At 55.9% G+C, this 56,658-nt stretch carries 53 protein-coding genes and 2 pseudogenes (2 of these 55 running past the window's edge); 27 read left to right on the top strand and 28 right to left on the bottom strand.

The window, feature by feature from the left end; genetic code table 11:
- Together ACF8PE_RS14885 and ACF8PE_RS14880 are read left to right on the top strand one after the other, a co-directional pair.
- A protein-coding gene (locus ACF8PE_RS14885; RefSeq protein ID WP_392495024.1) for a GNAT family N-acetyltransferase crosses the window boundary here: on the top strand, positions 1-152 show its 3' end. 367 nt of this gene lie to the left of the window's left edge; only the last 152 of its 519 coding nucleotides appear in the window; the start codon falls outside the window, past its left edge; it ends in the stop codon at positions 150-152.
- The gene (locus ACF8PE_RS14880) at positions 149-598 is read left to right on the top strand and encodes a DMT family transporter (protein ID WP_059307865.1); all 450 of its coding nucleotides are present in this window, start codon (positions 149-151) and stop codon (positions 596-598) included. Before ACF8PE_RS14885 ends, ACF8PE_RS14880 begins: the two co-directional genes overlap by 4 nt.
- Before the next feature lie 2 nt (positions 599-600).
- Here ACF8PE_RS14880 and ACF8PE_RS14875 read toward each other — a convergent pair whose 3' ends face one another.
- Entirely contained in the window at positions 601-834 is a 234-nt protein-coding gene (locus ACF8PE_RS14875) for a YdcY family protein (protein WP_032618141.1), read from the bottom strand.
- Positions 835-943: 109 nt separating this feature from the next.
- Positions 944-2,542 (bottom strand): ABC transporter substrate-binding protein, encoded by a 1,599-nt coding sequence (locus tag ACF8PE_RS14870; protein WP_392495023.1) that lies wholly within the window; start codon positions 2,540-2,542, stop codon positions 944-946.
- A gap of 281 nt (positions 2,543-2,823) precedes the next feature.
- Between ACF8PE_RS14870 and ACF8PE_RS14865 the strand changes: the two genes are divergently transcribed.
- From ACF8PE_RS14865 to ACF8PE_RS14855, 3 genes are read left to right on the top strand one after another with little or no spacing between them, the layout of a single operon-like run.
- Complete coding sequence (locus ACF8PE_RS14865) at positions 2,824-4,170, top strand: SrfA family protein (protein ID WP_392495022.1); 1,347 nt, start codon at positions 2,824-2,826, stop codon at positions 4,168-4,170.
- A gap of 4 nt (positions 4,171-4,174) precedes the next feature.
- Positions 4,175-7,156 (top strand): virulence factor SrfB, encoded by a 2,982-nt coding sequence (locus tag ACF8PE_RS14860; protein WP_392495031.1) that lies wholly within the window; start codon positions 4,175-4,177, stop codon positions 7,154-7,156.
- Entirely contained in the window at positions 7,153-9,315 is a 2,163-nt protein-coding gene (locus tag ACF8PE_RS14855) for a virulence factor SrfC family protein (protein WP_392495021.1), read from the top strand. Before ACF8PE_RS14860 ends, ACF8PE_RS14855 begins: the two co-directional genes overlap by 4 nt.
- Before the next feature lie 54 nt (positions 9,316-9,369).
- Here the strand turns inward: ACF8PE_RS14855 and ACF8PE_RS14850 are convergent, their stop codons facing one another.
- Entirely contained in the window at positions 9,370-10,140 is a 771-nt protein-coding gene (locus ACF8PE_RS14850) for an alpha/beta fold hydrolase (protein ID WP_392495020.1), read from the bottom strand.
- Between the two features lie 125 nt (positions 10,141-10,265).
- Positions 10,266-10,439: a GhoT/OrtT family toxin gene (locus ACF8PE_RS14845; protein ID WP_032610845.1), complete on the bottom strand. Its 174-nt coding sequence runs from the start codon at positions 10,437-10,439 to the stop codon at positions 10,266-10,268.
- A gap of 420 nt (positions 10,440-10,859) precedes the next feature.
- On the opposite strand from ACF8PE_RS14845, the gene ACF8PE_RS14840 reads away from it, so the two are divergent.
- Entirely contained in the window at positions 10,860-11,186 is a 327-nt protein-coding gene (locus tag ACF8PE_RS14840; RefSeq protein WP_032610847.1) for a DUF1971 domain-containing protein, read from the top strand.
- Positions 11,187-11,205: 19 nt separating this feature from the next.
- Positions 11,206-11,388: a DUF1869 domain-containing protein gene (locus ACF8PE_RS14835; RefSeq protein WP_059307860.1), complete on the top strand. Its 183-nt coding sequence runs from the start codon at positions 11,206-11,208 to the stop codon at positions 11,386-11,388.
- 9 nt (positions 11,389-11,397) lie between these two features.
- Here ACF8PE_RS14835 and ACF8PE_RS14830 read toward each other — a convergent pair whose 3' ends face one another.
- The 8 genes from ACF8PE_RS14830 to ACF8PE_RS14795 form a co-directional block, all read right to left on the bottom strand.
- Positions 11,398-12,846, bottom strand: a complete 1,449-nt coding sequence (locus ACF8PE_RS14830) for a flagellin (RefSeq protein ID WP_071886449.1) — start codon at positions 12,844-12,846, stop codon at positions 11,398-11,400.
- Positions 12,847-13,034: 188 nt separating this feature from the next.
- Positions 13,035-14,459, bottom strand: coding sequence for an aminobutyraldehyde dehydrogenase (gene patD / locus ACF8PE_RS14825; protein WP_077227838.1), 1,425 nt, complete (start codon positions 14,457-14,459; stop codon positions 13,035-13,037).
- Positions 14,460-14,483: 24 nt separating this feature from the next.
- Complete coding sequence (locus ACF8PE_RS14820) at positions 14,484-15,290, bottom strand: ABC transporter permease (RefSeq protein WP_032610856.1); 807 nt, start codon at positions 15,288-15,290, stop codon at positions 14,484-14,486.
- Complete coding sequence (locus ACF8PE_RS14815; protein WP_032610858.1) at positions 15,280-16,224, bottom strand: ABC transporter permease; 945 nt, start codon at positions 16,222-16,224, stop codon at positions 15,280-15,282. Before ACF8PE_RS14815 ends, ACF8PE_RS14820 begins: the two co-directional genes overlap by 11 nt.
- Position 16,225: 1 nt before the next feature.
- Entirely contained in the window at positions 16,226-17,239 is a 1,014-nt protein-coding gene (locus tag ACF8PE_RS14810; protein ID WP_103792301.1) for an ABC transporter ATP-binding protein, read from the bottom strand.
- Between the two features lie 17 nt (positions 17,240-17,256).
- Positions 17,257-18,402, bottom strand: coding sequence for a putative ABC transporter substrate-binding protein YdcS (gene ydcS, locus ACF8PE_RS14805; protein ID WP_077227839.1), 1,146 nt, complete (start codon positions 18,400-18,402; stop codon positions 17,257-17,259).
- Positions 18,403-18,696: 294 nt separating this feature from the next.
- Entirely contained in the window at positions 18,697-20,115 is a 1,419-nt protein-coding gene (locus ACF8PE_RS14800; RefSeq protein ID WP_059307856.1) for a PLP-dependent aminotransferase family protein, read from the bottom strand.
- A gap of 113 nt (positions 20,116-20,228) precedes the next feature.
- Positions 20,229-20,417: a hypothetical protein gene (locus ACF8PE_RS14795; protein WP_032610866.1), complete on the bottom strand. Its 189-nt coding sequence runs from the start codon at positions 20,415-20,417 to the stop codon at positions 20,229-20,231.
- Positions 20,418-20,787: 370 nt separating this feature from the next.
- On the opposite strand from ACF8PE_RS14795, the gene ACF8PE_RS14790 reads away from it, so the two are divergent.
- The 7 genes from ACF8PE_RS14790 (at position 20,788) to ACF8PE_RS14760 (ending at position 26,785) form a co-directional block, all read left to right on the top strand.
- On the top strand, positions 20,788-21,816 hold the full coding sequence (locus ACF8PE_RS14790) for an LLM class flavin-dependent oxidoreductase (protein WP_032610867.1): 1,029 nt from the start codon (positions 20,788-20,790) through the stop codon (positions 21,814-21,816).
- Between the two features lie 173 nt (positions 21,817-21,989).
- On the top strand, positions 21,990-22,472 hold the full coding sequence (locus ACF8PE_RS14785) for an Hcp family type VI secretion system effector (RefSeq protein ID WP_032610869.1): 483 nt from the start codon (positions 21,990-21,992) through the stop codon (positions 22,470-22,472).
- Complete coding sequence (locus ACF8PE_RS14780; protein WP_392495019.1) at positions 22,469-22,948, top strand: DUF2778 domain-containing protein; 480 nt, start codon at positions 22,469-22,471, stop codon at positions 22,946-22,948. Before ACF8PE_RS14785 ends, ACF8PE_RS14780 begins: the two co-directional genes overlap by 4 nt.
- A 465-nt stretch (positions 22,949-23,413) precedes the next feature.
- Entirely contained in the window at positions 23,414-24,820 is a 1,407-nt protein-coding gene (locus tag ACF8PE_RS14775; protein WP_032610874.1) for a cytochrome ubiquinol oxidase subunit I, read from the top strand.
- Positions 24,820-25,830 carry a cytochrome d ubiquinol oxidase subunit II gene (cydB, locus tag ACF8PE_RS14770; RefSeq protein ID WP_059307852.1) on the top strand — a complete coding sequence of 337 codons (1,011 nt, stop codon included), beginning with the start codon at positions 24,820-24,822 and terminating at the stop codon, positions 25,828-25,830. Before ACF8PE_RS14775 ends, cydB begins: the two co-directional genes overlap by 1 nt.
- Positions 25,830-25,958: a DUF2474 domain-containing protein gene (locus ACF8PE_RS14765; protein ID WP_032610877.1), complete on the top strand. Its 129-nt coding sequence runs from the start codon at positions 25,830-25,832 to the stop codon at positions 25,956-25,958. Before cydB ends, ACF8PE_RS14765 begins: the two co-directional genes overlap by 1 nt.
- A gap of 596 nt (positions 25,959-26,554) precedes the next feature.
- Positions 26,555-26,785 carry a DUF2554 family protein gene (locus ACF8PE_RS14760; RefSeq protein WP_032610879.1) on the top strand — a complete coding sequence of 77 codons (231 nt, stop codon included), beginning with the start codon at positions 26,555-26,557 and terminating at the stop codon, positions 26,783-26,785.
- Here ACF8PE_RS14760 and ACF8PE_RS14755 read toward each other — a convergent pair whose 3' ends face one another.
- Both ACF8PE_RS14755 and ACF8PE_RS14750 read right to left on the bottom strand, forming a co-directional pair.
- Positions 26,786-28,750, bottom strand: coding sequence for a U32 family peptidase (locus ACF8PE_RS14755; protein WP_059307851.1), 1,965 nt, complete (start codon positions 28,748-28,750; stop codon positions 26,786-26,788). It abuts the gene before it with no gap.
- An 80-nt stretch (positions 28,751-28,830) separates the two neighbouring features.
- Entirely contained in the window at positions 28,831-29,358 is a 528-nt protein-coding gene (locus tag ACF8PE_RS14750) for a helix-turn-helix domain-containing protein (RefSeq protein ID WP_270735459.1), read from the bottom strand.
- A gap of 68 nt (positions 29,359-29,426) precedes the next feature.
- On the opposite strand from ACF8PE_RS14750, the gene ACF8PE_RS14745 reads away from it, so the two are divergent.
- Complete coding sequence (locus ACF8PE_RS14745) at positions 29,427-30,614, top strand: benzoate/H(+) symporter BenE family transporter (protein WP_268915830.1); 1,188 nt, start codon at positions 29,427-29,429, stop codon at positions 30,612-30,614.
- Here ACF8PE_RS14745 and ACF8PE_RS14740 read toward each other — a convergent pair.
- Complete coding sequence (locus tag ACF8PE_RS14740; protein ID WP_032610884.1) at positions 30,594-31,466, bottom strand: helix-turn-helix domain-containing protein; 873 nt, start codon at positions 31,464-31,466, stop codon at positions 30,594-30,596. The two genes, ACF8PE_RS14745 and ACF8PE_RS14740, sit on opposite strands and share 21 nt — an antisense overlap.
- Before the next feature lie 186 nt (positions 31,467-31,652).
- Between ACF8PE_RS14740 and ACF8PE_RS14735 the strand changes: the two genes are divergently transcribed.
- Complete coding sequence (locus tag ACF8PE_RS14735) at positions 31,653-32,549, top strand: DMT family transporter (protein ID WP_059307849.1); 897 nt, start codon at positions 31,653-31,655, stop codon at positions 32,547-32,549.
- A gap of 37 nt (positions 32,550-32,586) precedes the next feature.
- Here the strand turns inward: ACF8PE_RS14735 and ACF8PE_RS14730 are convergent, their stop codons facing one another.
- Both ACF8PE_RS14730 and ACF8PE_RS14725 read right to left on the bottom strand, forming a co-directional pair.
- Positions 32,587-33,264, bottom strand: a complete 678-nt coding sequence (locus ACF8PE_RS14730; protein WP_032610887.1) for a DUF3313 domain-containing protein — start codon at positions 33,262-33,264, stop codon at positions 32,587-32,589.
- Positions 33,265-33,404: 140 nt separating this feature from the next.
- Positions 33,405-34,997 carry an ABC transporter substrate-binding protein gene (locus ACF8PE_RS14725; RefSeq protein ID WP_392495018.1) on the bottom strand — a complete coding sequence of 531 codons (1,593 nt, stop codon included), beginning with the start codon at positions 34,995-34,997 and terminating at the stop codon, positions 33,405-33,407.
- Positions 34,998-35,111: 114 nt separating this feature from the next.
- On the opposite strand from ACF8PE_RS14725, the gene pepT reads away from it, so the two are divergent.
- The 7 genes and pseudogenes from pepT to ACF8PE_RS14690 all read left to right on the top strand — a co-directional run bounded on the left by pepT (position 35,112) and on the right by ACF8PE_RS14690 (position 39,438).
- The gene (pepT, locus tag ACF8PE_RS14720; protein WP_200142565.1) at positions 35,112-36,341 is read left to right on the top strand and encodes a peptidase T; all 1,230 of its coding nucleotides are present in this window, start codon (positions 35,112-35,114) and stop codon (positions 36,339-36,341) included.
- A gap of 255 nt (positions 36,342-36,596) precedes the next feature.
- Positions 36,597-36,785, top strand: coding sequence for an Arm DNA-binding domain-containing protein (locus tag ACF8PE_RS14715; protein ID WP_130588793.1), 189 nt, complete (start codon positions 36,597-36,599; stop codon positions 36,783-36,785).
- 10 nt (positions 36,786-36,795) lie between these two features.
- Positions 36,796-36,993, top strand: coding sequence for a hypothetical protein (locus ACF8PE_RS14710; RefSeq protein WP_077228091.1), 198 nt, complete (start codon positions 36,796-36,798; stop codon positions 36,991-36,993).
- Between the two features lie 153 nt (positions 36,994-37,146).
- Positions 37,147-37,482 (top strand): hypothetical protein, encoded by a 336-nt coding sequence (locus ACF8PE_RS14705; RefSeq protein ID WP_130588792.1) that lies wholly within the window; start codon positions 37,147-37,149, stop codon positions 37,480-37,482.
- 111 nt (positions 37,483-37,593) lie between these two features.
- Positions 37,594-37,887, top strand: coding sequence for a hypothetical protein (locus tag ACF8PE_RS14700; RefSeq protein ID WP_077228093.1), 294 nt, complete (start codon positions 37,594-37,596; stop codon positions 37,885-37,887).
- Between the two features lie 162 nt (positions 37,888-38,049).
- Positions 38,050-38,760, top strand: coding sequence for a hypothetical protein (locus tag ACF8PE_RS14695; protein WP_234548817.1), 711 nt, complete (start codon positions 38,050-38,052; stop codon positions 38,758-38,760).
- A 199-nt stretch (positions 38,761-38,959) separates the two neighbouring features.
- Positions 38,960-39,438: pseudogene (locus ACF8PE_RS14690) on the top strand (Hcp family type VI secretion system effector).
- A 32-nt stretch (positions 39,439-39,470) separates the two neighbouring features.
- Here the strand turns inward: ACF8PE_RS14690 and pbp4b are convergent.
- From pbp4b to tehA, 3 genes and pseudogenes are all read right to left on the bottom strand, one after another.
- Positions 39,471-40,397 (bottom strand): annotated as a pseudogene (gene pbp4b / locus ACF8PE_RS14685) (penicillin binding protein PBP4B); the annotation flags it as partial.
- 143 nt (positions 40,398-40,540) lie between these two features.
- Entirely contained in the window at positions 40,541-41,137 is a 597-nt protein-coding gene (gene tehB / locus ACF8PE_RS14680; protein WP_059307843.1) for a tellurite resistance methyltransferase TehB, read from the bottom strand.
- The gene (tehA, locus tag ACF8PE_RS14675) at positions 41,134-42,138 is read right to left on the bottom strand and encodes a dicarboxylate transporter/tellurite-resistance protein TehA (protein WP_032610903.1); all 1,005 of its coding nucleotides are present in this window, start codon (positions 42,136-42,138) and stop codon (positions 41,134-41,136) included. Before tehA ends, tehB begins: the two co-directional genes overlap by 4 nt.
- 122 nt (positions 42,139-42,260) lie before the next feature.
- Here tehA and ydcK point away from each other — a divergent pair, with 122 nt between their 5' ends.
- Positions 42,261-43,241 (top strand): YdcK family protein, encoded by a 981-nt coding sequence (ydcK, locus tag ACF8PE_RS14670; protein WP_148569456.1) that lies wholly within the window; start codon positions 42,261-42,263, stop codon positions 43,239-43,241.
- Here the strand turns inward: ydcK and rimL are convergent.
- From rimL to ACF8PE_RS14650, 4 genes are all read right to left on the bottom strand, one after another.
- Complete coding sequence (rimL, locus tag ACF8PE_RS14665; RefSeq protein ID WP_144838041.1) at positions 43,236-43,784, bottom strand: 50S ribosomal protein L7/L12-serine acetyltransferase; 549 nt, start codon at positions 43,782-43,784, stop codon at positions 43,236-43,238. The two genes, ydcK and rimL, sit on opposite strands and share 6 nt — an antisense overlap.
- A 97-nt stretch (positions 43,785-43,881) precedes the next feature.
- Positions 43,882-45,537, bottom strand: a complete 1,656-nt coding sequence (locus tag ACF8PE_RS14660; RefSeq protein WP_032610910.1) for a glucan biosynthesis protein D — start codon at positions 45,535-45,537, stop codon at positions 43,882-43,884.
- A 299-nt stretch (positions 45,538-45,836) separates the two neighbouring features.
- On the bottom strand, positions 45,837-46,610 hold the full coding sequence (locus tag ACF8PE_RS14655; RefSeq protein WP_059307840.1) for an ABC transporter substrate-binding protein: 774 nt from the start codon (positions 46,608-46,610) through the stop codon (positions 45,837-45,839).
- Between the two features lie 11 nt (positions 46,611-46,621).
- Positions 46,622-47,791, bottom strand: coding sequence for a pyridoxal phosphate-dependent aminotransferase (locus ACF8PE_RS14650; RefSeq protein ID WP_032610915.1), 1,170 nt, complete (start codon positions 47,789-47,791; stop codon positions 46,622-46,624).
- A gap of 110 nt (positions 47,792-47,901) precedes the next feature.
- Between ACF8PE_RS14650 and ACF8PE_RS14645 the strand changes: the two genes are divergently transcribed.
- Complete coding sequence (locus ACF8PE_RS14645; RefSeq protein WP_077228009.1) at positions 47,902-48,744, top strand: LysR substrate-binding domain-containing protein; 843 nt, start codon at positions 47,902-47,904, stop codon at positions 48,742-48,744.
- On the opposite strand, the gene ACF8PE_RS14640 is transcribed toward ACF8PE_RS14645, so the two are convergent.
- Positions 48,731-50,239: a carboxylesterase/lipase family protein gene (locus ACF8PE_RS14640; RefSeq protein WP_392495017.1), complete on the bottom strand. Its 1,509-nt coding sequence runs from the start codon at positions 50,237-50,239 to the stop codon at positions 48,731-48,733. The genes ACF8PE_RS14645 and ACF8PE_RS14640 overlap by 14 nt on opposite strands.
- A 42-nt stretch (positions 50,240-50,281) precedes the next feature.
- On the bottom strand, positions 50,282-51,625 hold the full coding sequence (locus tag ACF8PE_RS14635) for a VOC family protein (protein ID WP_103792286.1): 1,344 nt from the start codon (positions 51,623-51,625) through the stop codon (positions 50,282-50,284).
- 273 nt (positions 51,626-51,898) lie between these two features.
- Here ACF8PE_RS14635 and ACF8PE_RS14630 point away from each other — a divergent pair, with 273 nt between their 5' ends.
- Both ACF8PE_RS14630 and ACF8PE_RS14625 read left to right on the top strand, forming a co-directional pair.
- Complete coding sequence (locus ACF8PE_RS14630; RefSeq protein ID WP_148569451.1) at positions 51,899-52,822, top strand: LysR substrate-binding domain-containing protein; 924 nt, start codon at positions 51,899-51,901, stop codon at positions 52,820-52,822.
- A 280-nt stretch (positions 52,823-53,102) separates the two neighbouring features.
- Positions 53,103-55,481: a glucose/quinate/shikimate family membrane-bound PQQ-dependent dehydrogenase gene (locus ACF8PE_RS14625; protein ID WP_392495016.1), complete on the top strand. Its 2,379-nt coding sequence runs from the start codon at positions 53,103-53,105 to the stop codon at positions 55,479-55,481.
- A gap of 40 nt (positions 55,482-55,521) precedes the next feature.
- Here the strand turns inward: ACF8PE_RS14625 and ACF8PE_RS14620 are convergent, their stop codons facing one another.
- Both ACF8PE_RS14620 and ACF8PE_RS14615 read right to left on the bottom strand, forming a co-directional pair.
- Positions 55,522-55,974, bottom strand: coding sequence for an energy transducer TonB (locus ACF8PE_RS14620; protein WP_032610923.1), 453 nt, complete (start codon positions 55,972-55,974; stop codon positions 55,522-55,524).
- Between the two features lie 113 nt (positions 55,975-56,087).
- A protein-coding gene (locus ACF8PE_RS14615) for a methyl-accepting chemotaxis protein (RefSeq protein WP_032610926.1) crosses the window boundary here: on the bottom strand, positions 56,088-56,658 show its end. Its footprint extends 1,121 nt past the window's final position; only the last 571 of its 1,692 coding nucleotides appear in the window; the start codon falls outside the window, past its right edge; it ends in the stop codon at positions 56,088-56,090.

The raw sequence follows: 56,658 nt of genomic DNA, 5'->3' as shown, positions 1-56,658 counted from the left end.
AGAACAGCGCCTCCATTCATCTGCATGAGACCCTGGGGTTTGTGACCACCGGCCAGATGCCGCAGGTGGGCACCAAGTTTGGCCGCTGGCTCGACCTGACCTTTATGCAGCTGCAGCTGGACGATCGCACCGACCCGGACGCCATCGGATGAATCAGTCCCTGACGCTGGTGTTTCTGGTGGCGGCAGGCATAGGCCTGGTAGTGCAGAACACGCTGATGGTGCGCATCACCCAGACCTCAAGCACCATTCTTATTGCCATGCTGCTCAACTCGCTGGTGGGGATTGTGCTCTTTGTGTCGATCCTGCTGATTAAAAACGGTGTTGCCGGGTTCAGCGAGCTGGTGCATACGGTGCGCTGGTGGACCTTAATTCCCGGCCTGCTGGGCTCGTTTTTCGTTTTTGCCAGCATCAGCGGGTATCAGTATGTCGGGGCGGCCACGACCATTGCGGTGCTGGTTGCCAGCCAGTTGATTGGTGGCCTGGTGATGGACGTGGTGCGCAGCCAGGGCGTGCCGCTGAGGGCGCTGATTGGCCCGGTGTGTGGCGCAGTATTGCTGGTGATTGGCGCCTGGCTAGTTGCACGGCGCCAGTTCTGACGTCAGAGGATCACCCCGCCTTTGGTCAGGCTCTCCTGGCGGGCTTCCTGCTCCTCTTTATAGTGTTTGCCGTGATGGGCGATGGTCGTGCGCAGACGTTGCTGCTGAACATAGCGATCTTCACGGCTGAGTTCGTTGTCTTCGCTTAATTCAATCAGCAGTTCGTTCATATGCACGATCACGCTTTCGGCTACCGCCGCATCCACGCGGGCAATGACGTCCTCTAAATGTGACATTGTCACTCCTTAGTTGTTGGCCCGGCGGGTTACGCTGGCCGGGCCTGGGATTCATGCCCTCTCCCCGAGGGGAAGAGGGTCAGAGTGAAGGGTTAAATCCGCACTCCACTCAGTTTAATTTCGCCTTCGAGAAATCGCTTCCCATCAGGCTCACGCTATATCCGCTGACGTTGCTGCGGGTCGCATAGAAGGTTTTGCCGTTAGCCAGCGCAATCCACGGAGCCTGCTGGTAGAAGATCTCCTGCGCCTGGCTGTAAAGTTTCGCACGCTCTGCCGGATCGCTGGTGAGCTTCGCTTTTTTCACCAGGTCATCATAGCCCTTGTCGCACCAGCGTGCGGCATTGGAGCCGGTTTTAATACTGTCGCAGCCCAGCAGCACATCGGCAAAGTTATCCGGGTCGCCGTTATCCGACATCCAGCCAAACAGCGCGCTGTCGTGCTCGCCTTTACGCATCCCGGAGAGATATTCGCCCCATTCATACGAAACGATTTTCGCCTTAATGCCTACCTTCGCCCAGTCGTTCTGGATCATCTCGGCAATGCGGCGTGAGTTCGGGTTGTACGGACGTTGCACCGGCATTGACCAGAGCGTCACTTCCGCCCCCTGCTCCAGCCCGGCCTGTTTCAGTAGCGCTTTCGCTTTTTCAGGATCGTAACCGTAGTCTTTTAACTCTTTATTAAAGCCCATCATATTCGGCGGGATCGGCGATTTCGCGACCGTACCGGAACCGAGAAATACCGCATTGATAATGGCGTTTTTGTCGGTGGCGTAGTTCAGCGCCTGGCGCACCAGTACGTTATCAAACGGCTTTTTCTCGGTGTTAAACGCCAGATAGCCAACGTTCAGCGCATCCACCGAGTGCAGGGTCAGATCTTTATTCTTCTTGATCACATCAAACTGCACCGGCGATGGCGCAGGAATGATCTGGCACTCGTTGGTCTGCAGCTTCGCCAGACGGGTTTCGACGTTAGGCGTGATGGAGAAGATCAGATGTTTGGTTGGCACCGCGCCATCCCAGTAGTTCGGGTTAGCCAGATAACGGATCAGCGAGTCGGTTTTATACTGCTGAAGCACGTAAGGCCCGGTACCGATCGGCCAGTTATCGACATTCTCCGGGGTGCCTTTCTTCATCATCGCGTCGGCATATTCTGCGGACAGGATCGAGGCGAAGTCCATCCCCCAGTCGGCAAGGAACGCGGCATTCGGTTCACTCAGCACAAACTGGACGTGGGTGTCATCCACCTTCTTCACCTCCTGGATCAGTTTATCCAGGCCGACATCATTGAAGTATTCGTAGTTGCCCTGTGACACCTTGTGATACGGATGATTAGGGTCTTTCTGACGCAGCACCGAGAAAATAACATCATCGGCATTGAAGTCGCGGGTCGGTTTAAAGAATTTATTGCTGTTGAACTTCACCCCTTTGCGCAGGGTAAAGGTATAGGTTTTGCCATCCGGTGAGATGGTCCAGGATTCCGCCAGCGACGGCACCGGCGTATTTTTCACCGGATCAAAATTAATCAGGCGGTTATAGAGCACCTGCGAGCTGGCGACAAAGGTCGGGCCGGAGCTGGCAATCTGCGGGTTAAACGACTCAGGCGAGGCCTCTGAGCAGTAGATAATGGTGTCGTTATTGGCCGCCCATGCGGCACCTGCCGGCAACAGCGCGCTTAATGCCAGCGCGAGGAGAGTTTTCCCTGTGGACATAGTTATTACCTGTTTGGTTTTATTATATGGAATGGTAATAACAGCACAGCCACTGTTCCCTGGCAAATAACGAAACACTATCAGGTTATTCTAAAGCAGTTATTTCCGCTGATTTTCTCACCAGCAGCGAAACAGTGATTTGCCTTAAGGTACATTCAACGTCAAGCACTTTCCGCGGCCTCAATGCTGTAAGAAATCGCCCCTTTTGCCGTCTCTTCTGCCGTTTGCTTGCCCTCAGATTTCGTAAAGTAGACACGTGAAAAAGTCTATGGGACCAAATCGTGGCAAAAACCCTTTTACGCAGCGGCAATCTTGATGATTTTCAGGCCGTTGGCGGCGGCGGACAGGCCGTATTTGAATCAGCATTGCAAATCCGTGAGGCCCTGCGCCTGCGCAAACAGCAGTCGATCGTCGAAACCCTGGCGATCCCGCAGGTCAATGATGAAGGCGACCGGGTTGACTGGTACTCCCCTACGGAAGGCACCGTTATCAGCTGGAAAGCTGCCGATGAAGATGCGCGCTTCCGGGCGCTGCGCCTGTTGGAAAGTACCCTGTCCAGCGTCGAGTCCCTGAGCAAAAAATCGCTCCAGTCCCCAAAAACCGCCCAGCAGCTGTTTGGTTCCCTGCTGTCAAAAGCGTTTCAGTTCCCGGGGGAGAACTTCCTGTTCCTGGTGGATGGCAAACCGGTGATCACCTTCTGGGGTTTTGTAAACCTCAATGAAAATGCGCGCGAGGATGTTCTCGACTGCCTGCGCGCCTCCCTGTTGCCGGTCCCAATGCCTGCCCCGGTTGAGGAGCCAGAACCCGAGCCGGAACCGACCCTCGTCTTTGAAAAAGCCGATGAACCGCTGGTTGCCGCCCCGGCGAAAGTCCATATCACCGCCGACGATCTCTACGAGGCGCATCCCGCCCCGGTGATGACCCCTCGCGAGCCAGTACCAGCGCCAGAGCCGGAACCGACCCCGGTGGCCGTAGCGGCCAAAAAACGCCGCGTTCCGCTGTGGTCCCTGCTGGTCGCCGCCGTGGTGATGGCCGCCGTTGCCGCCCCATTGATGTGGCCGAAGCACGCACCCGCCCCAGAGCCGGTTAAAACTGTGGCGGCCGCCCCAGTGGTCATCGAGCCTGAACCGGTCGCCGTCGTTGAACCCCTGCCGCTGAATTTACCCCTGCATCAGGCGGAAGTGGTCGCAGAAAAAGCCCCGACCCCGGTCGCGGCTGAGCCAGTGGTGATTACCGCGATCCCGAGAGAGGCGATGGTGATGGAGGCCGGTCAGGTGAAATCCGGCTCGACCCGTTTTCTTAACGGCAGCTGGCGAGTAATGCTGGATGTGACCGATCCGATCACCGGCAAGCCACCGTCACTGCGTTATCAGATTCAAAACAATAAAGGGACGGCCCGCGTCGTTCACGGTGACAACATCGTCTGCCGCGTGGAGGTCTTCTCCGGGCTGCACAGCAACGGTGAGCTGCTGATTAAAACCCGTGGCAATGCCCGCTGCACCGATGGCTCCCGCTATCCGATGCCGGAAATTACCTGTAAAGCCGGTACAAATGACGTGGCGGAATGCAGCGCGCGCTACGACGCAAAAACCGTGGTTCCATTGACATTCAGGAAGGCAGGTGCGTGATCCTATGCTGGTAAATCTTTGCGACTACAAACAGAGCGTCACGCTGATTGCGAACAGTGGCGTGCAGTTTCTTGATTTTGGCCTGACGCCGCAAGACTCCGCCCAGAGTGGACGCTTCGTGCGTAAAACGGCCAACGGCCCCCTGCTGCGCCTGGATTTCGATCTGGTGAATGGCCGCTACACCCTGCCTGCCACAGGCGGAGGACAACCGGAAGTGGTTAAACCCGAAAGCACTATCCTGCTCCAGCAGTCGCTGGCGGTGCTGGACGGCGTCTGGCTGCCGCTGCCGTTTTTCCGCTTTAACCCGCCACGCACCTTTGTTGATGGCCCGGATAACTGGGCGCGGGTGCAGGTGCGCAAGCTCGATACCCCGGACAACGCCGGGAACAGCCACCGTGTGACTCTGGCGCTGGACAGCCAGATTGCCGCGCACGCCACCAGCGCCCTGTCGCCGGTGGAGAACGACATTCTCAATGGCACCCGCTTCGCGCTGGCCTGGCGCGATGATGAGGTGGCGAACTTCCTCGATCAAACCTGGATTGACGGCTGGCTGCGTGAAGCCTTTACCCAGTACGCGACCGGTGTGGAGAACCGTGCCGAACGCGAGCTACAGCTGGCGATGCGTAACTTTGAGTATCAGGCGCACTGGCTGAACATCCTGGCCATGCTGGGCGAACAGCTCACGGTGCCGGAAGTGAAATTCGTTACCCATACCCTCAGCACCCCGGCTATTCCGGTAGATCTGATTCTGGATGTGGGTAATACCCATACTTGCGGCGTGATCATCGAAGATCACGGCGACGCCAACGACGGCCTGCGTCAGAGCGCCGAGCTGCAGGTGCGCTCCCTGAGCGAGCCGCAGTTCCTTAATGAACCGCTTTTTACCAGCCGTCTGGAGTTTTCCGAAGCCCGCTTCGGCAAGCAGCACTTCTCGGTGGAGAGCGGTCGCGAAGATGCCTTTGTCTGGCCGTCCATCGTGCGGGTCGGCGACGAAGCGCGGAAGCTGGCGACCCAGCGTCTGGGCACGGAAGGCAACAGCGGCATTTCAAGTCCTCGCCGTTACCTGTGGGATGAAACCCCGGTGGTCCAGGACTGGCGCTTCAGCCAGATGAACAGCAAAACCCAGCGCGAGCCGCTGGCGACCGCCTTCCCGCTGATGAACCTGATGAACGATGATGGCCAGCCGCTGTTCACCCTGCCACAGGATGAGCGTCTGCCGGTCTTCTCGCCGCAGTACAGCCGCAGCACTCTGATGACCCATATGCTGTGCGAACTGCTGGCGCAGGCGCTGGGGCAGATCAACAGCGTGGCTACCCGTCTGCGTCTGGGCTTCCCGGCCTCGCCGCGTCAGCTGCGCACCCTGATCCTCACCCTGCCCTCGGCCATGCCGAAGCAGGAGCGTGAAATTTTCCGCCGCCGCATGTTCGAGGCGATTGCCATCGTCTGGAAAGCGATGGGCTGGCACCCGCAGGATGACGACTTCTCCAGCCGTAAGCAGCAGGAGAAGAGCGTGGTTCCGGTGCCGGAGATCCAGATGGAGTGGGACGAAGCCAGCTGCGGCCAACTGGTCTGGCTCTATAACGAAGCCATTTCCCATTACAACGGCCAGACCGAAGACTTCTTCGCGGCCGTGGCCCGCCCGGATCGCGAACCAGAGCCAGGCTGTGCGCCGGGTCGCGCCCTGCGCGTGGCCTCGATTGATATCGGCGGCGGGACGACCGATATGGCGATCACCCACTACCAGCTCGATGATGGTTCTGGCAGTAACGTCAAAATCACGCCACAGCTGCTGTTCCGCGAAGGCTTTAAGGTGGCGGGCGATGACACCCTGCTGGATGTGATCCAGCGTTACGTATTGCCTGCCCTGCAAACGCAGCTGCAAAAATCCGGCATTGCTGATGCCTCGTTGCTAATGGCCTCGCTGTTTGGCGATTCGGGGCGCATCGACACCCAGGCAGTGCTGCGCCAGCAGACGGCGTTGCAGCTGTTTATGCCGATTGGACATGCGATCCTCGCTGCCTGGGAAGCCAGCGATATCGACGATCCGCTCGACGGGCTGCACGCCACCTTTGGCGATCTGCTGACCCGCAAGCCCACGCGCAATGTGATGAACTATCTGCAGCAGGCCATCGAACACGCCCTGCCTGCTGGCGCTGAGCCGTTCGACCTGTTCGCCGTGCCGCTGCACGTCAACTTCCGCGAGATGCAGGATGCGATGCTGGCCGGGCACTTTACCCTGGCCGCGCCGCTGCACGCCGTGGCGGAAGCCATCTCCCATTACGCCTGCGATATTCTGCTGATCACCGGGCGTCCTGGCTGTCTGCCAGGGGTACAGGCGCTGATCCGCCATCTGCAGCCGGTGCCTGTCAGCCGGATAGTGTGGCTGGATAAGTACCGGGTGCATGAGTGGTATCCGTTCAGCCAGCAGGGGCGCATCGGCAACCCGAAATCCACTGCGGCTGTCGGGGCGATGCTCTGTAGCCTGGCGCTGGATCTGCGCCTGCCGCGCTTTAACTTTAAGGCGGCGGATATCGGCGCGTACTCGACCGTGCGCTACTTAGGGGTGCTGGATAACACTATTAACACCCTGCGCGACGAGAACGTCTGGTATCAGGATATTGATCTCGACAAGCCGGGAGCCAAGCTGGATACCCGCCTGCACTTCCCGCTGCGTGGCAACGTGACCCTCGGGTTCCGCCAGCTGGCAAACGCCCGCTGGCCGGCCACCCCGCTCTATACGCTGAGCATTAACTCGGCGGAGCTGGCAAAATCCATCGCCGGAGACGGCGTGCTGAACGTGCGCCTGCAGCTGCGCGGCGGCACCCGACACGAAGGCCCGGAAGCCTTTGAGCTGAGCGATGCCTGGCTGCAGGACGGTACGCCGGTGCCGCCTGATGCCCTCACTTTTAAACTGAATACCCTGGCTGACCGCAGACACAGCGGGAGCCATTACTGGATCGACAGCGGGAGCGTATACCTGAAATGACAGCCAAGACGACCACAACTCAGGCGTTAATCGGGTGGATCAACACAACGCGCCAGCACGCCCCAATCCTCGATAACGACGCCGATGCCCTGCTGGCGAGCCTGGCAGTGGCCAACGCGCGGGAGCACGCGATTGCGCGGGCGCTGACCACCGGGAGCACCATCGGATTGTATGGTCACTCCCAGGCGGCGAAAGCCCACCTGCTCACGACGCTGTGCGGTAGCGATAATCAGCGCATGAACGTGATTATCGGCCAGCGCACCTTTGACTACTTTTCGCATATCAACCCGGGCCATGCCCTGACCAACATGGCGCTGCGCTTCAGCCCGACGGCGGCAGAGGTGGTTGACGACGCCTTTCCGCTGCGCCTGAGCCTGCTTACCGAGGCGGAACTGGTGCAGGTGTTCCTTGCCCGCGCCACGCTGCCCGCGGTGGACAAGACCGTGATCGAAGCGCGACTGGAGAAGTGGCGCGCCCTGCGTCAACCCCAGAGCGTACCGGGGATCACCGCCGCCGACGTTGGGACTATCGCCGACTACTGGCGTGATACGGTGCCCGCCGCGTCCCGGCAGATGGACGATGCTCTGTGGCACCAGTTTGCCCTGCTGCTGCCGTCGCTGGATCTGAGCACTCGCGCCAGCGTCTGGTCGCTGCTGTGGGGCGAACAGCAGGAGCTGACGCAGCAGTGGCTGAAGCTGGCGCATATCCTGCACCAGACCAGTCATGCACAGGTGCTGGCTGCGCCGCTGAGCCTGCTGGTGGACAATTTTGGCCTGCCGACCGAAGGTTTCCTCACCCGGGGGGATATCGCCCTGCCGGACGTGCAACAGGCGGTGCTGCATCCCCTGCACAACGGCGAGTTACTTAACGCCATCAGCATTCCGCTGGACGTGCTGGCCCTGCTAACCCGGGAGCTGATCCTGCCCGTCGAAAACAGCGCGTTGTCAGGCGTGGATATCATTGATATTCCCGCCCCCTCGGCCCAGCCCGATCAGCCGCTGGCTCAGGCGAAGCAGGCGTGGTTGCTGGAACACTATCGCCAGCATCTGCAGCCGGATGTGCTGGTGATCTGCAACGCCACCGCCCATCACAGCCAGACGGCAAAAACCGCCAAAACGCTGCTGAACTGGGTGAAAGCGACCCAACCGGGAGACGATGCAGCCCTGCCAGGGCTGGTGTGGGCGATTACGCCGCAGGATACGCGCTTTACCCGCCGCACTAATCTCGACGAAGCGACGCAACAGCTGCTCGGCAAACCCGGCCAGCACTGGGGCACCCTGCAGGCGCTGGACAGCAGCAGCATGCAGCGAGTGATCGAGTGGCTGTCCCAGGCGACCTTGCCCTCCCAGCGCCAGAAGCGCCTGTTGGCCCTGCGCCAGCGCCAGCAGCGGGAACTGCATCAGCTTATGCAGGGATATCTGATGCCCCTGACGCAGGAGCCTGCTGCGCAGCGCAGCGCCGCCGAAGCCATGGTGCGTACCCTGCAAGGAAGCGCTGCCCGCCACGGGGAGCTGCTGGAAGGGTTACTCCCACCGCTGCGCGCCTTCGAAACCCTGCTCGCCGTACAGCAGCCGCGAGAAGAGCAGGTCAACGGCCTGTTTACCGATGCCATCGACCTGTTTGCTGACAGCGCTCAGGAAACGGATGAGATATGGCAGCCGACCGACAAAGCGCGGCTCGCCCATCACGTCTGGGTGAATCACCTGCGCCAGTGGAGCCGGGATGAGGCTGTCGCCAGCCGTCTCGGGCTGGACAATGCGGTGCTGCAACAGATTAGCGATGTCCTGGTGATCGCCAGCTATCGTCTGAACCTGCTCGCCCAGCTGAAGAAAATTGTCGATACCGATAAAAGCAGCGCCGCGCAGCTGCATGCCGCGCTGGGGAATTTCATCGGTTGGGTTGGCTATGCCCAGACGCCTGCTTCTGATCGTCCGGCCAGCCGCATCCGCAAGGGGCAGCCGGTATTTGTGACGCCAACGGTCAACAGCAGCGCACCCCGCTTAACCCGTCTGGGAGAGCAGCCGGTGCATGCCGCGACCGCTTATGTCTATGACTGGCTGGTGGCGTTGTATACCCAGGCGATTGAGAACATCGGGTATCAGCATCCCCACGATATAACGATGGCGGATCGCCAGACGTTACAGGGTTTGCTCGCCTGATGATACTAAGGCCTGATGGCGCTACGCTTATCAGGCCTGGAATACCGGCCCGTATCAATGCGGGTCGTTTCTCTCTGACAGGCAATCAGATAACACCTTCGCCAGCGCCGACGGATTCTCCCAGGACATTGAATGGCCTGCATCGCGGATGATTTTTACCTCAACACCCTGCTGACGCATCTCGTCTACGTCGGGATCGGGCAGCGAAAGTTCGCCAAAAATCAGCCATACCGGGCAAGGTAACGTTAGATAACGTGCGCTCCAGCTGGGGTGTACCCCTTGGACCAGACTGGCTGCACCGCGCCACACTGCCCAGGGGGCAGTGCTTTGCAAGCATCCTTTCCAGGGTGAGGTTTCAGCCTCCAGCATGGCCTGATAACCGTTACGCACAAAATCCTCTTCCGTTCGGGCGGCAATGCCCCGACTAAAGGTGCCACCGCCACTGTGGAAATTGGGTTCGGAAACAATCAGACCCAGCAGGCGGCCATCGGCCAGCTCTGCCGCTTCGATTGCGATGCTGCCGCCCATGCTGTGCCCGTACAGCCAGAATGACGTTATCGCTAAATGATCGAGCAGCTCGATGACCACCTTCGCCTGCGCCGAGGTCTGATAGCTGAATGTTTCAGGTTTATCGCTGTAACCACTGCCAGGAAGATCGATAAGAATGGCCCGGCGGGAACCGAACTGAGGATCGCAGACGATACGAGGATATTCGTAAGAAGAAGCACAGCCGAGACCATGAATAAAAACCAGCGGTTCGCCGTGTCCGGGCAGTTGCTGCCAGCGCACCGTGCAACGGGCCTGGTGGGAATAGAAGCTGTTCATAAGCACTCCTTTTCTGATAACTGATTATTTATACAGTTCATCACCGAAGGATGCTATCGCCAGATGTTGTAGGCCGGATAAGGCGCCTGCCCCGCACCCGGCAAAAAGCCGCGCCGGAGCAGCATTCAGAAGAGGGAAATCAGCAGTGCAACCGGAAAACTCATCGGCCAGGTAGACCCCACCAGGAAGGCGCTCAGAAAGCGGATGCGTTTGCGATCTTTGGAGAGAAACCAGGTGATAAGAGCACTAATGGCCGCCATGACGGCATAAAACATTAACATTTTTTGATACAACGTCATCTCATTCACCTTGTCTGCTGTGCAATAACCGCGCGCAATATGCGGCAAATGTTGAGACAGATCAAGTTTTTCGTTACAAATTAGCCACATTGATTTTAGGGTTACTAACAAAAGAGTAGCTTTTGCTACATCTTTTAACCCGACCTGCTTCCCCTACAAACAAAAAGGGCCGCATTATGCGGCCCTGGATCCCGGGACTACTTCTTCACCGGCTGAGGCTTTTTATTACCCGAGTCGGGCACTTTACGGGATTTGTCTTTATCAACGTGTAACATCAGACTCTCCTTTGTGACCTTCGGAATAAGTAAGTATAGCCTGCTTCGGGAGTACCTCTTTAAAGTGCATTTTAAATGCACATTCTGCCAAATCTGCGTTGTCCTTTAGTGCTGTAATAGTCCCAGGTTTTACAGGGAGAACATTATGCTGCCTATTCCGAAAAGTTGTATTCACACCCGCTCAACGCCCTTCTGGAACAAAGACACCGCGCCTGCGGGAATTTTCAAACGCCATCTGGATACCGGCACCCAACCCGGCGTCTATCCCCGTCTCAGCGTGATGCAGGGCGCGGTGCGTTACCTAGGCTATGCCGACGAAACCTCGCCTGAGCCGGACAGCGTCCTGGTCATTGAGGCCGGGCATTTTGGCGTATTTCCACCTGAACGCTGGCACCACATCGAAGTGATGACCGACGATACCTATTTCAATATCGACTTTTTCGTTGAACCCGACGTTTTAAGAAAGTCGTAAACAGAGAAGGAGTAACTTCATGGGCAAGGCAACTTATACCGTCACCGTCACTAACAATAGCAACGGTGTGTCGGTGGATTACGAGACGGACGCCCCGATGGAGCTGATGATCCCGGACGTCGCCGCGCAGGTGGTCAAAGACCTGGTGAATACCGTGCGCGCTTACGACACTGAAAATGAGCACGAGGTCTGCGGCTGGTAGCTGCCCCCGTTACCCTTTCAGCAGTTCCAACACCGTCTGCGGCACCTGATTGGCCATTTTCAGGGCCGCATTCTGGCTTTGATCCAGAATCTGCGCCCGGGCCAGTTGGCTGGCCTCGGCGGCGTAGTCGGCATCCTGTATCCGGCTGCGGGCCGCTTGCAGGGAGATGTTCTGCTGGGACAGCACGGCCTTGCTGGATTCGAACCGGTTGATCACCGCGCCATACTGCGCGCGATAGCCGCTCACCTTTTCCAGCGCGGCATCCAGTAACCCCATACACTTTTTGGCCCCCGCCTCGGTGATCATATCAGTGCTTTCCAGTTGCAGCGTCTTCAGATCCGTTGGCGTCGGCTCAATGGTGGTGGACTGCATGGCTTCACCGAAATTGGCGCTGGTCGCCACTTCTATAGGGCGGCTCTGTTTTGGCGGCACGGTAGGCGTAATCGACGGTGTCGGCAAATTACCCCAGGTGATGTTGCTGGTAAAAGAACCGCTGCCCACCACCATCACCAGCAAATCTTCCGTCACGGTATCCAGCGTGATGCGTTCAAGGCGGTTCGAACCGTTGGCACCGTCGTTCCAGGCCCCGGACGCCTTATCTTCATAGCGATCGCCATCCCCGCTATAGGAGATGTTCATCCCGTTATAGTTAAGGGTTTCACCGCTGTAACTCCAGCTGGGACCGCCGTCAATCAGCTGCGAGTCATCATAGACCGCCCCGCTGCTGAAACCGTTTTTGGCCGTCAGCACCGATGCGGTCGCTTTCGCGCCATCGGTGATGCCGCGGCTCACCCAGGTATAATCCGCATCCGGTCCGTTTAATGGCGTGCCCGCGAGATGTTTACCATCCCGGGTAAATATCTGCAGATCGTCATCCAGACCCAGAGAATCAATGTTAATAGTGATATTGGTCGACCCGGCCGGAATATAGGCCAGCGGAATAACACCGGAACTGAAAGAATAATCGGTGCCCGCTACCGGGAATTTACGATCCAGCGGCATAACATCGCCAATTAATTGCGGCGGTAATACCGGCTTATCGGTCGCCAGCGGATATTGCCCGAAGATCTCGGTTTGCTCGGAGATTTGGGTAATTGTCCCCAGTATCTGCTGATACTCCTGGTTAATACTGTCCCGGTCGGACTGCGATAAGGTGCCGTTTGCCGCCTGAATGGCCAGGCTTTTGGCTTTGATCAGCATCGCGCTGACGTCGCTCAGGCTCCCTTCTGCCGTCTGCGCCAGGCTTATCGCGTCATCCAGCCCACGCGAGATCGCCTTGTCCGCGTTGATGTTGGCGAACATCCGGTTGCCAATGGCCTGCCCGGCGGCATCATCCTTCGCGCTGTTAATACGCAAGCCGGATGAGAGCCGTTCAATCGTCTGGGCCAGTAAAGTACTGTTAGCATTCCGGGACTTAAGTGAGAGCCCGGCAATCTCGTTATGATTAATTGCAAGCATGGTCAGGGCGATTTTATTATGGATTTACTTCGGTATCGGCGGCCAGGCGATTTAATTTAGGGCGACAGATGAAAAAAGCTGACGATATATTCTTGCGGGGAAGTGAAAATTAAATATTTAATATATTCTTTAAATGAATGTATTTATCACCGCCGGTGAGATTACTCTCTGCCGGCGGTGATAAGTCATTAATGTTTAAACATTACATGTCTGACCACAGTGTAATCCTCCAGGCCGTACACCGACATATCCTTGCCATAGCCCGACATTTTCATCCCGCCGTGGGGCATTTCGCTGACCAGCATAAAGTGGGTATTCACCCAGGTGCAGCCATACTGCAGGTGCGCGCTGATGCGGTGTGCGCGGCCCACGTCCTGGGTCCACACCGAGGAGGCCAACCCGTATTGCGACGCGTTGGCCCAGGCCAGAACCTGCTCCTCATCGTCGAATTCCGTCACACTCACTACCGGGCCAAACACCTCCCGCTGGACAATGGCATCCTCTTGTTTCGCGCCTGCCAACAGGGTCGGCTGGAACCAGTAGCCTTTGCCGTCGTGCTTGCTGCCGCCAGTGATGACCTGCACATGCCCGAGGGCTTTGGCCTCATCCACGGCTTTGCATACCCGGTCGAGATGCGCCTGCGAACTTAGCGGGCCAAGCTCGGTGCTTTCGTCATCCGGGGCGCCGATTTTCAGGCTGGCGACCGCGGCACCCAATTTCTCCACCAGCGCCGGATAAATGCCCTTTTGCGCGTAGATACGACAGGCGGCGGTACAGTCCTGACCGGCGTTGTAGAAGCCAAAGGTGCGTACCCCCTCCACCACCGCGTCGAGATCCGCGTCATCAAAGACGATCACCGGCGCTTTACCGCCCAGCTCCATATGGGTGCGCTTGATGGACGAGGCGGTATGTCCAATGATGTGCTCCCCCGTGGCGATAGAGCCGGTTAGCGACACCATCCGCACTTTTTCATGCCCGGTCAGCGGGTCACCCACGGTTTTGCCCCGCCCGAACAGCACATTAAGCACCCCGGCCGGGAAGATGGTTTTTGCCAGTTCAGCCAGTTTCAGGGCGGTGAGCGGAGTGATCTCAGAGGGTTTAAGCACCACGCAGTTCCCGGCGGCCAGCGCCGGGGCGAGCTTCCACGCCGCCATCATCAGCGGATAGTTCCAGGGGGCAATCGACGCGACAACGCCCACCGGGTCGCGACGGATCAACGAGGTGTGTCCCTCCAGATATTCCCCCGCCGCCGAACCGTTCAGGGTACGCGCCGCGCCCGCAAAGAAGCGAAACACGTCGGCTATGGCCGGAATTTCATCCCCCAGTACGCAGTGCAGGGGTTTGCCGCAGTTTTGCGACTCCAGCCGCGCCAGGGTGTCGGCATTGGCTTCGATGGTATCCGCCAGCCTGAGCAGGCACTCGGCGCGGCTTTTCGGCGTGGTGCGCCCCCAGTTGGCGAAGGCCCGGTCGGCGGCCTGTACGGCAGCATCCACCTGGGCGGCTGAGGCTTCTGCGATCTCCAGCAGCACCTCGCCAGTCGCAGGGTTATAGACCGGCTGCTTTTCCCCTTCGCCGTTGACCAGTTCACCATTAATCAGCAGTTGCGTTTGCATAGTATTGTCCTGTTTGAATCAACGTTATTTCCCGCTTCCGGCAACATCTTCGCCGTCGCGGGTTAGCCACCAGGCCCCCAGAATGGGAATGGCGGTCACCAGCATGACTAGCAGGGCCACCACGTTAGTCACCGGCACATCGCGCGGGCGGCCGAGTTGGTTTAACAGCCACAGCGGCAAGGTGCGCTCATGTCCGGCGGTAAAGGTCGTGACGATGATCTCGTCAAACGACAGGGCGAACGCCAGCATGCCCCCCGCCAGCAGCGCCGACCCCAGATTGGGCAGCACCACATAGCGGAAGGTTTGCCAGCCGTTAGCGCCCAAATCCATTGACGCCTCGATCAGGCTCCACGAGGTACGCCGGAAACGGGCAATCACATTATTGAACACCACCACCACGCAGAACGTGGCGTGACCGAGAATGATGGTGAAGAAACCTGGCTCCAGATTGATGGTTTTGAACGCCGTCAGCAGCGCCAGACCGGTGATGATCCCTGGCAGCGCAATCGGCAGGATCAGCATCAGCGATACCGCGTTCTTACCAAAAAATTCCCGCCGCCATAATGCCGCTGCCGCCAGGGTACCCAGTACCAGGGCAATCACCGTTGAGAGGGCAGCGATTTTCAGTGACAAGATGACCGATTCGATAATGTCGCTGCGCCCTGCCGCCGCGCTAAACCACTTCAGCGTCAGCCCCTGCGGCGGAAAACTGAACGCCGCATCCTCAGTATTAAAAGCATAGATGGCAATAATCAGCAGCGGGAAGTGCAGGAAGATCACCCCGCCCCAGGTGGCGATTTTCAGAAACAACGGTGCGCGTTCAGAGTGCATCAAACGCTCCCAGGCGCTTCACGAACGCCAGATAGACAGTAATGAGAACAATCGGCACCAGCGTAAAGGCGGCCGCCATCGGCATATTGCCAATCGCCCCCTGCTGGGAGTAAACCATCTGCCCAATAAAGTATCCCGGCGGGCCGACGAGCTGCGGCACGATAAAATCGCCCAGCGTCAGTGAAAAGGTGAAGATCGACCCGGCGGCAATGCCCGGGATCGCCAGCGGCAGGACGACATAGCGGAAGGTCTGACGCGGTCTGGCCCCGAGATCAGCAGAGGCTTGCAGCAATGACGCGGGCAGACGCTCAAGCGCCGCCTGCACCGGCAGGATCATAAACGGCAGCCAGATATAGACGAACACCAGGAACCGCCCCAGCCCGGAGGTCGAAAGCGTACTGCCCCCGATGCCCGGCACCGTCAACAGCGAGGTCAACAGCGGCTCCAGCCCCATATGGCTCAGAAACCACTGCGCCACGCCGTCTTTCGCCAGCAGCAGCGTCCAGGCGTAGGCTTTAACGATATAGCTGGCCCACATCGGCAGCATCACCGCGATATAGAAAAAGGCTTTCCACTTGCCGCGGGTGTAACGCGCCATATACCAGGCCATGGGGAACGCCAGAATCGCGCAGCCAAGGGTGACGGCAATCGCCATCGTCAGGGTGCGGAGAATGATGTCGTAGTTGGCCGGGTTAAAGAGCGCGCGGATGTTGGCGAAAGTCAGGTCAGGCGTCACCGACATGGTGAAGTCATCGAAGGTGTAGAATCCCTGCCACAGCAGGGCAAACAATGACCCTAGATAGACAATGCCAAACCACATCAGCGGGCCGAGCAGGAGTAAGAACAGCCCCAGCGCCGGTCTGCGCCAGAACAGCGCCGACAGACGCCCTGAAAGACCGTGCGATGCCGGCGGAGGTGAAACGCTCATGTCCATTTCACCCCTCCTCATGCAGCGGCACCATGGCGTCGCGCGCCCACGAGGCGGTGACCATCTGCCCTGGTTCCAGCCCCGTCCCCGGCGTGGTTCCGGCCAGGTTCGCCTGACTTACCAGCAGTTTTTCGCCTTCGGCAAGGCGTAGCTCGAAACGGGTGGCCGCCCCCTGGAACTGTACGGCCTGCACCCGGCCCTGAACCTGAATTTCACCTTCCCCATCGAGGCGAATATGTTCCGGGCGCAGGGAGTAGCTTCCCGACAGGCCGCAGACACGTTGCGCCAGGGCATCGGTGAAGACGTTCGACGTGCCAACGAAGCTGGCCACGAACGGCGTGCGCGGGCGGAGATAGAGTTCGTGTGGGGTATCCACCTGCTCGATACGGCCATTGTTGAACACCGCCACCCGATCCGACATCGACAGCGCTTCGCCCTGGTCGTGGGTCACGAAAATAAAGGTGATGCCCAGCTCCTGCTGCAATTTTTTCAGTTCAAACTGCATCTGCTCGCGCAATTTCAGGTCCAGCGCCCCGAGGGGTTCATCCAGCAGCAGAACCCGGGGTTGATTGACCAGCGCCCGGGCTATCGCCACCCGTTGACGCTGGCCACCCGACAGCTGCGAGGGTTTGCGGGTTTCCGCGAAGCTTAAGCCGACCTTCTCCAGGGCTTCCCGCGCCTGGGCCTGACGGGTGGTTTTGTTGATCCCTTTTACCATCAACCCATAGGCGACGTTCTCGAGGATTGTCATATGGGGAAAGAGCGCGTAGTCCTGAAAGACGGTATTGACGTCGCGCTCCCAGGGCGGGAGTTCGCTGGCATCTTTGCCAAAGATAGCGATGGAACCACCGCTGAGCTGTTCAAAGCCCGCAATCAGGCGCAGGCAGGTGGTTTTGCCGGAGCCGGAAGGCCCCAGCATCGAGAAAAACTCGCCGTCACGAATCCGGATCGTTACCCCGTCCACCGCACGCACGTCGCCATACAGGCGTGAGACATCATTAAACTCTACTGCGTACGTCATAATCCGCTCCCTGGCGCTTAACGACCACCCATGATGGCAATGTAGTCCTGAACCCAGCGGCTGTAAGGCACAAATTTGCCGCCGTTGGCGACAGGCGTTTTCCAGAACATGATCTTGTCGAAGTAGTTATAACCGTTGGTTTCGCAGCCTTTATCCCCCAGCAGGGTGCTGGCTTTACAGCCTTCCGCCACCACCGGCAGCGATCCGAACCAGCCCGCCAGATCGCCCTGCACTTTTGGCGTCAGCGACCAGTTCATCCACTTGTAGGCACACATCGGGTGTTTGGCATCGGCGTGCAGCATGGTGGTATCGGCCCAGCCCGTCACACCCTCTTTCGGGAAGACGGTGCCAATCGGCTGATTCTCGCCTTTCAGGGCGTTGGCCTGGTACGGCCAGGCGCTGGAGGCAACCACCCCTTCGTTTTTGAAATCACTCATCTGGACGGTGGTGTCATGCCAGTAGCGATGGATAAGCGGATGCTGGTCTTTCAACACCTTGACCACCGCCGCGTACTGCTCTTCCGTCAGCTGATAGGGGTCGGTGATCCCCAGTTCCGGCTGCGTGGCTTTGACGTACAGCGCCGCATCGGCGACATAGATCGGGCCATCGTAGGCCTGGACCCGCCCTTTGTTGGACTTGCCGTCCGGGAGGTTTTGTTGCTTGAACACCACGCCCCAGGTATCAGGCGGGGTCGGGAAGGTTTTGGTGTTGTACATCAGCAGGTTGGGCCCCCACTGATAAGGCGTGCCGTAGGCTTTGCCGTCGACGTTAAACCACTCTCCCTTAACGATCCGCGGGTCGATGGTTTTCCAGTTGGGGATTAAGTCAGGGTTAATCGGCTGAACGCGTTTACCCATGATCAGGCGCAGAGAGGCATCGCCGGAGGCAGTGACCAGGTCATACCCGCCCTTCGCCATCAGGCTGACCATCTCATCAGAGGTGGCTGCGGTTTTGACGTTGACCTTACAGCCGGTCTCTTTTTCAAACGCGGTCACCCAGTCGTAGGCTTTGTCGGTCTCGCCACGTTCGATATAGCCCGGCCAGGCAATGATATCCAGTCGCCCTTCGCCCTGACCGATCGCTTTTGGAGGCTCTGCCGCCTGCGCAGTCAAAACAGTCATACCGAGTGCGCACAGGCTGCTACGGGCAAATTTTTTGCTCATACCTATTACTCCTGTCGTAATGAAATCAGAAGGCAGCCGTGCCGATAAGAATATCTCCTTAATTAAACGTAGACCGCGCCATTGCCGCCCACCCGGCGGGCTGTAGAAATTTCACCAGGTTGTGACCGGGGGCGCATTCCCCGGTAACTGGATTATAGACAAGGGGTTAGCCGTTGCGGGCAATATGCATATTTCCTATGGGCGACAATAAAAAAAACGCCGCAAATTAATTGCGGCGTTATTAACAGGATAAGAAACAATTATTCTGCGGCGATAATCAATAGCGAGAAAATACTATTTTTGCGTTTTTAACATCCCGCGAATTATGTGTGCTAACTGGATCACCGCCTGCTCCTCTCGCTCTCCCCAGGCCCAGGAGGTATTAAAGCGGAAAAACGGCGTCCAGGTATTGGAGGTGGAAAACATCTTGCCCGGCGCAATGCTGATGTGATGCCCTAACGCGCGGGCGCTAAGCTCTCCGGCATCCAGCGGCGCGGGCAGTTCCAGCCATAAGAAGTAGCCGCTGTCGCTGTGGTGGATTTTCACTTCAGCGGGCAGATGGCGCAGCAGCGCCTGCCACGCCAGCTGTTTACGTTCGGCCAGCGTGCGGCGCAAGCGTCTCAGATGGGCGTCGTAGCGTTTGGTGGCGAGATAGTCCACCAGCGCCAGCTGCATCGGGGAGCTGGTGGATAAGGTGCTCATCAGCTGGAGCTGCTGAATGCGACGGGCATGTTTCCCGGCGGCCACCCAGCCAATGCGAAACCCGGCCACCAGACATTTAGAGAATGACGAGCAGTGTAGCGTCATGTCGCTGCGATCCCAGGCTTTCGCCGGGAGCGGCTTTTCGCGCCCGTAGTAAAGCTCGCTATAGACATCGTCCTCGATCAGGGTGACGTTATGTTCGGCAAGCAAGGCGATAAGCTGCGCTTTTTTGTCGGCGCTGAGGGTAAAGCCCAGCGGGTTTTGCCCGTTCGTCATCAGCCAGCAGGCTTTCACCGGGTAGTCGTTCAGCGCCTGCGCCAGCGCGTTGAGATCGATCCCCTCGCGCACGTCGGTTGCCACTGACAGCGCTTTCAGCTTCAGCCTCTCCAGTGCCTGTAGCGCGCCATAGAAACAGGGGTTCTCGACGATCACCCAGTCACCCGGTTCGGTCACTGCCTGCAGGCTGAGGTTCAGCGCTTCGAGGGCACCGGCGGTAATCACAATTTCATCCGGGGAGATATTCATCCCCTGCTGGGCATAGCGGCGGGCAATGGCGTGACGCAGATCGACGTTGCCCGGCGGCAGGTTCTCAATCACGCTCATGGCGGTCGCGGTTTTACTGACGTTCGCCAGAGAGCGGTTTAACTGTTGTAAGGGAAAGAGACGGGGATCGGGAAAGGCTGAGGCAAAGGGCACGACCGAGGGATCGCGGCTGGCCTGCAGAACATCAAAGATATAGGTGTTGATATCCACGGCTTCATCGCGCATCACCTGCGCGGGCGGCATGGGTTGTTGACCGGTTGGACGGGCCGCCACGTAGTAGCCTGACTGCGGACGCGCCACAATGCGGCCCTGGCTTTCCAGCATCTGGTACGCATGACCGACGGTCATAAAGCTCATTCCGCTGCTGGTCACCTGCTCACGCAGGGAAGGCAGTTTATCGCCGGGCTGCCAGACACCAAGCTCGATCTGCGAAATGATTTGCTGCGCCAGGCGCTGGTATTTTTTCATCGGGTTCTCCTTGCTGCATCACATAGTATATCAGCAGGAGAAAAAAGGCAGGATTAATAAACTGTTATAGATAGAGGTGTGAATTTCAGCAGGCGTGACGGCGCCCGACTGACTTACTTACGAAGCTCAAACGGCACCCGGCGCGCATGGCGTGAGGCGGCTAAATGATCGAGCGTGATCATGGATGATTTGCAGAAAATGCATTTCGCACCGTGCGGATTTTTTTCAGACACGTCAAATGCGGAAGTACGGAACTGCGAACCATGACAGCATGGGCAACGAAAATGAATATTAGAACTCATGTAAATCTCCAGAACGTAAAAACGTTAAATACTAATGGGCCTTTGAAGGCAATAATGGTCTGAGACAAAACTAATCAGAACGTTCAGAGCGTAAAGAAAAAACCCAAGAGAGGCTGCGGAGAGGCACAACGTGATGAGAATGCTTTAAGAAACTGCGACGGATATTTTTTGGATTCAAACCGATAGATCATTAACGCACGGCTTCGTACAGGATGCAAGCGGTTTTAACGTTAATATTCCTTCCGTTACGCGACTCTCTGTATTCATTCAAATTTTTTGACAGCTTCTGTGAAATAAACGGCATTTCTTCTCAACCGGTAATCCGTAAAGTAGAGATCATTGTCTTTCTTCGAACCCAGGAATTCCCGCCATGAAAAAGATCGGATTTTTGTCATTTGGTCACTGGACGCCATCGCCGCAGTCCGGGACCCGCACCGCATCCGACGCCCTGCTGCAATCCATCGATCTGGCGGTTGCCGCCGAAGAGCTGGGCGCGGATGGCGCGTACTTCCGCGTACACCATTTTGCTCGCCAGCTGGCCTCCCCCTTCCCGCTGCTGGCCGCGATTGGTGCCAAAACCCGCCGGATTGAGATCGGTACTGGCGTTATTGATATGCGCTATGAAAATCCGCTCTATATGGCAGAAGATGCCGGTTCGGCCGATCTGATCGCCGGGGGACGTCTACAGCTGGGCATCAGCCGCGGCTCCCCTGAGCAGGTGATCGACGGCTGGCGCTACTTTGGTTACGTGCCGGGCGAAGGTGAAAACGAATCTGATATGGCCCGCCGCCATACCGAAGTACTGTTAGAGGCCCTGCGCGGCGAAGGTTTTGCCAAACCCAATCCGCAACCGATGTTCCCTAACCCACCGGGGCTGCTGCGTGTGGAGCCGCATTCCGAAGGGCTGCGGGACAGGATCTGGTGGGGGGCAGGTTCGAACGCCACCGCAGTATGGGCCGCAAAGCTCGGGATGAACCTGCAAAGCTCCACCCTGAAGGACGACGAAACCGGCGAGCCGTTCCACATCCAGCAGGCGAAACAGATCCGCGCCTACCGCGACGCTTGGGCCGAAGCGGGACATACCCGCACGCCGCGCGTCTCGGTCAGCCGCAGCATTTTTGCCCTGATGGATGACCGCGATCGGATGTATTTCGGCTCCAGCCGTAACGAAAGCGATAGCGTCGGTTACCTGGATGAGAAAACCCGCGCCATTTTCGGACGCAGCTATGCCGCCGAGCCTGACAAGCTGATTGCCCAGCTGAAACAGGACGAAGCGATTGCCGAAGCAGATACCTTATTACTGACCGTGCCGAACCAGTTGGGCGTGGAGTATAACGTGCATGTGATTGAGTCGATTCTGAAGCACGTTGCGCCGGAGATGGGCTGGCGCGACGCGTAAATAGCGGTCTCGCGTGGGGGGCTACGCGAGACGTTTCGCACCTGAACGAATCAATATCACGTATATAAACGCAATATATATTTGCAATAACTATGGCACGTTATGCCTGGCCTTTGTCAGAGATCCGATGTTAAGACATGCATGTTTTAGCTAACTGACAAATGGAGTTTGTTATGGCCATTCCGGCGTATCTGTGGTTAAAAGACGATGGTGGAGCGGATATCCGTGGTTCTGTAGATGTTCGCCAACGTGAAGGCAGTATTGAAATATTAGGATTTGGTCACGGTCTTCATTTACCTACTGACAGCAATACGGGCAAAATAACCGGTACACGTGTTCATAGTGCCCTTGTTTTTGAGAAAGAGTTCGACGCTTCAAGCCCTTATCTCTATAAAGCTGTTGCTCACGGTCAAACGCTTAAATCTGCAGAATTTAAATGGTATCGCATCAATGATGCAGGGTTAGAACAGGAGTATTTTAATATGCTCCTTGAAGGTGTGAAAGTCGTTTCCGTTTGTCCTCTTATGCATGACGTGAAAAATCCCTCCACTGAAAAACATAATCATCTCGAGTCTATTGCTTTGCGGTATGAAAAAATCACCTGGAAGCATTGTGATGGGAACATTATATTTTCTGATACATGGAATGACAGATGATCCGTTGCACATTTCATTTGAACGGTGGTCAAATGTCTACCTTAAGTTGTCCTGGAGTGGGCTTCTTTCCAGCCTATTCTGGACATTCAGGCATTAACAGAAATAATCCAGACGTTATTGCTCTTAAAAAGAAAGGTCCTTTGCCTCCCGGGAAATATTACATCGTCACTCGTTCTCGCGGTGGGATGAGATCCCGATGGCACGATATGCTCAAAGAACTGGAAAGCGGTTCAAATCGCGATTTTTGGTTTGCGCTTTACCGGGACGATGGCGCTTTAGAAGACTTAACTTTTATTGATAACGTAGAGCGTGGCGCTTTCCGTTTACATCCGGCAGGCACTTCTGGTAGCAGTGAAGGATGTATTACGTTGCCAGTCCATTCTCATTATCGAATCCTCCATCATGCATTATTAAGCACCGGTTCTTTACACATTACCGCGGAGCTTAAAGCATTTGGCACTATCCAGGTATATTGATGAAACCCAGCACAAGTGTAGTGATTTGGTTGTCGGAGCTAGCTCTTCTGTGTCTTGTTTATTCGTTATTATGCATCACTATGCCCGACATCTATCTCTATGACATTTACACAGATAAGTTTGGTTTTCTGACCGAAGCACAATGGTACGACCGTTACATATTCACTTTATCGGTTTTATCCCTTCTCTTAACCACTTTTTTAATCTGGCTATTCGCCCGATATTTATATAAAAACAAAACCCAATAACATGACGGGGCCTTTCCCCCGTCTTCATATTTCCTCGTAACAGTGAAGGATCGCCAGCGCGATTTCGTCCGCTCACGGTTGCTCAGAGATATAACAGTCCATGGATTCCATCTGATTAAGGCAAACTGTTATACATAAATTCCCCTTTTCTGTCTCTGATACTCAGTTTCCCTTCCCTTTACCATAACAGCCACACCGATTGACCTTGAGGTTGTGCATGTTTGGTTTAGATGCGTTTCATCTGGCGAGGATCCAGTTTGCTTTTACTGTCTCCTTCCACATTATTTTCCCGGCGATCACCATTGGCCTCGCCAGCTATCTGGCCGTGCTGGAGGGGTTATGGCTGAAAAGCAAAAACCCTGTCTGGCGCTCGCTCTACCATTTCTGGTCGAAGATTTTCGCCGTCAACTTTGGCATGGGCGTGGTCTCGGGGCTGGTAATGGCCTACCAGTTCGGCACCAACTGGAGCGGTTTTTCACAGTTTGCCGGCAGCATTACCGGCCCGCTGCTGACCTACGAAGTGTTGACCGCCTTCTTCCTCGAAGCCGGTTTCCTCGGCGTGATGCTGTTCGGCTGGAATAAAGTTGGACCGGGGCTGCACTTCTTCGCCACCTGCATGGTGGCCCTGGGCACCATCATCTCAACCTTCTGGATCCTCGCCTCCAACAGCTGGATGCAGACCCCGCAGGGCTTTGAGATCGTTAACGGCCAGGTCGTGCCGGTGGACTGGTTTGCGGTGGTGTTTAACCCCTCCTTCCCGTATCGCCTGCTGCACATGTCCATCGCCGCGTTTCTCAGCAGCGCGCTCTTTGTCGCGGCCTCGGCGGCGTGGCACCTGCTGCGCGGAAATAATACCGCCGCCATTCGCCGTATGTTCTCCATGGCACTATGGATGACGCTGATCGTGGCCCCCATCCAGGCGATGGTCGGGGATATGCACGGCCTGAACACCCTGAAACATCAACCTGCCAAAATTGCCGCCATCGAAGGCCACTGGGAGAACCCGCCCGGCGAGCCGACCCCGCTGCTGCTGTTTGGCTGGCCAGATATGGAGCAGGAGCGCACCCGCTACGGGCTGGAAATCCCGGCGCTCGGAAGCCTGATCCTCACCCACAGTCTTGATAAGCAAGTGCCTGCGCTGAAGGAGTTTCCGAAAGAGGACCGTCCTAACGCCACCATCGTCTTCTGGTCGTTCCGCATTATGGCCGGGCTGGGGATGTTGATGCTGTTGCTGGGCGCCGTTGCCCTGTGGCTGCGCTATAAGCAGCGGCTCTATCACTCCCGGCCATTCCTGTGGTTTGCCCTGCTGATGGGGCCATCGGGCTTGATTGCCATTCTCGCCGGGTGGATCACCACCGAAGTGGGCCGCCAGCCGTGGGTGGTGTACGGGCTACAAAGAACCAAAGATGCGGTGTCGGCGCATGGCGATCTGCACATGAGCGTCAGCCTGCTGGCCTTTATTGTGGTCTACACCTCGGTGTTTGGCGTTGGTTACAGCTATATGGTGCGCCTGATTAAAAAGGGGCCGCAGGAAGAAGAGTCTTTCCCGACCGAACACGATGGCCGTCCGGCACGCCCGCTCTCGGCAGCAAGCACTGAATTTACTACCAAGGAGACACCATAATGGGTATCGATCTTTCCCTGATCTGGTTTGTAATCATCGTCTTCGCTACCCTGATGTATATCGTGATGGACGGGTTTGATTTGGGCATTGGCATTCTGTTTCCTGCCATCCAGGATGCCGACGACCGGGATGTTATGGTCAACAGCGTCGCCCCGGTGTGGGACGGCAATGAAACCTGGCTGGTGCTGGGGGGCGCGGCGCTGTTTGGTGCCTTTCCGCTGGCCTATGCGGTGATCATCGATGCCCTGACCATTCCCTTGACGTTAATGCTGATCGGCCTGATTTTCCGCGGCGTGGCGTTTGAGTTCCGCTTCAAGGCGACGCCCGCGCATCGCCCCTTCTGGGATAAGGCCTTTATCGGCGGGTCGGTGCTGGCCACCTTTACTCAGGGCATGGTGGTGGGCGCGGTGATCAATGGCTTTGCGGTCAGCGGCCGCGCCTTCGCCGGTGGTCCGTTCGACTGGTTTACCCCCTTTAACCTGTTCTGCGGCCTGGGGCTGGTGGTGGCCTATGCCTTTTTAGGTGCCACCTGGCTGGTGATGAAAAGTGAAAACCCGTTGCAGGGGCGGATGCGTCAGGTGTCAAAACGTCTGCTGCTGGCCTTGCTGGGCATTATCGCGGTCATCAGCATCTGGACCCCGCTTTCACAACCCGCTATCGCCGGGCGCTGGTTCAGCCTGCCGAACCTGTTCTTCCTGCTGCCGGTTCCGGTGCTGGTGGTCGTGTTGGGTCTGTGGCAATGGCGCAGCCTGAATAATCCGCACAGCCATCATCTGCCCTTTGTCTTGACCCTCGGGTTAATCTTCCTCGGCTTTAGCGGGCTTGGGATCAGCATCTGGCCGCATATCATTCCGCCGTCGATCACCCTGTGGCAGGCCGCCGCGCCAGCACAGAGCCAGGGCTTTATGTTAGTGGGGGCGCTGTTCATTATCCCCATCATCCTTGTCTACACTTTCTGGAGCTATTACGTGTTTCGCGGCAAAGTCCAGCCTGGGGAGGGCTATCACTGATGAATCAACCTGTCTGGAAACGTCTGATGTGGATGGTGATTATTTGGGGCGGCAGCGTCCTGGCGCTGGCGCTGGTGGGGATGTTCTTCCGTGTGCTGATGACCGCAGCGGGGTTCAAGTCGCATTGATAAGGGCAGCAGAATCACAGTATGAGCCGCCTGTTTCCCCTCACCCTAACCCTCTCCCCATAGGGGAGAGGGAACAGTCCGGTGCGCTATTCACCGGCAAAATCTGAAACAACCTTTTCGCACCTTTGAAGGGCCTGGTATTTACATCACTGAGCTATCGGCATGATGTCCCCTCACCCTAACCCTCTCCCCATAGGGGAGAGGGAACAGTCCGGTGCGCTATTCACCGGCAAATGCTGAGAAAACCTTTTCGCACCTTTGAAGGGCCTGGTATTTATATCGCTGAGCTATCGGCATGATGTCCCCTCACCCTAACCCTCTCCCCACAGGGGAGAGGGAACAGTCCGGTACGCTATTCACCAGCAAATGCTGAAACAACCTTTTCGCGCCTCTGAAGGGGCTGGTATTAACATCGCTGAGCTATCGGCATGATGTCCCCTCACCCTGGCCCTCTCCTCACAGAGGAGAGAAGACAGTCCGCTGCCCCACTCACCGACAAAATCTGACAAAACCTTTTCGTGCCTTTGAAGATCCTAATAATAACCTCACTGAACTATCGGCATGATGTTCCCTCAACGTAACCGGGTGGTGGCAGAATGTTTACAAAAACGTTATCGATGGTGATGCTGACCTGCGCGCTGTTTTCCGGTCAGTTAATGGCGGGACACAAAGGACATGAGTTTTATTGGGTGAAGAACGTGGATCATCAGTTGCGCCATGAGGCGGACAGCGATGAACTGCGCGCCGTGGCGGAAGAGTCAGCAGAAGGCTTGCGCGAACATCATTACTGGCAGAAGTCGCGCAAACCGGATACTCACTTGCGTTAATTAGCTGCTTTTGCGCTTCGGCAGCGTTTTCAGCAGATCGTCTGGGCTGACGGAGGCCACAATGCTGCCCGGCTGTGGCATTTTGAGGATGTGGTTTTTCATCTTGCCGATTACGTGCATTTCGCACGGACGACAATCAAATTTCAGGGTTAACACCTCATCGCCGTTCACCAGCTGCATCGGCGTGGCCTTCCAGCTCTTGATGCTGCCTTTGGCCTGCTTCGGACAGAGGTTAAAGGCAAAGCGCAGGCAGTGCTTGGTGATCATCACCGGTACGTCGCCCTTCTCTTCGTGTGCTTCATAGGCAGCATCGATCAGCTCAACGCCATAGCGCTGATAAAACGCCCTCGCCTTGTGGTTGTAGACGTTCGCCAGGAACGAGAGATGCGTATCCGGGTAGACCGGCGGCGGTACAGAGACGGCTTTGCGGCTGCCGCGCGGGTAATTCGCCAGACGGGCTTCGTCGAGCATGTCGGCGGTTTCACGACGGAACTGGTTCAACAGACTGTTCGGCACAAACAGCGCGCCAGGCAGTTTGACCTGAATATCCCGGGCGTAATAGATGGTCTGGCCCAGTTTGGCGATGCCGTCTTTCAGGTTGTTGAGCGCTTTTTCGGCGTTGTTAGCCACCTCAAATTGCCCGTCCAGAGTGTGAGTCACGCTGGTGCCATCTTCGCTGGTCATGGTGAGGATCAGCTGCTCTTCCCAGCCACCAAGCTCGATATCCACCGCGATACGACGTTCGCTGGAGGTTTTCAGCAGCGCCTGCTGCCAGTTATGGTCGAGGTTGCGGTTCAGCGCAGCATGCGGACGCGCTTTATACAGGTCGGCAGGCATTTCGTTCGGCCAGACGCGGTAGCGGTTTTCAGCGGTTTTCTCTACCGTATTGGCGCGGAATCCCACCACTTCACGTTTGATCATCACATTCAGGCCATCGCCATTCGCCAGCGGTTCGGTCACTTCAACATCGAGGTAATCTTTCGCCACCTTCAGCACCTCGCCCACCGGCAGGCCGATAAATTTCGGTGAATCGAACGCGCCAATGTCGTCTTTACGCGCATTCACGAAGTAGTCAGTGCTGCCGCGATGGAAAGTCTTGTCGGTGGAGGGAATAAAGAAGTGCTCGGTGCGGCCGGCAGAGCTACGCGCCAGACCGCCGCGATCCTCGATGATGGCATCGAGCATCTGACGGTAATGGGCGGTGATGTTCTTCACGTAGCTCATGTCTTTGTAACGTCCTTCAATTTTGAAGGATTGCACGCCCGCGTCGATCAGTGCCCCCAGGTTGGCCGTCTGGTCGTTGTCTTTCATCGACAGAAGGTGTTTTTCGAAAGCGACCACGCGCCCCTGATCGTCTTTCAGCGTATACGGCAGACGGCAGGCCTGTGAGCAGTCGCCGCGGTTGGCACTGCGCCCGGTCTGAGCATGAGAGATATTGCACTGGCCGGAATAGGCCACGCACAGGGCACCGTGGATAAAGAATTCGATGGTGGCATCGGTGGCCTGCCGAATGTCGCGGATCTGGTTGAGATTCAGCTCGCGCGCCAGCACGATCTGGGTGAAACCGGCATCCGAGAGGAACTTCGCTTTCTCCACGCTGCGGATATCGCACTGGGTACTGGCGTGCAGCTCAATCGGTGGGATATCCATCTCAAGCACACCCATATCCTGCACGATCAGCGCATCGACGCCGGTCTGATACAGGTCAGTGATCAGACGCTGCGCAGGCTCCAGTTCATCATCATGAAGAATGGTGTTCAGGGTCACAAACACCTTCGCCCCGAAACGGTGGGCGAATGGCACCAGTTCAGCGATATCGCGCAGGCTGTTGCTGGCATTATGGCGGGCGCCAAAACCAGGGCCGCCGATATAGACCGCGTCGGCACCATGAAGGATCGCTTCACGGGCAATGGCGGCGTCACGAGCCGGGCTTAAGAGTTCAAGATGATGGGATGGCAGGCGCATACTTCGTCGTTATCCGTTATGGTCAAAATGGCGGCTATTGTAGTCAGAAGTATGGGCTAACGGAACTGTTTTGCGCGCCTTTAGCGGGGATAATGGATAAGCGAGTGAAAGTGCACCGGCTGGCCGCTGCTGTTGCGGTAGGCGTGGGGTTTATCCCCGGCAAAACGCAGGCCGGTATCAGGGAATAGCGTCTGCCAGGTACCGTCGATCTGCATCTCCAGTTCGCCGCTGATCACCACCACATGCTCAATCACGCCGGTTTCGTGTGGCGTGGATTCACTGAGTGCGCCCGGCGCGAGGGTAATCGAAAAGTGGTCGTACTTAAGTGCCTCATCCCAGGGGAACAGGGGTTTAACCACCATTGCCTGCTGCTGCGGGTCAAAAACCGGCGGGTTCTCGGCATCGGGGGTGATAAAGGTGGAGAATGGCACGTTTAGCCCGGTGGCGATTTTCCACAGCGTCGACACTGTCGGGCTGGATTCATTACGTTCCACCTGGCCAAGCATCGCTTTCGATACCCCGGTCTCTTCTGCCAGCTTCGACAAACTCCAGCCGCGTGCCTGACGCAGCATTTTCAGTGTGATGCCAAGATGTTGTGTGATGTCCATGGACCCTCCCGTTGCCGCGAGTGTACCACTTGTATGCTATAGCGCACAGTGATACATTTTCGGCTGTTATAACGCACAACGGAGTTCCCATGCGTCTCTCCACGATCGCTTTTCCCACTCTGCTTTCAGGTTTCGTTGCCGTACTGGTGGGCTATGCCAGCTCCGCTGCCATCATATGGCAGGCCGCGTCGGCGGCAGGTGCGACGGCACCACAGATTGCAGGCTGGATGACATCGCTCGGGATCGGTATGGGGATCAGCACCCTGGCACTATCGTGGTGGTATAAAGCGCCGGTACTTACCGCCTGGTCAACGCCCGGCGCTGCCCTGCTCGCCACCAGCTTGCAGGGGGTAACGCTATCCGAAACCATCGGCATCTTTATCTTTGCCAATGCCCTGATTCTGATCTGCGGCGTGAGTGGACTGTTTGCCCGGCTGATGAAGATCATTCCCCATTCGCTGGCGGCGGCGATGCTTGCAGGCGTTCTGTTACGCTTCGGCCTGCAGGCGTTTAGCAATCTGGAGGGGCATCTGCTGCTGTGCGGAAGTATGCTACTGGCATGGCTGTTGACCAAAGCCTTCGCGCCGCGGTATGCCATCGTTGCAACCCTGCTGGTGGGCGGTGCGGTGGCAGCACTAAAAGGTGACGTTGTCACGGAAAAGTTAACGCTCGCCGTAGTGATGCCGGAATTTATCGCCCCGACCTTCACGCTCACGACGCTGGTGAGTATCGGTCTGCCCTTCTTCCTGGTCACCATGGCCTCGCAGAATGCACCGGGGTTCGCCACCCTTAAGGCCTCCGGTTATCCGGTGGCCGTCTCGCCGCTGATTGTCTTCACCGGCGGGCTGGCGCTGCTGTTATCGCCGTTTGGGGTCTATTCCATCTGCATCGCGGCGATCACGGCAGCCATCTGTCAAAGCCCGGATGCGCACCCGGATGCCAGTAAACGCTGGCTGGCTGCAGCGGCGGCAGGCGTTTTTTATCTGTTGGCAGGCATTTTCGGCGGCTCCATCAGCGGGTTGATGGCGGCCCTGCCGTTAAGCTGGATCCAGACCTTAGCAGGGCTGGCGTTACTGGGCACCATCGGTGGCAGCCTGCATCAGGCACTGCACAATGAGGCCGAACGCGATGCTGCGATTGTGACGTTTTTGCTTACCGCCAGCGGGGCTACGCTTGCCGGGATCGGTTCGGCGTTCTGGGGATTAGTGGCGGGCGGTGTCTGCTACGCCCTGCTGTCACGCACCCGACGCACGTAACTGAGACGGTGTCAGCCCGGTGGCGGCGCGAAAGCGGTTACTGAAATGGCTGGCGGAGCTGAACCCGCAGGCCAGGGCGATTTCGGTCAACGGCTTGCCGGTATGCCGCACCAGACTTTTAGCCTTCTCCATCCGGCGCTGCATCACGTACTGATGCGGGGCCATCTGCATCGACTGACGGAACATGCGGGCAAAATGAAACTCGCTCAGGCTCGCCTGCGCCGCCAGATCCGCCAGCGTTAACGGCTGGGCCAGATTCTCCTCAATAAACCCCAGCACGTTACGCAACACGAACGGCGACAGGCCGCCCGTTACCGTTGGCAGCGTCCATTGCACGTTACTGTAATGCTGCACCAGATGGGTCAGAAGCAGCGTCGAAGCGGTGCTCAGCGTCAGCTGGTTGGCCGACTGCTGCCAGTCGCAGCCGAGGATAAAATGGCGGTACAGGGCGGTAATGCTGGCATCGTCACCAAACAGGTTTTCGTCCAGGGTAAAGCTGTACGGGCTTTTGTCCCAGATCTGCTCGCCGACGTGACGCAGGTGCGCATCGGTACAGTAGAGGTGGATAAACGACAGGTCGTCGCGGATATCCCAGGTGGACTCGCTCTCTTTAGGCATCAGGCAGAAACGGTCCGGGCCGCCGCCGTTTTTCCAGCCCGCTGAGGTTTTGTGATAGCTCTCATAGCCGTCGGCAATGTAGAGGCTCAGGGTATGGTGATCGCAATATTGCGTAATGGTGTCGCGTTTATTTGACCAGGCCGCCAGCTGGATCCCCGAATTCAGCGCCACGGCATTGTGCAGCACCGCTTTATGTTTGCGCAGATTTTCAAAGGCACCGTACATCTCAGCCATAACGACTCACACCCTGATGAATAAGAATTAATAAGTCTAAAAAGATCTGCCATTCAGTACCAGCCCTGTCGCCTCTCCCCCGGGAAAAAAGCGCAAGAATATGCAAGTCCGCCGCAAGTCTGTGAAAGAAGGCCACTCTTCCTGACGCCATACTACCCCCAGAATTTGCTGATAAGAGAAAAAACGATGAATGCATTACTGTATGCGCTGGTGGTGGTGATCTGGGGAACCACATGGATTGCCATCTTCCTCCAACAGGGGCCGGTGCCTGCGCCGGTCTCGATTTTCTGGCGCTTTGCCGTCGCCACCGCCGCCATCATGACGGTGCTGCTGATCCTGCGCCGCTTGCGCCCGTTGGCCTTTCGCGACCATCTGTTTTGCATCCTGCAAGGCTGCTGCGTCTTCTGCTTTAACTTCTGGTGCTTCTATACTGCGGCGGCCCATATCAACACCGGCCTCGAATCGGTAATTTTTTCGATGGCGGTGCTGTATAACGCCCTGAATAGCTTCCTCTTCTTTGGCCAGCGTCCTCCTGCGCGCTTTTATCTGGCGGCGGCGCTGGGGCTACTCGGTATTATTACCCTGTTCTGGAACGACCTGTTAGCCAGCGGCTGGAGCACCAGCCTGCTGTTTGGCATTGCCCTCTCAGCGCTGGGTACTTACGGCTTCTCGCTGGGGAATATGATCAGCCTGCGCCACCAGCGTAACGGGCTGGAAACCATGACCACCAATGCCTGGGCAATGCTCTACGGCACCCTGGTGATGGGGGCAATTGCGCTGATCCGCGGAGATGACTTTACGCCGGTCTGGTCGGTGAGCTACATGGGCGCCCTGCTCTATCTGGCGCTGTTTGGCTCGGTGATTGCCTTTGGTGCTTACTTCACGCTTGTCGGGCGTATCGGCGCGGGCAAAGCGGCGTATAGCACCCTGCTGTTCCCGCTGGTGGCGCTCTCATTCTCGACGGTGTACGAGGGGTACGTGTGGCACAGTAATGGAATTGCGGGGCTGCTGCTGATATTAACCGGGAATCTGGTGATGTTCGCCCGCCCGGAAAACTGGTTTAGACGGCTGCGCACGGCATAAAAAAAACCGGCCTGTGGAATACAGGCCGGTCCCGATATTATTTTGCTGCGGTTTTATGAACATCAAACATGGTGGCATCGGCCGCCATGTCATCAACAACCTGCTTCAGGGTAGCGAAGGTCATTGGCGTAGTTTCGTTACTCAGCTCTTTACCTTCACCCTTACGTACCACTTTAATGACTGGCTTATTGGTCTTAGCGTCGATCAGCTCGCCTTCAAAGAAGAGGTGGGTATCCATGGTTCGGTGCCCGGTTGCCATCTGCGTGCCTGCCACGACCAGCGCAACAGGAACCACTTCATAGAATTGCAGGCCTTCTTTCTGCGAACTCACACCGGTGATCGCGCCACGGAAAATCAGGCTGCGTTGACCAGGCGTTGTCACAATCGGCTTACGCTGGCCGATAGCGGTTTTCATTTTGGTGTTGGTGTAGTTTAACAATTCATCCAGAGTGCGTTGACCGATCTGGGTGGTTGGCTTTGGCGCGGGATAATACGTGATATTGTTCCAGATAATGCTGTCGTAGTTTGCTTCGTTATAAGACGGGTCAACCCAACGCAGCGTGGGTTTACCTGATGCAGACGTCGTTTCTTGTAGCCCTGAGTAGTCTTTTAAAAAGCCTGAATATTGATCAGGCGCAGCCACTTTTGACGCGCAGCCCGCGAGAAGCAACAGACCGGAAAGCGCGGCAACTTTAAATAAAGTATTAGTACGCATGATGGGTGTTTCCATGTGAAGTGCAAATATGCAATTGAAGTTATAGCAAAAGTTGGCTGAAAAAAAAGTGACTAAAAATGATGAAATTGTCGCAAAGAGAAAAAAAATTGCCCGCCAAAATGGCGGGCAGAATCAAACGCTTATTTTATATCCACCTGCCAGAATAAGTGTTTACCGAAGGGATCTATTTCGTAACCCGTTACCTCTTTACGCACCGGCTCGAATATTGTGGAGTGCGCGATCATCACCGCAGGCATTTGATCGTGCATCATTTGCTGTGCCTGCTGATATAACGCCACGCGTTTATCGTGATCGGTAATAGATTTAGCTTCAGCAATAATTTTGTCGAATGGTTGATAACACCATTTCGCGGAATTCGATCCCCCATTGGCCGACGTACAGGTAAAGAGCGGGCCAAAGAAGTTATCCGGGTCGCCCGTTGCCGTCGTCCAGCCCATCAGCGCCGCCTGATGCTCACCGCCCTTCACCCGTTTGAGATATTCCCCCCACTCGTAGGTGACGACTTTGGTCTTCACGCCAATTTTTGCCCAATCGGCCTGGATCATTTCGGCCATCCGTTTGGCATTGGGGTTATAGGGCCGCTGCACCGGCATGGCCCACAGGTCGATGGTCATCCCGTTGGCAAATCCGGCCTCTTTCAGCAAGGCTTTGGCTTTATCAGGATCGTAATCGTAGTCCTTCAGGTTGCTGTCTGCGCTCCAGACACCCGGCGGCAGCAGGTTTTTGGCGGCGGTACCCGTGCCCTGGAAGACAGCATCGATAATGGCCGGTTTGTTAATCGCCATCGCCAGCGCCTGGCGCACTTTGACATTATCCAGCGGCGCTTTTTGCGTATTAAACGCCAGGAAACCGGTATTCAGCCCCGCCTTGCTCATCAGGTTGATGTCTTTGTTTTCCTTCATCCGCGGCAGATCGGCGGGGTTGGGGAACGGCATCACCTGGCACTCGTTTTTCTCCAGCTTGGCGAGTCGCACCGAGGCATCCGGGACGATGGTGAACACCAGCCGATCCAGCTTCGCTTTGCCCTGCCAGTATTCAGGGAAGGCGGTGTAGAGGATGCGCGAGTCCTTCTGGTACTTCGCCAGTTTGAACGGCCCGGTGCCGATCGGCTCCATATCGACCTTCTCCGGGGTACCGGCTTTCAGCATCGCGTCGGCATATTCCGCTGACAGGATCGAGGCGAAATACCAGCCCAGGTCGGCAACGAACGGCGCTTCCGGGTGAGCCAGGGTGAAGCGCACCGTATGGTCGTCCACTTTATCAATAGCCGTGATCAACTTGCCGAACTCGAGGCTCTCAAAATTGGAGTAGTTACCGTTTGAGACGTTGTGATACGGATGGTTGGCGTCTTTCTGGCGCATAAACGAGAAGATCACATCGTCGGCGTTAAAGTCTCGCGTTGGCGTGAAGAGTTTGTTGCTCTGGAACTTGACCCCATTGCGCAGATGGAAGGTATAGACCTTACCATCCTCGCTGACGTCCCAGCTTTCGGCCAGGCTCGGCACCAGGTCGGTCGTGCCCGGGGTAAAATCCACCAGCCGGTTATAAATCGGTACGGCGCTGGCATCCACGCTGGTGCCCGAGGTATAGAGTTGCGGGTTAAAGTTCTCCGGCGATCCTTCCGAACAATAGACCAGCGTTTTCGCGGCAACGGTGGAACTGACCGTCAGCGCGGCTACGGTCAGAGCCAACGTTGTGAGGTTGCTTTTCATCGCGTTTTCCTGTCTTTTAATTTGACGGCTAATGAATTTTTGTCGTGCCAAACCATAAATAACATTAAAGTGATTTTGCAAACACCTGATAACTCAAATAAAGAAGGATCCACCATGGCTTCAGCACTCGCCAGACAATTAACCCAACGCTTCTTCCGCTACCTGGCCATCACCAGCCAGAGCGATCCGAAGGTGAAAACCCTGCCCTCCACACCCGGCCAACACGAGATGGCCCGGGCGCTGGCCATGGAGCTGCAAACGCTGGGTCTGGACGATATTGTGATCGACGAATTTGCCACCGTCACTGCGGTCAAAAAGGGGAATGTCCCCGGTGCGCCGAGGATCGGCTTTATCACCCATATCGATACTGTCGACGTCGGATTGTCACCGGATATTTATCCGCAAATCCTCACCTTTACGGGAGATGATCTCTGCCTCAACGCCGAAAAAGATATCTGGCTGCGGGTCAGCGAGCACCCGGAAATTCTGGCCTACCCTGGCGAAGAGATCATCTTCAGCGATGGCACCAGCGTGCTGGGGGCCGATAACAAATCGGCGGTGACCGTGGTGATGACGCTGCTTGAGAACCTCACCGCAGAGCATCAGCATGGCGATATCGTGGTGGCGTTTGTGCCTGACGAAGAGATCGGTCTGTGTGGCGCGAAGGCCCTGGATCTGGCCCGTTTTGACGTCGATTTTGCCTGGACCATCGACTGCTGCGAGCTGGGGGAGATTGTTTACGAGAACTTCAACGCGGCGGCGGCGGAAATTCGCTTTACTGGCGTGACGGCGCACCCGATGTCCGCCAAAGGGGTTCTGGTAAACCCGCTGCTGATGGCGACCGACTACATCAGCCACTTCGATCGCCTGCAAACCCCGGAGCATACCGAAGGCCGCGAAGGCTACATCTGGTTTAACGGCATCCAGGCCGGGCAAAACGAGGCGGTGCTAAAGGCCAATATTCGTGATTTCGATCGCGACAGCTTTGCCGCCCGGAAAGCACAAATTGGCGAGGTCGCGGAGAAGATCGCAGCTCAGCACCCTACGGCGAAGGTAAGCTGGCATATCGAAGATACCTACAGCAACATCAGCAACGCTGTGGGAGAAGATCGTCGCGCTATCGACCTGATGTTCGAGGCGATGGAAAGTTTAGGCATCACGCCAAAACCGACCCCGATGCGCGGCGGCACCGACGGCGCGGCACTCTCGGCGAAAGGGCTGTTGACCCCTAACTTCTTTACCGGTGCCCATAACTTCCACTCCAAGTTTGAGTTTTTACCGGTGAAATCGTTCGAGGCTTCGTACAATACGGCGCTGCAGCTCTGTTTGCTGGCGGCGCGTTAAGTCGGATGGCGGCTTCGCCTTGTTCGGTGCGGCCTGGTGCCCTCAACCCACCCCTCTCCCACAGGGGGGAATATCAAAACAATTGAACAAAGACCGGGGTAATTTAAGTAATAAGTTGTTGGTTTCATTTTGTTTTTAGCCCTTGCATGAGTTAGTTTTGCTCATTACGCTATAGTTTAAGAAACAGTTTTTTGGACTAGTTTTTGAACTTGAACTGCGAATAAGTATGCACTCATTATGCAAAGGAAATGAATAATGAAAATCAACTTTACTACGAAAGCAATTGAGAATTTGTCCCCTAAAGCTGCCGCTTACATAGCTTATCATGCAAGCGGCGAACGAGGCACAGGACGGGTCGGGGTGCGCGTCTATCCATCTGGACGTAAAACATTCGTCTATCGCCATTATGTAGGGGAAAACTACAAAATTTCAGACGCCAGGTGAATACCCGGTAATGTCTATCAGTAGCGCACTTGAGAAGTTCGAAAGCCTTTCTTCATGTTCGGATGTGATCAAAGTTACTAAAACAAGCGGTACGCTTGCAGAACTGTTTGAGGGTCACAAAACCGATTTTATTGCTTCTGGTAAACGCACATACCACCATTATAAAACTCTGCGCTCAACAATCGCAGCAAGCGGTCTGCTGCCGTAAACAACAATTGCGAAAAAAATCACTTCAAATGATGTAAGGGCAGTACTCAATTACGTTTATCAACACACACAAAAGCGAGCCTGGGTTAACCAGATCTGTTCATATATGCATACTCTTTTCGCATTCGGCGTTAAGTGCGACAAGTCACCGCTGATGGATAAGCCTGATATTGTGTTTGATATTCCGTTTAAGCCTGTCTCTGCATTACCAGTACTCATGGTTAGCGAGGAAGAACAATATATTGGTGAACGTTTCCTGAGTTTCGATGAACTGGCCCTGCTACTCAGAACAACTAACGAACATTTCTTTAATGCTGACGTTGCTGTACTTATTCAGCTAATCTTTTTTTGTGGCGGTCAGCGTCCTTATGAGATTATGGCCCTACCAAAGAAATACTATGATAAGAAAAACTGTATCCTTTCTGTGCCACCATCAATATCAAAAACAAAAAAATGGTATCACTTTATTCTTTGCGAAACAGCAAAATAATTAATAGACCTGATGATTTCACGATATCCAAACCATGAGTATTTGTTCCCTAACCGGAATTATGAGGAAAAACTATCCAAATGGGAAAAAAAGTAGCTACTGGTAAGCTGGATGAAGATTCCGTTGCCCCTAGAAAATTTATGCATAGCAATTTACTTTCGGATAATATTAAGCGCTTTTGTGAGAAAAAGGGTGCTAATTCATTTATTCCAAGATTTTCGCCGCACCTTTAAAACACTGGGCGGACAATTGAAAATAACAAAAGAAATTCGTGACAGAATTCAGCACCATGCTTTACATGACGTGTCATCTGTCCACTATGACAGATATGATTATAACGAGGAAAAGCTGGAAGCATTTTTGAAATGGGAAAATAAGCTGAAAGAAATAATGGACAACAATTAATTATATATAACATTCACCAGCCTTATTGTTTAAAGCCACCTATCTATCTAGTTAATATTAAGGTGGCTTTTTTTTAAATATTTCCAGGAATTGAGAGCGCGATCACTTTGAACAAAGCAAAACGTATAAGATGATCAACGCATCCAATTACAGGAAAATATTATGTATTACAGTGAAGATATTATTAAAAAAATTGGGACCGATAAAGAATTAGCCGTGAGATTAGGTAAGGCTATGGCTGGTGTAAAAGATGGGTTTATCGATTATCTAAATAATCTAGGTGATGGTGCAACAAGAGCGCTTTATTACACTTCATGCTTTACAGAAAATTATAAAGATGTTTGTAAACAGCTTAAAAATGAGGATAAACGCTTTCTACTGGGTTTGTATGAACTTGTTGAGCATAGAGATATAATTTTTAGGATGATATTAATTTATGTTCAAATATTGCTAATGAATAAAGATGAAGATGAAAAAACTACTATTCTTAGAAAAGTTGTGCCGCCTACGTCACACTATTCAATTATGCAAGCTTCAAGGTTTGCACTAGTCTATTCTGTTGTTAAATATATTTGCTACGGCAGTAAAATCAATGGAGTTATACAAAGTGCAATGATGAAAAAAATTGGAGGTCTGTCATCAGGGGGGCTGATAGCATTAAGCTCATACGGTACGGTTCAACATGCTGCTGATAGTGCAAACAATTTAAAATATTTTCTACCACAGTTCTATGACGCTCTTTACGCGCAAAACCTTGAAATGATGTACTTTATAATAGAGCCATTAGTATTAGACGTTGGTTATTTAAATATAAGTACAGCATCGAATGCTGAAATAATTGATGCATTAAAACGAATGGCTGGCTATGAGTAAGATATTAAAGCAAATATTTAGGCTTATCTTTGATGATTTAGCGCTTCAATTAAAAACATACTTAACAATTTTAGTTATAATTTTATTATCATATATACCTGTAAAGTATATTGATAACACAGCCATTACAATTTGTGTAGTCGGGATTATAATTATTATTGTACTATATTTATCATTTTTTTATGAGAGAAAAAAGTAAATGTCTATCCCAGCACATCTTTGGCTTACAGATGAAAATAATTCACCTTTAATCGGTGAATGTTTAATGCCTACACGATTGGGCTCCACAGAACTTAAATCTTTCAATCATTCTGTTTGGATTCCTACAGATCATAACACTGGAAAACTCACAGGAACACGCCTGCATGTTCCGATTAAATTTGAAAAGGAAATAGACCGTCTCACCCCTATTTATTTAGGGGGGTATGTAAAGGCAGGATATTTAAAGAAGCTATAATGAAAATGTATAGAATTAATGAGGCAGGAATAGAGGTAGAATATTTTAATATAAAACTGGAAAATGTGAAAATAACAAGAATATCTCCGGTTTTATTTCCTTTAGGATTTGCAGGTAGACATATGGAGGAAGTTGAAATTCGTTATGAATCTATCGAATGGAAATATTGTGATGGGAACATAATGTTTAAAGATACCTGGAATGAAAGAGTAGTAGCATAAAAAAAGGGACTCTTACGAGTCCCTTAACTATTTTACTTCAATGCCCCGTATATCGATCAACAATCCAGCCGTATTTCGCTGCGGGTAATAGTGCACTGATAAACACATTTGGATTGGTTCTCGGGTCAACTATAGGGGAATGCGGCCTGTTGCCAAGAATAAAGATAGCCATGTGACTAACAGGATCGATAGCCGTCAGCGTTCCTTTCCATCCAGTGTGTCCATGAGTCTCTTTACTGGCTAATACCCCGAATGTAGGAGTCATTGAAGCGTTGCCGTTCACACGCCAGCCCAGGCCGAATGTAGCATCCTCTGCTGAACTTTCAGTAAACCCCTTGATGGTCTGCTTATCGAACAGCTTAACCTTCCCATAACCGCCCCCATTCAGCATAACCTGCATCAGTACAGCCATATCACTGGTGTTAGAAAACAGCCCTGCGTGACCAGACACCCTTCCCATCGAATACCAGGCCTTTCATCATGAACTTGCCCCCAAATCGTAGTTGTACGAATCTTAGGGAAACTGATCACACCGTCATGCGTATTACCGTTCAGTTATGTCGCCGCGATCTGCTGTTGTTTGAACCCTTTAACCAAAGGATTAAAGACCGTATGTTTAAGACCAAGTGGTTCATAAATATTATTTTTTTCACATATTTATCAAGCACCATCCCAGTGACTGACTCAATGATAAATCCAAGGATCATATAATCAACATCACTTTAAATGTGTGTGGTACCAGGCTGATATGCAAGTGGGGTTTTCTTGATCATTTCCAGCGTGGTTGTTTTATCCTGAGAGAATAATCCACCAGCTACTTTTTCATTTGGATATTGTGGATCGGCAGGGAAACCAGCTACGTGATGCAGAATGTCACTGATTCTTAGAGAATCTTTACCTTTTATTGAATCGTGAGAGGAATCTTTTAAAGCCGGTATATACTTTGAAACCAAATCATTTTGGTTGTTTTGTTTATTGAACTTAAACATGAATTTTAAAAAACCGACCGTTACATGTGGCGTGTAACATCATGATTTTAAAGATTTTATTTTGAAAAAATCTAAAACCCCCTCTCTCCCACAGAGAGAGGGAGCAGGCAGGGTTAAGCCGGTTTTCGCGCCAGTAGCGTAGCAAAACGCAGTTTAATGCGGTTGCCCTGGGCGTCGGTGCGGTGTAACTCACCGACGTCCTCGTTGTATTTCAGCTGTTCCCAGCCCGCGTAGTAACCGCTCAGTTCCCCGGTTTTAAATGCAAACGGGAAGCCGACGTTGCAGGGATAATCTTCCGTATCCATCGCCGCGACAATCAGGTTGTAGCCGCCCGGTTTGGTGCAGCGCTGCATGTTGTCGATCAGGCCAGGAATGGTCTCTGCCTGCAGGAACATCAGCACCACGGTGGACAGGATAAAATCGTATTCGCCGTCAAAGCGCAGGGTGTTGAGATCCTGAATCGCCGTCTGCAGGTTGGTGATCCCCTCTTTCGCCTTGATACTCTCAATGTTATCGATGCTGTTGGCATTTTTATCCCAGGCGGTGACATCAAAGCCATTCGCCGCCAGATAGAGGCTGTTGCGCCCGTTGCCGCAGCCGAGATCCAGGGTTTTGCCCGGTTTCACAATTCCTGCGCTGTACACCACTTCGGAGTGGGTGCGGGTCATGCCATATTTTTCGGTAAAGTAGTTCTCATCAAACACAGTCATTCTCTTTCCTCAGCTTGCATAAGCGTTGCTTTGTCTGCACGGACCAACAATTTCCCCTGCATCAACAGGATAAACGTGCGCACCAGTAATAGTGCAATGATGGCATTGGTAAAAATAAACAGCGGGATGGCGATGGCGTGGAAAAAACCGGACGGGCTGCTCTGCCCCAGATGCAGACCGGTGGTGGCCAGCGCCGAGACGCCGAACGAAAAGCTCCAGAACGAGGCATTAAACGGCTGCGACAGATACCAGGGCATCAGGCGCAGGGTAAAGAGCAGTTGCAGCAGGCCGTAGCCGAACAGCATTTTGGCGAAGGTGTCAGCCTGGCCGCCATTGACGCTCAACCATGCGCTACAGGCCACCAGCGCGGGAGCGAGCTGAATCCCAAGGGAGGTGCGCATAGCCGCAGGCAGTTCTCCCGCGCTGCGCAGGCGCTGCAAAATCACCGGCTCCAGGCTCAGCCAGGAGAACACGCCCGCGCCGAGAAACACCAGCCCGGCATCGTGAAACCCGAGCGCGCCGCAGGCCATGGCACTAATAAAGTTATTCGCTACCGTCGGCAGATAAAGGCCCGGCGTGGTTGCCTCCTCCGGGTGCTTGCCGCGCCACAGTCCGGCAGACTGCCATGCCGCATAGCCCAGTTGCACCACCACACCGACGCTAAACAGAACCAGCGCCAGCGGGCGATACCAGGGCACGAAGCCAATCGCCACCAGCATCGTGGTGGCGGGAAACAGGCTGACAAAACTGCTCATCACCGGATGGCGCATCTCCGCCAGCACGCTGCGCGGAAAGCGCACCGCGCGGGTAATAAAGGCGAAGGTCAGTAATCCCCAGATCACCATTGCCAGCGTCACCAGGATCTCACCCGGCCAGCGGGTCACCGGCCAGATCGTGCTGGCGTAACGCCACGCAAAGCCCATACCAATGGTCCCCAGCACCATGCCGTAGTAGCCTGCGGGCAAATTAAGAACGCGTTCAGTGGATGGCGTTTTGTACATATATTTTAATCTATAAATTATATTTGAAATGCTAGTTTAAGGACTTTCAATTGCAGATGCCACTGTTTCGATCACGCTAAAGTTTGCTACGTTTAGTGAAGAAGACAACTGCGGGCACAGTGATGAAAAAATATCGACTTAGCGATGAAAGCCGTTTGCACCACTGGCAGGACGGTGACACGAAAACAGCGGTAAAGGTGCGCCAGATTATCGCCGAACGTGATTTCAGTGATGTGAAGAGTGGCACCCGTGGCGGCTGGATCGATGACGAATCGGCATTGTCGCAGGAGGAAGATTGCTGGATCTACGATGAAAACAGCGTGGTATTCGCCGGGGCGCAGGTCAGTGGCAATGCACGCATCACCCAGCCGTGCGTCATCAGCCATCAGGCTTCAATTGGCGATAACGTCTGGATCGATGGGGCGCAAATTAGCCAGGGCGCGCGCATAAGTGACAACGTCACCGTTCAATCGTCGGTGGTGCGCGGCGAATGTCATCTGTTCGACAATGCCCGCATCCTGCATAACAGCCTGGTGATTGCCGCCAAAGGCCTGACCCCGGACCCGAATCAGATCCTGCGCATTTTCGGCGAGGCCACCGTCAGCCAGTCGCGGGTGGTGCATCAGGCGCAGATCTACGGCAACGCCATTGTCAGCTACGCCTTTGTCGAGCATCGCGCCGAGGTGTTTGAGAATGCGTTACTCGAAGGCAACGAGGTGAATAACGTCTGGGTGTGCGACTGCGCCAAAGTCTATGGCAACGCCCGGCTGCTCGCCGGGCTGGAAGAGGATGCTATCCCCACCCTGCGCTACAGCTCCCAGGTGGCAGAGAATGCGCTGGTCGAGGGCAACTGCGTGATCAAACATCACGTCCTGATTGGCGGCGAAGCCTGGCTGCGCGGCGGGCCGATTCTGATTGACGATAAGGTGGTGATTCAGGGGCGGGCGCGCATTCGCGGTGAAGTGCTGATCGAGCATCATATTGAAATTACCGACGACGCGGTGATCGAGGCGTCGGAAGGCGATGCAATTCATCTGCGCGGCGCGAAGATGATTAACGGCGCGCAGCACATTACGCGCACGCCGTTGCTGGGCGCATTATGAGGTGCAGATCCGGGCGTAGATATTCTGGTCATCATAGCGTCCGTTCAGGAACTCGGCCTCTTTGAGACACCCTTCCAGCAGGAAGCCGTTACGCCGCGCTACCTGATTACTGGCGGCATTGTCCACGCGACACTTAATGACGAAGCGGCGAATTTCGCCGCGTCCGGCATAGTGGCGGATAAAGGCTTCCAGCGCGCGGGATAAAATCCCCTGCCCCTGATGCCCTTCATCCAGCCAGTAGCCGATATAACCCGTTTTATTCAATGGTTCGATGGCGTTGAACGACAGCACCCCTACCAGCGCGTTATCACTGAAGATAAGGAACATTTTGGCGTAACCGCGCTGATGCAGCATCTGATTGCTCAGGATGTTCTGCCGGGTATCGTCCTCGGTGCTGACAAACTGCGGCCAGTTGAGAGAGTCCTGCAACCACGCCCGGTTTTTGACCACCAGATTGTGCAGCTCGGTGGTGTAACGCTCGTCCGTCGCCCGCAGTTCGATCCGCTCGTCAACGGGGATGATCTCTTCGGTTGTTGTGGTCATCGATCGGTCTCTCTCTTTTTGTGGTGTGATCCCGGTACGCCATACTCCCCCTCACCCCAGCCCTTTCACTAAGGGAGAGGGGGCCATCCATTATGCCTTAACGCATGACGCGGTCATCTACGTACTGACGTTTATCAGGGGCCGGTGGGAAGTAGTGATACAGCCAGGTTTCGCTGATCGCTTCGCCCTGGCAGCGCAGGAACATCCGCATATCCACGGTATCGGTGGCGTCGCTGGTAGGATACCAGTCAAACAAGATGCGATAGCCGTCGAACGGCTCCACGTAGAGGATCTCAATCTGCTTCGCTTCGCCACTGGAAAGAGTGATAACCGGTTCGATCCCTTTCGGCGCGGCGGCTTTCAGATCGCCGCCGACAAAATCGACCGCAAAACGACGCGCCCAGACTTTCGGGTAGTGCTCGCCTGGCGCCCAGCCTTCCGGGAAACCGCCCATGCCGGTGCGGGTCGCCAGCACGTTTGCCAGCGGTGAACGCACCGGAGGTTTGGCGCTCCAGTAAAGACGATACTGGAAATCCAGCTTATCGCCCGCCTTCACCGGTTTTTCCGGCTGCCAGAAGCAGACCACGTTATCCAGGGTTTCACCGGTGGTCGGGATCTCCATCAGCGCCACGGTGCCATTGCCCCACTGGTTACGCGGCTCGACCCACAGGCTTGGGCGTTTGTTGTACCAGCCCATGATGTCCTGATAGTGCGTAAAGTCGCGATCGAGCTGCAGCAGACCAAACCCTTTCGGGTTCTTATCGGTGTAGGCATTGAACTGCAGTTTTTGCGGATTATTCAGTGGACGGCAGATCCACTCGCCATTGCCGCGCCACATCGCCAGACGATCGGAGTCGTGGATCTGCGGGTGAATGGTGTCGCACATGCGGCGCTCGTTATTGCCACAGGCAAACATGCTGGTCATCGGCGAAATACCAAGCTGCTGGATGTCCTTACGGGCATACAGATGGTTTTCGACATCCATGATCACCTGGGTCTTCTCGCAATGGATCACGAATTTATAGGCACCGGTGATGCTCGGGCTGTCCAGCAGGGTGTAGACCGTAAAGGTGGTCGCGCCCGGTTTGACGGTTTCAAACCAGAAGGAGGTAAAGTCCGGGAACTCTTCCTGGCTATCGGCATAGGTGTTCAGCGCCAGGCCGCGCGCGGATAGCCCGTACTGGTAAGTATCATCCACCGCGCGGAAGTAGCTGGCACCGAGGAAGGAGACAATATCGCGGCGCGCCAGCTCCGGGGATTTAAAGGCGCGGAAACCGGCAAAACCTAAATCGCTCTGACCTTCCAGCTGTTTTGTATCGACGCCCGCGTCATGGTAGTTGAACAGCTCCGGACGGAAGTGAATTTCACGCGCCTGCGAGGTCTGGCTGTCCAGCGAGAACATGCGCACCCGGCGGCGGAAGCCCATCCCGACGTGGAAGAACTGCACGTCAAGCTGGCGGTTTTCGATGTTGTTCCACAGCGACTGCTTCGCATCGTACTGAATGCTGTTATAGGCCTGCGGCGTCAGCGTCGCCAGCGTATCCGGCAGCGGACGCGGGGCACCGCCCCAGGGAGTTTGCGCCAGGTCGTGCGCCATGGATTGCAGCACGGAAAAGTCGAAACGACGGCTCGTACCGTCCGCAATATCCGATTCGGCCGCATTGGCCGCCCGGGAAAAGAGCGCGGCGAGTCCGGTAGTCCCGCTCAATGCGGCAACGGCCAGGGAGCCTTGTAAAAAACGTCTGCGATTCATGCCTGGGAAAACGTCCTTATGGTCGTGGGGTAGTGGGTTCCGCTCAGGGCGAAACAACGGCAAGAAAGAACATCATTAAGAGGCCACAGCCTAAACAAAAACGCTTAAGAATCCAATTATTGACAGGCGAGAAACTGCGCAAAGTGAGAAAGATTTTTCTGTCGAGGAGAATTGCCCGAATCGGCGGTAAAGAAACGTATATACCCCCATTAATTCGCGTTGCACACCCCCTGAAGTATGACGGGTATAAAAAAGCCCCTGCCGGACATCAACGGCAGGGGCTAAAAGGGTAATTGTTGTTATTTTACGCTGACATCGATCCCCGGGAAGTACTTCTTCGCCAGTTTATCGATCGTGCCGTCAGCGCGAACTTTATCAATGGCGGCATCAAGCTGCTTTTTGGTGGCCTCATCGCCTTTACGCAGGCCATAGCCAATCCCGCTGCCGAGAATAGTGTCATCCGATACGGGCTTGCCGATAAAGCCAAAGCCTTTCCCCTGCGGCTTGCTAAGGAAGCCAGCCTGTCCGGCGGCAGACATCACCAGCGAGGCGTCGATGCGCCCGTTCAGCAGGTCGCCCCAGGCCATATTCTGATCTTTATACGACACCACGGTGACACCCTGCTTTTCCCAATGCTCCTTGGCGTAAGTCTCCTGAATGGATCCCTGCAACACGCCAATGGTCTTGCCCTTCAGTCCTTCCGGCGTGGCGTCGACCGCACTGCCGGTTTTGCCCACCAGCTGCGATGGAATCCGGTAGATCGGCTGGGTAAAGTCGATGCTCTGGCGACGCTGATCGGTAATGTTCATCGCCGAGTTGATGGCGTCGAATTTTTTCGCCACCAGCCCCGGGATCAGCGCGTCAAACGAGGTCTCCACCCAGCTGCATTTCAATGCGGCGGCAGCGCAAATGGCATTACCCAGCTCAATATCAAACCCTTCCAGCTCCCCTGAGGCATTACGGCTCTCAAAAGGGGGATACTCCGCTTCTACGCCGTAACGTAATTCTGTTGCTGCGAAGGAAGAAAACGAACACAGCAATCCCAGGCCGACAACGAAGGCTTTTAATTTCATAACTGAACTCCTTAGCGTGGTTTTACCCGACACAGGGCCTGCGCACCTGCCCGTAATGTCGCCTCATCTTTAGCAAAAGAGAGACGGATTAATTTGTTATCTGTCCCGTCGGTATAAAACGCCGATAACGGGATAGTGGCAACGCCGTAGTCAACGATCAGCCGTTTCACCATCTCGCTGTCCTGCTCGTCGCTGAAGTGGCTGTAATCTGCCAACAGGAAGAACGAGCCGGCGCTTGGCAGCAGACGGAACGGTGAATCTGCCAGCAGGTTGACCAGCAGATCGCGTTTGCGCTGGTAAAACGCCGCCAGCGACAGCCAGGTTTGCGGATCGGCCATGTGCTCGGCAAAGGCGTATTGCATAGGTGTATCGGCAGAAAACATCAAAAACTGATGAATTTTGCAGATCTCTTCCATCAGTTCTGCCGGGGCAACGCAGTAGCCGACGCGCCAGCCGGTGACGTGAAACGTTTTGCCAAACGACGAGACGATCACGCTGCGCTCCGCCAGCCCGGGATGGGTGGCCATGCCGTGGTGCGGCACATCGTCAAACACCACATGCTCGTATACCTCGTCAGAGAGAATAATGATATCGGTATTACGGGTGATGGCCGCGAGCTGTGCCAGATCGTCGGCAGAGAAGACCTGCCCGCTCGGGTTATGCGGCGTGTTGATAATGATCATCCGCGTGCGCGAGGTTATGGCGGCGCGGACTTCATCCCAGTTCACCGCGAAATCCGGCACCGTCAGCTTGATGGCGACCGGCGTTGCGCCCTGCAGACGCACAATTGGCGCGTAGCTGTCGAACGAGGGTTCAAAGTAGATCACCTCGTCGCCAGGATGGACCAGCCCGCTGATGGCGGAGTACAGCCCTTCGCTGGCGCTGGCGGTGATCAGCACTTCGCTGGCGGCATCGTAGCGGGTGCCATACAGCGAGGCGATTTTATCGGCGATACGCGCTTTCAGCGGTGCCAGCCCGGTCATCGACGCGTACTGGTTATGGCCCGCCTGCATTGCCCGGTGTACCCCCGCGATGAGCGCCGGATCGCACTCAAAGTTCGGCGCACCCTGGGAAAGGTTGATGGCATTGTGTTCAGCAGAGAGCTGACCGATAACGGTAAAAATTGTGGTGCCAACGTCCGGTAGTTTGGAGCGGAGTTGTATCGGAGTACGCAGTGTCATCCTGAATTCCTCTGGTAGAGAGTGCATAACTATTCAACCCGAACGCTATTGTGGCGACAATCGAATTGTTGTCATAATAGCCATGACAAAAAATCATACCTGGAGGTTCTGTGTCGCGTCGTTCGTTCCCGCTTACCGCCGTTGAGGCCTTTATCGTTACCGCGCGGCATCTGAATCTGACTCATGCCGCAAAAGAGCTGTGCCTGACCCAGGGTGCGGTCAGCCGCAAAATCGCCGCCCTCGAAAGCTGGTTCGGCTTTCCATTGTTTGAGCGCCACGCCCGCGGGCTGCGCCTCTCCTCTCAGGGCAGCGCCCTGCTGCCGGATCTGCGCGCCTCGTATGAACATTTTCTGACAGTGGCAGACCAGGCCCGCGCCCAGCAAACCGTGGTCCGCCTTAAAGTACCGACCTGCGCCATGCGCTGGCTGGTGCCGCGACTGCTGCAGGTGGAACGCGAGCAGCCCGAACTGCAGATCGCCCTGACCACCACCAACGAGCACAGCGTCAATTTCAAAACCGAATCCTATGATGCCGCCATTGTGTTTGGCACCCAGCTCAGCGCCGGAGATCTGCTGTTCGAGGAGGCCTTAACCCCGGTGGTAAGTCCACTGCGCCAGGGTTCGGCGGTAGAGTCGCTGACCTTCCTGCATCCGACGCGGGATAAAACGGACTGGTCGCTGTGGCTGGAAAAACAGACCGCGCAGCCGCCTGTCATGCACAAAAATCAACACTTCGACACCATGGATCTGGCGATCACCGCTGCCATTCAGGGGCTGGGCGTCGCCATCGCAGACGAGACGCTGGTGGCAGAAGATATCCGCGCCGGGCGGCTGGTGCGGCCTTATGCCACCAGCGTGAGGACCGGCGCCAGCTACCGGCTGGTGCTGCGGGAGTCGCGTGGCAAAGCGGCCGGGCTGGCCGCCTTTCGCGAGTGTCTGCTCAATCCAGGCTGACGTGGTGCTTCATCACCCGTTTAAACAGCGCCATGCGGGCGCGCATAAAGCGGTTTTCAAGCTTAAATCCCGCATGTTTATTCAGTCCGATGCGCAATAATACGTCCCGCCTGTGATGACAGGCAGGCCAGCGCGTCGGGCCATTCAACGTATCGCACTGCTGGCTGGCATAACGGGCGAAGTTAACCCAGTAATCGGCAACCTGCGCGGAAAAGGTCAGGTCGTTGTCATTCACGTAGCGTCGGGCAGGCTCGGCCAAAGTGAGCGTATCAAACACATACGGCACCTCGTTGCCATGCCACGCCCCGTTGACGTAGGTGGCGTGCTCCGCTTCGGCCACGTAGTCAAACCAGTAGCGCCAGCACGGCTGCCCTACCCGTTGCTGGGCCTGCATCACCACAAACCCCAACGTGGTGAAAGCCATATCGCGGCACACCTGGCGCCCTAACTCGGTGTCGTCCTTAACGCCCGGATAGAGCAGCTTGATCAACCCCAGCCCCAGCCGTCGCTCCCGGCGCAGCTTCTGGATCTGCCCCGCGAGATCTATACCGAACACCGCCATCACGCTGGCTTCATCGCTGTTCGAACCGACCATGATGGGCATTGGATGGTGCCGAGCGGCAAAAAAGGTCTCCAGCATCGGCTCCGGCAGGACGCAATCTCCGACAATCGGCGCGGGCGCGACGTTCAGCGGGGCCGTCAGCGGCCAGAGCGCCTCGGGCGGGATCGCCCGTAACTGCTCTGCGGTAGCGTTCTGCAGTCCAAAATGCGCCGCCAGCGCCTCGCCTTTTTTGAGCGCCTGCTCCCGGAGGGTATCCGGCAGGGTGTAACCGCTCTGGATAATCGCCTTATGAAACAGCCCCTTTGCCAGCGGCGAGGCCAGCAATGACAGCACGCTGCGCGCGCCGGCGGATTCACCAAAAAGGGTGATGTTCTGCGGGTCGCCACCAAACTGCGCGATGTTGTCCCGCACCCACGCCAGGGCGGCGATCTGATCCAGCAGAGCAAAGTTATGCACCACCCGATCCTCTTCCCCTTCCAGGGCCGGATGGGCAAAAAAGCCCAGATGGCCCAGCCGGTAGTTCAGCGTCACCACAATCACGCCGCGCTGCGCCAGCGCTTTGCCGTCATAGGGCGGTAAGCCGCCCGCGCCGATGGTAAAGCCGCCGCCATGCAGCCAGACCATCACCGGCAGGGGTTCCGGGCGCTGAACCGGGGACCAGACGTTCAGATACAGGCAATCTTCCGAGAAACGCCCCGGATCGCCGCCCCCCAGTTGCTGGCAATATTCGCTGCTCTGCCAGCTCGACGGCGAAAAGGCGGTCGCCTGTAACACGCCCTGCCAGTTCTCAACCGGCTGCGGTGAACGCCAGCGCAGTGCGCCCACCGGGGGCGCTGCGTAGGGAATGGCGCGCCAGACCTGCACATCGCCCTCCGTGATGCCGCAGAGCGCCCCCTGGCGCGTGGTAATTATCGGGGATGAGGCGTTTTCCATACTGACCTTAGGTTAATAGCACATCCCCGCAGAGTACCGTTTTCAGAGCAAACCGCAACGCCGCTTGCTGCGTTCTTCCGCCTCCCGGTAGAGGGTGAACTCATCCAGCACCGGACATCCCAGCGCCTCTTCAAAGGCATCGCGGCTTGCATTGCCGTGGGTACGAGCCTGGGTTTCATTGCCAAGGTTCGACTGGAAGATCCCGGCGGCGCTCACCGGAAGGAAGTCTTCATAGGTGATAGGCTGCGCCACCACCCAGCCGCGCTCAATCAGCGGCTGCGGATCGTCACCGGGGCCAAAGGAGTGACGGTGCGATTCTCCGGCCGGGGTCAGGCGGTAGCGGAACCACGCCAGCCCCTGACGGCGCAAGAAAATATCGCTGTCGGGAAAGGCCTGGAAGACTTCCTGCAGATGCAGCTGGTGGGTCAGGTTGTCCTTACCGGTGCCGGACTCGGCCAGCAGGCGATCGTACAGCTCGCGGCCTTTCGGCGTTAACGCCACTCCGCGCTGTTCAATCTCGCCAAAGCGTGCGGTATGGGTGCCACGGTGTTCCCCCGCAAACAGAATCGGCTCTTCCAGCGCTTTAAAGCTGGTCTGGCGCAGCAGGAGCGGCATCTCCCGGCGCGGTGGCCCCTCAATCAGCATCTTCGGCTCAATGCCGTACTCCGGCATCAGGGCCTGCACGCGGTCAATATCCAGCGTACGCGGCGTCAGGTGATTGATGTGACAGCCGGGGAAGCAGACCACGTCGGCAATCAGCCGATGTTCGTTGTGCAGCGCCTGGTAGGTTTCATGGTCCACTGTGGCATGACGATGCCAGCGGAAGGTCTCCAGCGCCTCCTGGACAAACTCTTCGGCCTGCGCCGGGGTGAATGCCCCTTCCGCTTCATGCAGGGCAATAAGCTCCAGACAGCGGGGGGTGAAGATCGTACGGCGGGCGAGGATGGCCGCCGCCTTTTCGCGCAGGGGGATATTATCAATCAGATCCAGGCGCAGCAGCGAGGTGAAAATCCGAAAGGGATTGCGGCACAGGGCGGCATCGTCAACCGGACGAAACGCGGTTGAGTGAACCGGCACGCCAGCCTGAGAGAGATCGTAATAGCTGACCGGGAACATCCCCATAATGGCGAACATCCGCCGCAGGGTGGCCAGCTCCTGGGCCGTGCCGACACGGATCGCGCCGTGGCGTTCGAGGTTGAGGCGAGCCAGTTCATCCGCGTTGGCCAGTTGTTCATGCAGTTTCGGGTTATTTTCCAGTACCGCCAGATTCACATCTGCGACCAGCTCCAGCAGCGTTCCGTATTGCGGAACTTCCTGCTGATACATTGCTGACATCGCCTGTGAAAAGTTCTCCCGAATATCATCAGCCGTGATGTTGTTCGCCATGATTTAATGCCTCCAGTGAATATTACCTGGAGTGTAGAGAAGGCCATTGAGGCTGTTTGGAAGAATTTACGATTTGTGATCCAGGTGGAGAGGTGCTCGTTTTCTGACGCGCCGTGAAGTGAACCGATTCCGGTCCCTGCCCCCCTTTTTCGGGCATTGCCAAAAACTGCTTGTTACTCAATTAGATTGGATGTTAATAATATTTTGCTAGCAGGTTATCAAAATTAAACAACTTCACTTGTCACTCCGCTATCACTGTTTTTAACATCGCCTATGGAAAAAAATGGTTTGTTTAGTCAGCGCATTCGTCTGCGCCATCTGCACACTTTTGTGGCCGTCGCTCAACAGGGAACGCTGGGGCGCGCGGCTGAAACTCTTAACCTGAGCCAGCCTGCGCTCTCAAAAACGTTGAACGAGCTGGAGCAGCTCACCGGCACGCGTCTGTTCGAACGTGGGCGGCTGGGGGCGCAACTCACTCTAGTAGGCGAGCAGTTTCTCACTCACGCGGTAAAAGTGCTCGACGCACTGAACACGGCGGGCCAGTCGCTGACGCGCCGTAACGACGTGCAGGGCGATGTGGTACGCATTGGTGCACTCCCTACTGCGGCGCTGGGCATTCTGCCTGCGGTTATCGGTCAGTTCCATAAGCAGCAGCGCAACATCACGTTGCAGGTGGCAACCATGAATAACACCATGCTGCTGGCGGGGCTGAAATCCGGGGAGCTGGATCTGGGGATCGGCAGAATGTCTGACCCGGAACTGATGAGCGGCCTCAATTATGAGCTGCTGTTCCTGGAGTCCCTGAAGCTGGTGGTGCGCCCGCGTCATCCGATCCTCAATGATACCGTGACCCTCAGCCGGGTAATGGAGTGGCCGGTGGTGGTGTCGCCGAAAGGCACTGTTCCGCGCCAGAACGCAGAAATGCTGCTGCAAACCCAGGGGTGTAAACTGCCGTCGGGCTGTATCGAAACCCTGTCGGCCTCTCTGTCGCGTCAGCTGACGGTCGATTATGACTATGTCTGGTTCGTGCCTTCCGGCGCGGTGAAAGAAGATCTGCGTCAGGGCACGCTGGTGGCCCTGCCGGTCACGACCTCCAGCCCTGGCGAACCCATTGGGGTATTAACCCGCGTGGAAGCCCCGCTCTCCACCGCCACCCAGACGCTGCTCAGCGCGATACGTAAATCCATGCCGGTGTGATCACACTTCCTCTCTGCCCGTCTTGATGACGGGCTTTTTGTTTCCATTACTCAAATAATGCGAAATCATTCATTAACAATTGCGCTAAACAATTTAACAGATTTATCATACCCGCCGATTTCACCAAATGGTTCATTCAAATAACGCAGCGGTGATTTCTTTGGCGCTATAACGGCGTCATGTCCGACTTTTTCATCAAGGATCTTTTCTTCTGTTACCCATTTGGTTCGGAATGAATACTACCCGGCCAGTGAAGACAAGATTATTTCAGGAGACAGAAATGGCTTTAGGTAATTCGCTACGTGGGTTCCCCGGGATCCTGCAGTGGCTGCTGGTCGGTCTGATGGCACTCATCGGGCTGGCTGTCGGTGGGCTGGGCTTTAAGCTCGCCACCGTGGGGGGAAGCTGGTACTTCCTGATCATGGGCGTGGTAATGCTGATCGCCGCGTTCCTCATTGCGCGCGGCCGCACCAGCGGCATCATCCTCTATGCGGTGGCGTTTATCGCCTCCGTGATCTGGGCCGTGAGCGACGCTGGCTGGGATTTCTGGCCGCTGTTCTCGCGCCTGTTTACCTTTGCGGTGCTGGCCTTCCTCGCTGCCATCGTCTGGCCGTACCTGCGTGGCGCAGGTCAGCCGGTCAACAAAGCCCCGGCGTTCGGCATTGCCGCCGTGCTGGCGGTGATGATGCTGGTGAGCTTCGGCTGGATGTTCAAACCGCAAACTTTAGTCGAGGCTAACGAACCTGTACCGGTTAAACCGGTGGCGGAAGGCCAACAACAGAAAAACTGGGCGCACTGGGGTAACACTACCCACGGCGACCGTTTCGCTGCCCTCGATCAGATTAACAAGCAGAACGTTAACGAGCTTAAAGTGGCCTGGGTTGCCCATACCGGCGATATCCCGCAGAGCAACGGCTCCGGCGCGGAAGACCAGAACACCCCGCTGCAGATTGGCGACACGCTGTTTGTCTGCACCCCTTACAGCAAAGTGCTGGCTCTGGACGTGGACTCCGGTAAAGAGAAGTGGCGCTACGATTCGAAAGCCACCGCGCCAAACTGGCAGCGCTGCCGTGGGCTGGGTTATTTCGAAGATAACCAAAGCGTGACAACGTCACCAACCGCAACGCAGCCTGCCGCCTGCGCGCGCCGTCTGTTCCTGCCGACCACCGATGCCCGTCTGATTGCGCTTAACGCCGACAACGGCCAGCTGTGTGAAGACTTTGGCGACCACGGCGTGGTTGACCTTGGCGTGGGCATGGGTGAAATCAAACCCGGCTACTATCAGCAAACCTCCACCCCGCTGGTGGCAGGCAATGTGGTAGTGGTGGGCGGCCGCGTGGCGGATAACTTCTCCACTGGCGAACCGCCGGGCGTGGTGCGTGCTTATGATGTACATACCGGTAAACTGGCCTGGGCCTGGGATCCGGGCAATCCGAACCTGACCGGCCTGCCGCCAGAGGGACAGACCTATACCCGCGGGACGCCAAACGTCTGGTCAGCCATGTCGTATGACGCCAGGCTGAACCTGATCTACCTCCCGACCGGTAACGCCACGCCAGACTTCTACGCGGGCGAGCGTACCGAGCTGGACGATAAATACAGCTCCTCGATTGTCGCGGTAGATGCTGCGACCGGTCAGGTTCGCTGGCATTTCCAGACCACCCACCACGATCTTTGGGACTTTGACCTGCCTTCCCAGCCGTTGCTGTACGATCTGCCGGATGATAAAGGCGGTACAACCCCGGTGCTGGTACAGACCAGCAAGCAGGGCATGATCTTTATGCTCAACCGCGAAACCGGCGAGCCGGTCGCGAAGGTGGAAGAGCGTCCGGTGCCTGCCGGGAATGTCGAGGGCGAGCGTTACTCCCCTACCCAGCCGTACTCGGTCGGTATGCCGATGATTGGCAACCAGACTCTGCACGAGTCGGATATGTGGGGCGCCACGCCGGTTGACCTGCTGCTGTGCCGCATCCAGTTTAAAGAGATGCGCCATCAGGGCGTCTACACCCCGCCGGGTCTGGACCGTTCCCTGCAGTTCCCAGGTTCGCTGGGCGGCATGAACTGGGGCAGCGTGTCGGTGGATCCGAACAACAGCCTGATGTTCGTCAACGATATGCGTCTGGGACTGGCTAACTACATGGTGCCGCGCGCGAATGTCGCGAAAAACGCCAGCGGGATTGAGATGGGGATTGTGCCGATGGACGGTACGCCGTTTGGTGCGATGCGCGAACGCTTCCTGTCGCCGCTGGGTATTCCCTGCCAGAAACCGCCGTTTGGCACCATGTCTGCCGTGGATCTGAAATCCGGCAAGCTGGTGTGGCAGGTCCCGGTGGGAACCGTAGAAGACACCGGCCCGCTGGGGATCCGCATGCATATGCCTATCCCGATTGGGATGCCAACGCTGGGGGCGTCGCTCTCCACGCAGTCCGGCCTGCTGTTCTTCGCCGGCACTCAGGATTTCTACCTGCGCGCGTTTGATACCGCTAACGGGAAAGAGATCTGGAAGGACCGCCTGCCGGTGGGCAGCCAGTCCGGGCCGATGACCTACGTGTCACCGAAGTCAGGGAAGCAGTACATTATCATCAATGCGGGTGGCGCACGTCAGTCACCGGATCGCGGGGATTACATCATCGCGTACGCTTTGCCTGATAAGCAGTAATCACTGAACCGGCCACATCAGTGGCCGGTTTTTTTTGTGTTCATGGCTGACTGGAAAGCGCGTTCTCAAGCCAGGTTGCGGTCTTGCCGTTCTGGTAACTGGCGACCAGATTCTGCCTGACGCCCGCAGGCCAGCAGCTGCGCATCACCGCCCGCTTCGTCTCTTCGAAGAAAGGCTTATCCCCCGCCGCCTCATAGTCTGCGGCACGCCCGTTCAGCTTAACGTTAAAGGATACGGTGACCCGACCGGAAAAGTTCTGCGCCGCAGCCTGTTCAGGATAGCGAGGCTCTACCCGATAAACGTCCCCGTCGCAGTCCGCCTGGCTGTTATCCGCTACCGAAGTGCTGCCGCCTACCGGAAACGATAATCCGACGCCCACGCCGCTGCCGCCACTGCCCCCACCGATCCCCACACCGCCTATCCCCACGCTGCCGCCGGATGCACACCCGGCCAGTAGCCATGCGGCGCAAACCACCTGCGTAAATTGTTTCATCGCCCTGTTCCTCTTCAGCCCCTACAACCATCATAGCGGGGAATAAAAAAAGGGTTCATGTCGGAACATGAACCCTTTTGCCGGAAGAGGCTATCCGGCAACAGATGACAATATCAGAAGGTTTCCCAGTTATCCCCATCGGCAACGGCCGGGCGCAGCGGTGCGGCAGCGGTCACCGGTGCGGCTTTGTTGCTGCTGCGGCTCTGGGTCATCCCGTGCAGACGGAAGGTGCCGACCGCTTCGGTCAGGCGGGCAGCCTGATCTTCCAGCGAGGCTGCCGCGGCAGAGGCCTCTTCCACCAGCGAGGCGTTCTGCTGGGTGACTTTATCCATCTCCGAGATCGCCTGGCTGACCTGCTCAATACCCCGGCTCTGCTCGTCGGAGGCGGCCGCGATTTCCAGCATGATGTCGGTAACACGTTTAACCGCTTCCACGATCTCGCTCATGGTGTTGCCTGCGGCGACCACTTCACCCGATCCCTGGTCAATGAGCGACACCGATTCGCTGATCAGCCCCTCAATCTCTTTCGCAGCATTGGCACTGCGGCTGGCCAGCGTACGCACTTCGCTGGCGACCACGGCAAACCCGCGTCCCTGCTCACCGGCACGGGCCGCTTCTACCGCGGCGTTCAGCGCCAGGATGTTGGTCTGAAAAGCGATGCTGTTGATCACCGCGGTGATCTCA

This window comes from Leclercia sp. GLN_9 (assembly GCF_043105735.1).
In the GTDB taxonomy this organism is placed as follows: Bacteria; Pseudomonadota; Gammaproteobacteria; order Enterobacterales; family Enterobacteriaceae; genus Enterobacter; species Enterobacter adecarboxylatus.
The sequence above is the reverse complement of the archived record's forward strand: the minus strand, read 5'-3'. Positions and strand labels throughout refer to the sequence as shown.

What these genes read in the sequence shown, in the direction of transcription:
- ACF8PE_RS14880 (WP_059307865.1), top strand. Translation starts at nt 149, where the DNA reads ATGAATCAGTCCCTGACGCTGGTGTTTCTGGTGGCGGCAGGCATAGGC.
- ACF8PE_RS14875 (WP_032618141.1), bottom strand. Translation starts at nt 834, where the DNA reads ATGTCACATTTAGAGGACGTCATTGCCCGCGTGGATGCGGCGGTAGCC.
- ACF8PE_RS14870 (WP_392495023.1), bottom strand. Translation starts at nt 2,542, where the DNA reads ATGTCCACAGGGAAAACTCTCCTCGCGCTGGCATTAAGCGCGCTGTTG.
- ACF8PE_RS14860 (WP_392495031.1), top strand. Translation starts at nt 4,175, where the DNA reads ATGCTGGTAAATCTTTGCGACTACAAACAGAGCGTCACGCTGATTGCG.
- ACF8PE_RS14855 (WP_392495021.1), top strand. Translation starts at nt 7,153, where the DNA reads ATGACAGCCAAGACGACCACAACTCAGGCGTTAATCGGGTGGATCAAC.
- ACF8PE_RS14850 (WP_392495020.1), bottom strand. Translation starts at nt 10,140, where the DNA reads ATGAACAGCTTCTATTCCCACCAGGCCCGTTGCACGGTGCGCTGGCAG.
- ACF8PE_RS14845 (WP_032610845.1), bottom strand. Translation starts at nt 10,439, where the DNA reads ATGACGTTGTATCAAAAAATGTTAATGTTTTATGCCGTCATGGCGGCC.
- ACF8PE_RS14840 (WP_032610847.1), top strand. Translation starts at nt 10,860, where the DNA reads ATGCTGCCTATTCCGAAAAGTTGTATTCACACCCGCTCAACGCCCTTC.
- ACF8PE_RS14835 (WP_059307860.1), top strand. Translation starts at nt 11,206, where the DNA reads ATGGGCAAGGCAACTTATACCGTCACCGTCACTAACAATAGCAACGGT.
- ACF8PE_RS14830 (WP_071886449.1), bottom strand. Translation starts at nt 12,846, where the DNA reads ATGCTTGCAATTAATCATAACGAGATTGCCGGGCTCTCACTTAAGTCC.
- patD (WP_077227838.1), bottom strand. Translation starts at nt 14,459, where the DNA reads ATGCAAACGCAACTGCTGATTAATGGTGAACTGGTCAACGGCGAAGGG.
- ACF8PE_RS14820 (WP_032610856.1), bottom strand. Translation starts at nt 15,290, where the DNA reads ATGCACTCTGAACGCGCACCGTTGTTTCTGAAAATCGCCACCTGGGGC.
- ACF8PE_RS14815 (WP_032610858.1), bottom strand. Translation starts at nt 16,224, where the DNA reads ATGGACATGAGCGTTTCACCTCCGCCGGCATCGCACGGTCTTTCAGGG.
- ACF8PE_RS14810 (WP_103792301.1), bottom strand. Translation starts at nt 17,239, where the DNA reads ATGACGTACGCAGTAGAGTTTAATGATGTCTCACGCCTGTATGGCGAC.
- ydcS (WP_077227839.1), bottom strand. Translation starts at nt 18,402, where the DNA reads ATGAGCAAAAAATTTGCCCGTAGCAGCCTGTGCGCACTCGGTATGACT.
- ACF8PE_RS14800 (WP_059307856.1), bottom strand. Translation starts at nt 20,115, where the DNA reads ATGAAAAAATACCAGCGCCTGGCGCAGCAAATCATTTCGCAGATCGAG.
- ACF8PE_RS14795 (WP_032610866.1), bottom strand. Translation starts at nt 20,417, where the DNA reads ATGAGTTCTAATATTCATTTTCGTTGCCCATGCTGTCATGGTTCGCAG.
- ACF8PE_RS14790 (WP_032610867.1), top strand. Translation starts at nt 20,788, where the DNA reads ATGAAAAAGATCGGATTTTTGTCATTTGGTCACTGGACGCCATCGCCG.
- ACF8PE_RS14785 (WP_032610869.1), top strand. Translation starts at nt 21,990, where the DNA reads ATGGCCATTCCGGCGTATCTGTGGTTAAAAGACGATGGTGGAGCGGAT.
- ACF8PE_RS14780 (WP_392495019.1), top strand. Translation starts at nt 22,469, where the DNA reads ATGATCCGTTGCACATTTCATTTGAACGGTGGTCAAATGTCTACCTTA.
- ACF8PE_RS14775 (WP_032610874.1), top strand. Translation starts at nt 23,414, where the DNA reads ATGTTTGGTTTAGATGCGTTTCATCTGGCGAGGATCCAGTTTGCTTTT.
- cydB (WP_059307852.1), top strand. Translation starts at nt 24,820, where the DNA reads ATGGGTATCGATCTTTCCCTGATCTGGTTTGTAATCATCGTCTTCGCT.
- ACF8PE_RS14765 (WP_032610877.1), top strand. Translation starts at nt 25,830, where the DNA reads ATGAATCAACCTGTCTGGAAACGTCTGATGTGGATGGTGATTATTTGG.
- ACF8PE_RS14760 (WP_032610879.1), top strand. Translation starts at nt 26,555, where the DNA reads ATGTTTACAAAAACGTTATCGATGGTGATGCTGACCTGCGCGCTGTTT.
- ACF8PE_RS14755 (WP_059307851.1), bottom strand. Translation starts at nt 28,750, where the DNA reads ATGCGCCTGCCATCCCATCATCTTGAACTCTTAAGCCCGGCTCGTGAC.
- ACF8PE_RS14750 (WP_270735459.1), bottom strand. Translation starts at nt 29,358, where the DNA reads ATGGACATCACACAACATCTTGGCATCACACTGAAAATGCTGCGTCAG.
- ACF8PE_RS14740 (WP_032610884.1), bottom strand. Translation starts at nt 31,466, where the DNA reads ATGGCTGAGATGTACGGTGCCTTTGAAAATCTGCGCAAACATAAAGCG.
- ACF8PE_RS14735 (WP_059307849.1), top strand. Translation starts at nt 31,653, where the DNA reads ATGAATGCATTACTGTATGCGCTGGTGGTGGTGATCTGGGGAACCACA.
- ACF8PE_RS14730 (WP_032610887.1), bottom strand. Translation starts at nt 33,264, where the DNA reads ATGCGTACTAATACTTTATTTAAAGTTGCCGCGCTTTCCGGTCTGTTG.
- ACF8PE_RS14725 (WP_392495018.1), bottom strand. Translation starts at nt 34,997, where the DNA reads ATGAAAAGCAACCTCACAACGTTGGCTCTGACCGTAGCCGCGCTGACG.
- pepT (WP_200142565.1), top strand. Translation starts at nt 35,112, where the DNA reads ATGGCTTCAGCACTCGCCAGACAATTAACCCAACGCTTCTTCCGCTAC.
- ACF8PE_RS14715 (WP_130588793.1), top strand. Translation starts at nt 36,597, where the DNA reads ATGAAAATCAACTTTACTACGAAAGCAATTGAGAATTTGTCCCCTAAA.
- ACF8PE_RS14710 (WP_077228091.1), top strand. Translation starts at nt 36,796, where the DNA reads ATGTCTATCAGTAGCGCACTTGAGAAGTTCGAAAGCCTTTCTTCATGT.
- ACF8PE_RS14705 (WP_130588792.1), top strand. Translation starts at nt 37,147, where the DNA reads ATGGATAAGCCTGATATTGTGTTTGATATTCCGTTTAAGCCTGTCTCT.
- ACF8PE_RS14700 (WP_077228093.1), top strand. Translation starts at nt 37,594, where the DNA reads ATGAAGATTCCGTTGCCCCTAGAAAATTTATGCATAGCAATTTACTTT.
- ACF8PE_RS14695 (WP_234548817.1), top strand. Translation starts at nt 38,050, where the DNA reads ATGTATTACAGTGAAGATATTATTAAAAAAATTGGGACCGATAAAGAA.
- tehB (WP_059307843.1), bottom strand. Translation starts at nt 41,137, where the DNA reads ATGACTGTGTTTGATGAGAACTACTTTACCGAAAAATATGGCATGACC.
- tehA (WP_032610903.1), bottom strand. Translation starts at nt 42,138, where the DNA reads ATGTACAAAACGCCATCCACTGAACGCGTTCTTAATTTGCCCGCAGGC.
- ydcK (WP_148569456.1), top strand. Translation starts at nt 42,261, where the DNA reads ATGAAAAAATATCGACTTAGCGATGAAAGCCGTTTGCACCACTGGCAG.
- rimL (WP_144838041.1), bottom strand. Translation starts at nt 43,784, where the DNA reads ATGACCACAACAACCGAAGAGATCATCCCCGTTGACGAGCGGATCGAA.
- ACF8PE_RS14660 (WP_032610910.1), bottom strand. Translation starts at nt 45,537, where the DNA reads ATGAATCGCAGACGTTTTTTACAAGGCTCCCTGGCCGTTGCCGCATTG.
- ACF8PE_RS14655 (WP_059307840.1), bottom strand. Translation starts at nt 46,610, where the DNA reads ATGAAATTAAAAGCCTTCGTTGTCGGCCTGGGATTGCTGTGTTCGTTT.
- ACF8PE_RS14650 (WP_032610915.1), bottom strand. Translation starts at nt 47,791, where the DNA reads ATGACACTGCGTACTCCGATACAACTCCGCTCCAAACTACCGGACGTT.
- ACF8PE_RS14640 (WP_392495017.1), bottom strand. Translation starts at nt 50,239, where the DNA reads ATGGAAAACGCCTCATCCCCGATAATTACCACGCGCCAGGGGGCGCTC.
- ACF8PE_RS14635 (WP_103792286.1), bottom strand. Translation starts at nt 51,625, where the DNA reads ATGGCGAACAACATCACGGCTGATGATATTCGGGAGAACTTTTCACAG.
- ACF8PE_RS14630 (WP_148569451.1), top strand. Translation starts at nt 51,899, where the DNA reads ATGGAAAAAAATGGTTTGTTTAGTCAGCGCATTCGTCTGCGCCATCTG.
- ACF8PE_RS14625 (WP_392495016.1), top strand. Translation starts at nt 53,103, where the DNA reads ATGGCTTTAGGTAATTCGCTACGTGGGTTCCCCGGGATCCTGCAGTGG.
- ACF8PE_RS14620 (WP_032610923.1), bottom strand. Translation starts at nt 55,974, where the DNA reads ATGAAACAATTTACGCAGGTGGTTTGCGCCGCATGGCTACTGGCCGGG.